Annotated in this window: 51 protein-coding genes and 1 pseudogene (2 of these 52 cut by a window edge); 27 read left to right on the top strand and 25 right to left on the bottom strand. The window is 65.3% G+C overall.

The genetic code is table 11. The features are described 5' to 3' along the window. Window positions 1-379, top strand: partial view of a ribokinase gene (locus tag R3D65_RS06790; protein ID WP_371274462.1) — the end only. It extends 518 nt beyond the left edge of the window; the window shows 379 of its 897 coding nt (coding positions 519-897); its start codon lies beyond the left edge, outside the window; its stop codon occupies window positions 377-379. A gap of 3 nt (window positions 380-382) precedes the next feature. On the opposite strand, the gene R3D65_RS06785 is transcribed toward R3D65_RS06790, so the two are convergent. After that, window positions 383-1324 (bottom strand): nucleoside hydrolase, encoded by a 942-nt coding sequence (locus R3D65_RS06785; RefSeq protein ID WP_371274461.1) that lies wholly within the window; start codon window positions 1322-1324, stop codon window positions 383-385. Between the two features lie 108 nt (window positions 1325-1432). On the opposite strand from R3D65_RS06785, the gene R3D65_RS06780 reads away from it, so the two are divergent. Beyond that, complete coding sequence (locus R3D65_RS06780) at window positions 1433-1858, top strand: Hsp20 family protein (RefSeq protein WP_371274460.1); 426 nt, start codon at window positions 1433-1435, stop codon at window positions 1856-1858. Window positions 1859-1970: 112 nt separating this feature from the next. After that, the gene (locus tag R3D65_RS06775) at window positions 1971-2228 is read left to right on the top strand and encodes a DUF1150 family protein (protein WP_371274459.1); all 258 of its coding nucleotides are present in this window, start codon (window positions 1971-1973) and stop codon (window positions 2226-2228) included. Window positions 2229-2313: 85 nt separating this feature from the next. Here the strand turns inward: R3D65_RS06775 and ptsN are convergent, their stop codons facing one another. The 6 genes from ptsN to lptC all read right to left on the bottom strand — a co-directional run bounded on the left by ptsN (window position 2314) and on the right by lptC (window position 7363). Beyond that, complete coding sequence (gene ptsN / locus R3D65_RS06770) at window positions 2314-2778, bottom strand: PTS IIA-like nitrogen regulatory protein PtsN (RefSeq protein WP_371274458.1); 465 nt, start codon at window positions 2776-2778, stop codon at window positions 2314-2316. 65 nt (window positions 2779-2843) lie between these two features. Continuing rightward, window positions 2844-3425: a ribosome hibernation-promoting factor, HPF/YfiA family gene (gene hpf, locus R3D65_RS06765; protein WP_371274457.1), complete on the bottom strand. Its 582-nt coding sequence runs from the start codon at window positions 3423-3425 to the stop codon at window positions 2844-2846. A 244-nt stretch (window positions 3426-3669) separates the two neighbouring features. Then, window positions 3670-5196 carry an RNA polymerase factor sigma-54 gene (gene rpoN, locus R3D65_RS06760; protein ID WP_371274456.1) on the bottom strand — a complete coding sequence of 509 codons (1527 nt, stop codon included), beginning with the start codon at window positions 5194-5196 and terminating at the stop codon, window positions 3670-3672. A gap of 170 nt (window positions 5197-5366) precedes the next feature. Further along, window positions 5367-6149: an LPS export ABC transporter ATP-binding protein gene (gene lptB / locus R3D65_RS06755; protein WP_371274455.1), complete on the bottom strand. Its 783-nt coding sequence runs from the start codon at window positions 6147-6149 to the stop codon at window positions 5367-5369. 67 nt (window positions 6150-6216) lie between these two features. After that, window positions 6217-6762, bottom strand: a complete 546-nt coding sequence (locus tag R3D65_RS06750) for an LptA/OstA family protein (protein ID WP_371274454.1) — start codon at window positions 6760-6762, stop codon at window positions 6217-6219. Window positions 6763-6766: 4 nt separating this feature from the next. Beyond that, on the bottom strand, window positions 6767-7363 hold the full coding sequence (gene lptC / locus R3D65_RS06745) for an LPS export ABC transporter periplasmic protein LptC (protein WP_371274453.1): 597 nt from the start codon (window positions 7361-7363) through the stop codon (window positions 6767-6769). A gap of 302 nt (window positions 7364-7665) precedes the next feature. Between lptC and sppA the strand changes: the two genes are divergently transcribed. The 11 genes and pseudogenes from sppA (at window position 7666) to R3D65_RS06690 (ending at window position 19290) form a co-directional block, all read left to right on the top strand. Beyond that, window positions 7666-8634 carry a signal peptide peptidase SppA gene (sppA, locus tag R3D65_RS06740; RefSeq protein ID WP_371274452.1) on the top strand — a complete coding sequence of 323 codons (969 nt, stop codon included), beginning with the start codon at window positions 7666-7668 and terminating at the stop codon, window positions 8632-8634. Window positions 8635-8673: 39 nt separating this feature from the next. After that, window positions 8674-8970 (top strand): annotated as a pseudogene (locus R3D65_RS06735) (integration host factor subunit beta); the annotation flags it as partial. Window positions 8971-9030: 60 nt separating this feature from the next. Further along, on the top strand, window positions 9031-9354 hold the full coding sequence (locus R3D65_RS06730; RefSeq protein WP_371274451.1) for a LapA family protein: 324 nt from the start codon (window positions 9031-9033) through the stop codon (window positions 9352-9354). Window positions 9355-9364: 10 nt separating this feature from the next. Beyond that, on the top strand, window positions 9365-10333 hold the full coding sequence (locus tag R3D65_RS06725) for an ornithine cyclodeaminase family protein (RefSeq protein ID WP_371274450.1): 969 nt from the start codon (window positions 9365-9367) through the stop codon (window positions 10331-10333). A gap of 244 nt (window positions 10334-10577) precedes the next feature. After that, window positions 10578-11693 carry an RsmD family RNA methyltransferase gene (locus R3D65_RS06720; protein ID WP_371274449.1) on the top strand — a complete coding sequence of 372 codons (1116 nt, stop codon included), beginning with the start codon at window positions 10578-10580 and terminating at the stop codon, window positions 11691-11693. Next, complete coding sequence (locus tag R3D65_RS06715) at window positions 11690-12541, top strand: TrmH family RNA methyltransferase (RefSeq protein ID WP_371274448.1); 852 nt, start codon at window positions 11690-11692, stop codon at window positions 12539-12541. The genes R3D65_RS06720 and R3D65_RS06715 overlap by 4 nt, the downstream gene beginning before the upstream one ends. Next, complete coding sequence (gene lspA / locus R3D65_RS06710; protein WP_371274447.1) at window positions 12538-13029, top strand: signal peptidase II; 492 nt, start codon at window positions 12538-12540, stop codon at window positions 13027-13029. The genes R3D65_RS06715 and lspA overlap by 4 nt, the downstream gene beginning before the upstream one ends. 56 nt (window positions 13030-13085) lie before the next feature. Beyond that, complete coding sequence (locus tag R3D65_RS06705; RefSeq protein WP_371275001.1) at window positions 13086-14081, top strand: MDR family oxidoreductase; 996 nt, start codon at window positions 13086-13088, stop codon at window positions 14079-14081. 435 nt (window positions 14082-14516) lie between these two features. Then, window positions 14517-15911, top strand: coding sequence for an MATE family efflux transporter (locus R3D65_RS06700; protein WP_371274446.1), 1395 nt, complete (start codon window positions 14517-14519; stop codon window positions 15909-15911). Window positions 15912-16053: 142 nt separating this feature from the next. Continuing rightward, window positions 16054-18291 carry a response regulator gene (locus R3D65_RS06695; protein WP_371274445.1) on the top strand — a complete coding sequence of 746 codons (2238 nt, stop codon included), beginning with the start codon at window positions 16054-16056 and terminating at the stop codon, window positions 18289-18291. A gap of 174 nt (window positions 18292-18465) precedes the next feature. Then, window positions 18466-19290 (top strand): GNAT family N-acetyltransferase, encoded by an 825-nt coding sequence (locus R3D65_RS06690; RefSeq protein ID WP_371274444.1) that lies wholly within the window; start codon window positions 18466-18468, stop codon window positions 19288-19290. Between the two features lie 9 nt (window positions 19291-19299). On the opposite strand, the gene mutS is transcribed toward R3D65_RS06690, so the two are convergent. Continuing rightward, a complete protein-coding gene (mutS, locus tag R3D65_RS06685) occupies window positions 19300-21945 on the bottom strand; it encodes a DNA mismatch repair protein MutS (protein WP_371275000.1) in 2646 nt (881 codons plus the stop codon). A 204-nt stretch (window positions 21946-22149) separates the two neighbouring features. On the opposite strand from mutS, the gene R3D65_RS06680 reads away from it, so the two are divergent. The 6 genes from R3D65_RS06680 (at window position 22150) to R3D65_RS06655 (ending at window position 31412) form a co-directional block, all read left to right on the top strand. Continuing rightward, window positions 22150-24435 (top strand): NADP-dependent malic enzyme, encoded by a 2286-nt coding sequence (locus tag R3D65_RS06680; RefSeq protein WP_371274443.1) that lies wholly within the window; start codon window positions 22150-22152, stop codon window positions 24433-24435. Between the two features lie 51 nt (window positions 24436-24486). Then, on the top strand, window positions 24487-27282 hold the full coding sequence (locus tag R3D65_RS06675) for a [protein-PII] uridylyltransferase (protein ID WP_371274442.1): 2796 nt from the start codon (window positions 24487-24489) through the stop codon (window positions 27280-27282). 31 nt (window positions 27283-27313) lie between these two features. Next, window positions 27314-28897, top strand: a complete 1584-nt coding sequence (murJ, locus tag R3D65_RS06670; RefSeq protein ID WP_371274441.1) for a murein biosynthesis integral membrane protein MurJ — start codon at window positions 27314-27316, stop codon at window positions 28895-28897. Window positions 28898-29055: 158 nt separating this feature from the next. After that, window positions 29056-30123: a tryptophan--tRNA ligase gene (trpS, locus tag R3D65_RS06665; protein WP_371274440.1), complete on the top strand. Its 1068-nt coding sequence runs from the start codon at window positions 29056-29058 to the stop codon at window positions 30121-30123. A gap of 116 nt (window positions 30124-30239) precedes the next feature. Further along, the gene (locus R3D65_RS06660) at window positions 30240-30731 is read left to right on the top strand and encodes a universal stress protein (protein ID WP_371274439.1); all 492 of its coding nucleotides are present in this window, start codon (window positions 30240-30242) and stop codon (window positions 30729-30731) included. 108 nt (window positions 30732-30839) lie between these two features. Further along, entirely contained in the window at window positions 30840-31412 is a 573-nt protein-coding gene (locus R3D65_RS06655) for a NifU family protein (RefSeq protein ID WP_371274438.1), read from the top strand. Window positions 31413-31488: 76 nt separating this feature from the next. On the opposite strand, the gene R3D65_RS06650 is transcribed toward R3D65_RS06655, so the two are convergent. Next, the gene (locus R3D65_RS06650) at window positions 31489-32106 is read right to left on the bottom strand and encodes a L,D-transpeptidase (protein WP_371274437.1); all 618 of its coding nucleotides are present in this window, start codon (window positions 32104-32106) and stop codon (window positions 31489-31491) included. 211 nt (window positions 32107-32317) lie between these two features. Between R3D65_RS06650 and cueR the strand changes: the two genes are divergently transcribed. Beyond that, window positions 32318-32716 (top strand): Cu(I)-responsive transcriptional regulator, encoded by a 399-nt coding sequence (gene cueR / locus R3D65_RS06645; RefSeq protein WP_371274436.1) that lies wholly within the window; start codon window positions 32318-32320, stop codon window positions 32714-32716. Between the two features lie 51 nt (window positions 32717-32767). After that, the gene (locus R3D65_RS06640) at window positions 32768-33268 is read left to right on the top strand and encodes an MmcB family DNA repair protein (protein WP_371274435.1); all 501 of its coding nucleotides are present in this window, start codon (window positions 32768-32770) and stop codon (window positions 33266-33268) included. Between the two features lie 3 nt (window positions 33269-33271). Here the strand turns inward: R3D65_RS06640 and R3D65_RS06635 are convergent, their stop codons facing one another. The 14 genes from R3D65_RS06635 to R3D65_RS06570 all read right to left on the bottom strand — a co-directional run bounded on the left by R3D65_RS06635 (window position 33272) and on the right by R3D65_RS06570 (window position 50288). Next, window positions 33272-33835, bottom strand: coding sequence for an ActR/PrrA/RegA family redox response regulator transcription factor (locus tag R3D65_RS06635; RefSeq protein WP_371274434.1), 564 nt, complete (start codon window positions 33833-33835; stop codon window positions 33272-33274). Window positions 33836-33899: 64 nt separating this feature from the next. Further along, on the bottom strand, window positions 33900-35234 hold the full coding sequence (locus R3D65_RS06630) for an ActS/PrrB/RegB family redox-sensitive histidine kinase (RefSeq protein WP_371274433.1): 1335 nt from the start codon (window positions 35232-35234) through the stop codon (window positions 33900-33902). A gap of 50 nt (window positions 35235-35284) precedes the next feature. Beyond that, on the bottom strand, window positions 35285-37756 hold the full coding sequence (hrpB, locus tag R3D65_RS06625) for an ATP-dependent helicase HrpB (protein ID WP_371274432.1): 2472 nt from the start codon (window positions 37754-37756) through the stop codon (window positions 35285-35287). Further along, window positions 37749-38399: an ATP-binding cassette domain-containing protein gene (locus R3D65_RS06620; protein WP_371274431.1), complete on the bottom strand. Its 651-nt coding sequence runs from the start codon at window positions 38397-38399 to the stop codon at window positions 37749-37751. The genes hrpB and R3D65_RS06620 overlap by 8 nt, the downstream gene beginning before the upstream one ends. Before the next feature lie 16 nt (window positions 38400-38415). Continuing rightward, window positions 38416-40095, bottom strand: coding sequence for an ABC transporter permease (locus R3D65_RS06615; RefSeq protein ID WP_371274430.1), 1680 nt, complete (start codon window positions 40093-40095; stop codon window positions 38416-38418). 34 nt (window positions 40096-40129) lie between these two features. Next, complete coding sequence (locus R3D65_RS06610) at window positions 40130-41305, bottom strand: ABC transporter substrate-binding protein (RefSeq protein ID WP_371274999.1); 1176 nt, start codon at window positions 41303-41305, stop codon at window positions 40130-40132. Between the two features lie 135 nt (window positions 41306-41440). Beyond that, window positions 41441-42388, bottom strand: a complete 948-nt coding sequence (locus tag R3D65_RS06605; RefSeq protein ID WP_371274429.1) for a hypothetical protein — start codon at window positions 42386-42388, stop codon at window positions 41441-41443. Further along, window positions 42385-43128: a TSUP family transporter gene (locus R3D65_RS06600; RefSeq protein ID WP_371274428.1), complete on the bottom strand. Its 744-nt coding sequence runs from the start codon at window positions 43126-43128 to the stop codon at window positions 42385-42387. The genes R3D65_RS06605 and R3D65_RS06600 overlap by 4 nt, the downstream gene beginning before the upstream one ends. 7 nt (window positions 43129-43135) lie before the next feature. Further along, the gene (locus R3D65_RS06595) at window positions 43136-44446 is read right to left on the bottom strand and encodes a TRAP transporter large permease (RefSeq protein WP_371274427.1); all 1311 of its coding nucleotides are present in this window, start codon (window positions 44444-44446) and stop codon (window positions 43136-43138) included. Window positions 44447-44452: 6 nt separating this feature from the next. Further along, entirely contained in the window at window positions 44453-44986 is a 534-nt protein-coding gene (locus tag R3D65_RS06590; protein ID WP_371274426.1) for a TRAP transporter small permease, read from the bottom strand. Window positions 44987-45078: 92 nt separating this feature from the next. Further along, window positions 45079-46053 (bottom strand): TRAP transporter substrate-binding protein, encoded by a 975-nt coding sequence (locus R3D65_RS06585; RefSeq protein WP_371274425.1) that lies wholly within the window; start codon window positions 46051-46053, stop codon window positions 45079-45081. A 61-nt stretch (window positions 46054-46114) separates the two neighbouring features. Then, window positions 46115-47374, bottom strand: coding sequence for an NAD(P)/FAD-dependent oxidoreductase (locus R3D65_RS06580; RefSeq protein WP_371274424.1), 1260 nt, complete (start codon window positions 47372-47374; stop codon window positions 46115-46117). Between the two features lie 77 nt (window positions 47375-47451). Then, the gene (locus R3D65_RS06575) at window positions 47452-48591 is read right to left on the bottom strand and encodes an enolase C-terminal domain-like protein (RefSeq protein WP_371274423.1); all 1140 of its coding nucleotides are present in this window, start codon (window positions 48589-48591) and stop codon (window positions 47452-47454) included. Next, window positions 48591-50288 (bottom strand): thiamine pyrophosphate-binding protein, encoded by a 1698-nt coding sequence (locus R3D65_RS06570; protein ID WP_371274422.1) that lies wholly within the window; start codon window positions 50286-50288, stop codon window positions 48591-48593. The genes R3D65_RS06575 and R3D65_RS06570 overlap by 1 nt, the downstream gene beginning before the upstream one ends. A 109-nt stretch (window positions 50289-50397) precedes the next feature. Between R3D65_RS06570 and R3D65_RS06565 the strand changes: the two genes are divergently transcribed. The 5 genes from R3D65_RS06565 (at window position 50398) to R3D65_RS06545 (ending at window position 56490) form a co-directional block, all read left to right on the top strand. Next, the gene (locus tag R3D65_RS06565) at window positions 50398-51102 is read left to right on the top strand and encodes a GntR family transcriptional regulator (RefSeq protein ID WP_371274421.1); all 705 of its coding nucleotides are present in this window, start codon (window positions 50398-50400) and stop codon (window positions 51100-51102) included. Next, complete coding sequence (locus R3D65_RS06560) at window positions 51099-51836, top strand: aspartate/glutamate racemase family protein (protein ID WP_371274420.1); 738 nt, start codon at window positions 51099-51101, stop codon at window positions 51834-51836. Before R3D65_RS06565 ends, R3D65_RS06560 begins: the two co-directional genes overlap by 4 nt. Window positions 51837-51986: 150 nt before the next feature. Next, window positions 51987-52187 (top strand): DUF2892 domain-containing protein, encoded by a 201-nt coding sequence (locus R3D65_RS06555; RefSeq protein ID WP_371274419.1) that lies wholly within the window; start codon window positions 51987-51989, stop codon window positions 52185-52187. Between the two features lie 38 nt (window positions 52188-52225). Beyond that, window positions 52226-53188, top strand: a complete 963-nt coding sequence (locus R3D65_RS06550) for an efflux RND transporter periplasmic adaptor subunit (protein WP_371274418.1) — start codon at window positions 52226-52228, stop codon at window positions 53186-53188. Then, a complete protein-coding gene (locus R3D65_RS06545) occupies window positions 53185-56490 on the top strand; it encodes an efflux RND transporter permease subunit (RefSeq protein ID WP_371274417.1) in 3306 nt (1101 codons plus the stop codon). Before R3D65_RS06550 ends, R3D65_RS06545 begins: the two co-directional genes overlap by 4 nt. Before the next feature lie 78 nt (window positions 56491-56568). Here the strand turns inward: R3D65_RS06545 and R3D65_RS06540 are convergent, their stop codons facing one another. After that, the gene (locus R3D65_RS06540; RefSeq protein ID WP_371274416.1) at window positions 56569-57621 is read right to left on the bottom strand and encodes a sn-glycerol-3-phosphate import ATP-binding protein UgpC; all 1053 of its coding nucleotides are present in this window, start codon (window positions 57619-57621) and stop codon (window positions 56569-56571) included. A 2-nt stretch (window positions 57622-57623) separates the two neighbouring features. After that, on the bottom strand, window positions 57624-57671 hold the end of the coding sequence (gene ugpE, locus R3D65_RS06535) for a sn-glycerol-3-phosphate ABC transporter permease UgpE (protein ID WP_371274998.1). 789 nt of this gene lie beyond the right edge of the window; 48 of the gene's 837 nt are visible here — the last part of the coding sequence; its start codon lies beyond the right edge, outside the window — the gene reads right to left on this strand; its stop codon occupies window positions 57624-57626.

Here is a 57671-nt window from a genome sequence, read left to right as displayed (position 1 = left end):
CTATGTGATCGCGAACGAGACGGAATTCGACCTCTACGCCAGGGCGCTCGGCCTAGCCGGTCAATCGCGTGAAGCGAAAATGGCGAATTTCGTCCATGTCACCGGACGCACGATCATCGTCACCATGGGCAGCGCCGGTGCGCTGGCCATGACGCCGGAGGGCAGCATCGCCGTTCCCTCGCTTGCCGTCACGCCTGTCGACACGGTGGGTGCGGGCGATACGTTCTGCGGCTATTTCGCGGCTGCTCTCGACCGCGGGCTGATTCTCGAAGACGCATTGCGCCTGGCGGCGGCGGCGGGATCGCTCGCCTGCCTCAAGCCCGGCGCCCAGCCCTCGATTCCGCTGACCGGCGACGTGGAAGCGGCACTGAAGGCGTAAAGCTCAGAGCCGGGCCAGCCGTTCCGTCAGCAATGCGAAAAAGCCGTCGGCATCGATGTCGCGCATCACGTGGGCGTTTTTCGGCCGGTCGGTAACACCCCACCAGTCGACCACAGTGGCGCCCATGGTCAGGTCAGACATGGTCTCCACACTCACGTTGCAATGCCGGCCGGAAAACAGGTCCGGCCGCAGGAGCCATGCGATCACGCAGGGGTCGTGCAGCGGTCCGCCATCGGTGCCGTATTTCGCCTCGTCAAAGCGCTCGAAAAAGTCCAGCAACGCCGCCGTCGCCTCGCCCACCGGGGTGTTCAGAGCGCGAATGGCCTCGACGCGGGCACGTGTCGTCAATGCCTTGTGCGTCACGTCCAGCGGCATCATGACGATGTCGATGCCGGAATGGAACACGACATCGGCGGCGTGGGGATCAACATAGATGTTGAATTCGGCCGAAGGCGTGACATTGCCCTGCTCGAAATAGCCGCCGCCCATCATCACGATCTGCCGGATGCGCGGGGCGATACGCGGCTCGCGGTTGAGCGCCAGCGCCACGTTCGTCAGCGGCCCGAGCGTGCAAAGCGTCACGGTGTCCGGGTCTTCACGCATGACCGTGTCGATGATGAAATCCACCGCATGGCCCGGCTGCAACGCCATTTGCGGATCGGGCAGATCCGGTCCGTCGAGGCCGGTCTTGCCATGCACTTCCTCAGCCGTGACCAGGTGGCGCAGAAGCGGGCGCACGGCGCCCTTGTAGACCTTCGTCTCCGGCTTGCCGGCCAGTTCGCAGATCTTGCGGGCGTTGCGCTCGGTCAGGTGGAGCGGCACGTTGCCGGCCACCGCGCAAATGCCCAGAACCTCCAGTTCGGGGCTGGCCAGCGCCAGAAGGATTGCAACGGCATCATCCTGGCCCGGGTCGGTGTCGATGATGATCTTGCGCGTTTCGGCCACGATTGGTCCCTCTCTTGAATCGGTTCGTTTTCGCGACCATATCAGGTTCACGCGATACGGCGCCAGACGGGCCGGATCGGGAAAGGTCGCTCTCGGAGGACTTGGACAATGACGCGCATGACGCCCTTTTCGAGCCCGCTCATGCTTGGCTTCGACGCGATGGAAAAGACCATCGAACGCATCGCCAAGAATGGAGACGGTTATCCCCCCTACAATATCGAACGCATTCGCAGCGGTGACGAAAAGAGCATAAGACTGCGCATCACCCTGGCCGTGGCGGGTTTCCGCGAAAGCGATCTCGACGTGTCAACCGAGGAAAACCAGCTCATCATCCGCGGCCGCCAGCAGGACGACGAGGACCGCGAATACCTGCATCGCGGGATCGCGGCGCGGCAGTTCCAGCGGGCCTTCATGCTCGCGGACGGAATGCGGGTGCTGGGGGCGGAACTGAAGAACGGCTTGCTCTCCATCGATCTCGACCGTCCGGAACCGGAGCGGCTGGTTCGCAAGATCGACATCGCCATCCGGGAGTGAACGGCTGCCAGCAGGCGGCTTTTCGGAACCAACCGGTTTCACGACTTGTTAACAGCTCTATGAGGGGATTGTCCCGTGGAGGAAATCCCTTCGTGCCGAAGGAGGCTGACCCATGACCGAAGACCATGTCACATCGATCCTGACCGCCAGTGAACTGGCCCATCTGGGCGAGGGCAAGGTCGGCTACGTGCGCAAGATGACAAGCGACGACCTGCTGGCAGCCTATCCGGGTATCGCCGACATTGCGCCCGGTCTCGAAATCTGGACCCTGTTTGCCGCCGACGGCAACCCGATCCTGCTGGCCAGCGCGCGCGAAGCCGCAGTCGCCGGCGCGTGGGAAAACGACCTCCAGGCGGTCAGCATCCACTGAACCGTTCACGGCGCCGGTTTAGCTGAAGAAAAGGGCGGCGAAACCGCCGCCCGGAAGCCGTTCTCACAAACGTATCATGCACACGTCACGCGGCGTTCGATGCAGGCGTACCCGACAGCAGCGCATGGATGGCCTCGACATCCGCCGCGCCCCGGATCTTGGCAACCGTTTCAGGGTCGCGCATCACACGCGCGATGCGTGACAGCGCCTTGAGATGGTCCGCACCGGCGCCTTCGGGCGCCAGAAGAAGGAACACCAGATCCACCGGCTGATCGTCTATCGCCTCGAAATCGACCGGGTTTTCGAGCCGGGCGAAGAGCCCGGTGATCTTGCCGATCGAGCGCAGCTTGCCATGGGGAATGGCAAGCCCGTTTCCCGCCCCCGTGGAGCCAAGCCGCTCGCGCTGGAGGATCGTGTCGAAGATCTCCCGTTCGGGAATCCCCGTCAGTCCCGCCGCCTTTTCGGCCAGCAATTGCAGGAGCTGCTTCTTGGAATTGGCTTTCACCGCCGGAAAAATGGCGTTGATGCTCACGAGATCGCCGAGAGCCATGATCAGCCTTTCTGCCGGTTGACGGCCTGAATTACGTTCAACGCAACCGGTAGCGTGGAGGTTTCCTATTCCGCCGCGGCCGATCCCGCGGAGGGATCGATCCAGCCGATGTTTCCATCGGCACGGCGATAGACGACGTTTACCTGATCATTGCCGGAATTGCGGAACACGAAGACCGGACTGTCCTTCATGTCCAGTTCGAGGACGGCAGAAGCAACCGTCATCTGCCTGAGGGACAGGGTCGATTCCGCAACCACGGTCGGGGCGAAATCCTCCGGCACTTCCTCATCCTCGTCGGCCACCGGCGCCATCACGCGATAGGCGACATCGAGCCCCGGCTCGCTGTCGCGGTGATGATGGCTCTTCAGGCGTCTCTTGTAGCGCCGCAGGCGCTTCTCCAGCTTTTCGGCGGCTTCATCGAAAGCGGCCTGCGGATCCATGGCGCGGCCCGACGATTGGAGCACCAGCCCGGTATCGATATGGAGCGTGCAGTCGGCGTCAAAGCGGGATGCGTTCTTCTCGACCGTCACCTTGCCGGAGAATCCCCCGTCAAAATACTTGTCTACAGCCTCGCCGATGCGATCCTCGATCCGCGTCCTGAACGCGTCGCCGATCTCCATCTGCTTTCCCGAAATGCGCAAACTCATGTGGAAAGTCCTCTCATCCGAAACAGGGCTTCGATTCTACACCGGAGTCGACAACACACAAGGTATTGACAACGATCGCCCAACCGGAATTTGCCGCCTGCCATCTTTCGCGGGACCGCGACGCAAAGGCTGCCGGACCAGCCCCCCGATGGGGCGCGCTCTTAGTGCTGCTTCCATCGCTTGTCAATGAAATTGGAAAAGGACGGGCGCGGCGCCGCGGTGCCGCATGGCGGAGACGGTCCCGTCAGCAGCGCGCCTTTTCCATCGCCCGCTTTTCTCGCCGGCGCTGGACGGAGGAGGGAATATTCATGCCTTCCCGGTACTTGGCGACGGTGCGGCGGGCAACGTCGATGCCGCCGGCACGCAGTTTTTCCACGATCGCGTCGTCCGACAGGACGGAGGATGCCGTTTCCCCCTCGATGAGCTGGCGGATGCGATGGCGCACCGATTCGGCGGAATGGGCATCGCCGCCTTCCGCCGAGGCAATCGCGGCGGTGAAGAAATAGCGCATCTCGATGACGCCGCGCGGCGTCATCATGAACTTGTTGGCGGTCACGCGACTCACTGTCGATTCGTGCATGGCGATGGCATCGGCGATGGTCCTGAGATTGAGCGGGCGCAAATGCGACACGCCGTGAACCAGGAAGGCATCCTGCTGGCGCACGATCTCCGAGGCAACCTTGAGAATTGTGCGCGCCCGCTGGTCCAGGCTGCGGGTCAGCCAGCTTGCGTTCTGCAAGCACTCGGTCAGGAACTCGCGCTCCTCCTTCGTTCGCGCGCCGGCCTGTACCTTGTTGGCGTATGCCTGGTTCATCAGCACGCGCGGCAACGCATCCTGGTTCAGTTCCACCGCCCACGAGCCGTCCGCCGCGCGGGTGACGAAGACATCCGGAATGACCGGATCGGCGACCGCGCCTTCAAAGGCGGTGCCCGGGCGCGGATCCAGGGCGCGGATCTCCGCCAGCATTTCGACGAGGTCCTCCTCGTCGACACCGCACAGCCGTTTCAGGGTCTGGAAGTCGCGGCGCGCCAGCAGTTCCAGGTTCTCCACCATGGCCTGCATGGCCGGATCGAAGCGGTCCAGCGCCTTCAATTGCAATGCGAGGCATTCGGAAAGAGAGCGCGCGAACAGGCCGGGCGGATCGAAGCGCTGGCACTCGCCGAGCACCGCCTCGACCCTGTCGGCGGCGACCCCCAATCGCGCGGCGATATCCTCGATGTCGCCGCCATACCAGCCGCCGGGATCGAGCCCGTCGGCGAGTTCGGCGGCGATCAGGCGGTCTGCCGGGTCGCGAAGGGCAAGCGAGATCTGTTCGCGGACGTGGTCGGCCAGCGTGACCGGCGCCGCCGTCACCTGGTCCAGATCGAACGGCTCCGCGCTGCCGCCGCCCGACGGTGCCGACTTCCAGTTCGTCTCCATTTGCAGGGGAACCGCCTCGCGCGTCCCCGGGTCGTCGGGGAAGACATTCTCAAGCGAGGAATCCAGCTTGCCGGATATGTCGGATGCGTTCCATTCCAGGTCGTCCTGCATCCAGGGGCTTTCATCGCCCTCTGCGGCGCGCGCATCGGCGTCGCCGCTCCGCTCCTCGCCGCCGGAATCGCGATCGGCGCTCTCGTCGCGCTCGATGAGCGGGTTGCGCTCGATCTCCTGCTCGACGAACCGTTCCAGTTCCACGGATGTGTACTGAAGCAGCCGGATCGACTGCATCAGTTGCGGCGTCATGATCAGCGATTGTGTCTGCTTGACCTGAAGTTTGGCAGAAAGCGCCATCGAATTCCCTTGCCCCGGCCGAAGCCCCCATGCGCTCACCACGGCCCCTGCCGCAGCGCACAACAGCCTGTTATAAAACTTGGCCTGAACCTTGCTTGTCAAGCACTACCATTTGGTATCGGAAAACGCGGCACGGGGCACAAGGCCGCAGCCGTTTGGCAGGATGGTTATCAGAGGGTGAAGCTTTCGCCCAGATAAAGCCGGCGGACATCGGGGTTGGCGACGATATCGCCGGGGCGTCCGTGGGTGAGTACCTGGCCGGCGTGGATGATGTAGGCACGGTCGATGAGGCCCAGCGTCTCGCGCACATTGTGGTCGGTGATCAGCACGCCGATACCGCGGGCTGTCAGGTGCCGGACGAGTTGCTGGATATCGGCCACGGCAATCGGATCGACGCCGGCGAAGGGTTCGTCCAGCAGCATGAAATTCGGCCGGCTGGCAAGTGCCCGCGCGATTTCGAGGCGCCGGCGCTCGCCGCCCGAGAGCGCAATGGAGGGCGACTTGCGCAAATGCGCGATGTGAAACTCCTCAAGCAACTGATCGAGCTGCCTGCTGCGTTCCTTGCGGTCCGGCTCGACAACCTCGAGGACGGCGCGAATGTTGTCCTCGACGGACAGGCCGCGAAAGATGGAGGCTTCCTGGGGCAAATAGCCGATACCGAGGCGCGCGCGCCGGTACATGGGCAAATGCGTCACGTCATGCCCATCGATCTCGATGGTGCCCCTGTCGGCGGCCACAAGGCCGGTGACCATGTAGAAACAGGTGGTCTTGCCCGCGCCATTGGGGCCGAGCAGGCCCACGGCCTCGCCGGCACGCACACCAAGCGAGACACCGGCGACAACCTGGCGGCCCTTGTAGCTCTTGGTCAGGCCGCGGGCGATCAGCGTACCCTTGTAGCGCTCGTCCGGCGGTTCGGGAATACGCGCCGCGCCGGCTTCCCGGGAAGCCGCCATGCCTGGTCTCAACCGCTGAATAAGGCTCACGCGCGTTTTCCGTCCTGCCCCGTTTCGACCGTCGCCGTCAGTTGCCGCGGCCGGCCCGGGATTCGCCGGGCGTCAGCAGCATCTTGACGCGCCCGCCCGTGCTGCTGCAGGGCTCCAGTTGCGCCAGCCCGGACCGGGTATTGACCGTCAGCTTGCAGCCGACAATGACATTCGCCCCCTCGGTGAGCACAACCTTGTCGCCGGAGAGCACCAGCATTTCCCTGCCCATGTCGTAGACGCCCTTGTCCGCGGTTACCTCCTGGGTCTCGGAGCGGACATAGACCGTGCCGTCCACCTCAAGACGGTCGATATCGGCTGAACCGGTGGTCGCCGAGCCGCCATCCTTCTTGTAATAGACCCTCATGCGACCGGCCTTGAGCACGGTCTTGTCCTGCTGAACGGCCACATTGCCCGTGAAAATGGCCACGTTCTCAGCCTCTCGGACCTCCAGCTTGTTGCTCTCGATCTGGATCGGCTTGTCGGAGTCCAGTTTCAGGCCGGTGGCCCGGTCCTGGGCTGCCGCCGGTGCCGCGATGAGGACAAGGGCTGCCAGAACCGCAGCCATACCGGGCAGGATTTTCATGCCGTCATTCCTTCCTGGCCGCGTCCGCCGCGCGGCGTTCGCGCAGTTGCGCCGGGTCCAGCGTCATCCGCACATTGCGTTCGAAGACAAGCGCCTTGCCATTCTCCTTCACCTGCAGGGAATCGGCGGTAATGCTCGAGCCGTCAAGCCTTATGTCGACGGGTTCCTGCGTCTCGAGGCTGCCGGTCCCGACATCGATGACGGCATCGGTCAGGGACGCGCGCAGGCCATCGGACGTGACGATGGTGATCGGGCTGTCGATGTTCAGTTGCCGCGTGGTGTTGTCATAGAAGCCGGTCCTGGCGGAAACGTCGGCGAGCTGATCCCGCGTCAATGGCAGGCTGGCGACGATATCCTCCAGTTCGAAACGGTCCATGTTGCCGGGTTCCTGAATGGCGCGGCTGGCCGTCATCGAATAGGGCAGGTTATCCCTGGTATAGCCGTCGAGCTTCGGTGAGGCCATGATCAGCTTGCCGTCCACGAAGCCGCTGGAGGCGACATCGATGGAAACCTTGCCCGGCGTGACGAACCACGACCAGGCGGCGAAGACCAGGGTGATGGAAACGGCGAGCGCGGGCAGGAGCCGCTTGAGAAAACGCACGCGGCGGGTATGGCGCCGGGCCGCCAGGAACGCGGCTTCCGGCGTGCCTCCACGGGCCGGCCCGGCCGGGCCCGTCTGAAGGCCGGGATGCGCGCCCGATGCTGTGACAGCGGCCGTTGACAGCGGTTTTCTCCCTTGACCGGCATGGAGGCCCTTGCAGCCTCCGATTGACCCAATGCCGAACCCATTGCAAGCCATTGTGGTTATTTTTCGGTGAAGGACGGGGGCGCCCGGCGCTATGGTCAAGGGCGGCCAATCGCGCTACCACTGCTGTCTTCTGGCGTTGCGAGGGAGCGGCTACCATGACGCAGGACGCGGACACGATCATTGACAGGCGCAGGCTGAGGCGCAGGGTCACCTTCTGGCGCGCGACCGCATTCATCGTGGCGGCCATCGCCATTCTCGCGGTGGCGGCGGCGGGCATGGGCGGCGGGATAGGCGGCAAGACCCGCGACCATATCGCGCAGATCCGCATCGAGGGCACGATCACCGAGGATGATGAACTGATCGGACGGATCGGGGAAGCGGCGAAATCGGCCCATGTGAAGGGCGTGGTCCTGACCATCGATTCGCCCGGCGGCACCACGGCCGGCGGCGAGGCCATTTTCGAGGCGGTGCGCAAGCTGGCGCAGGAGAAGCCCGTGACGGCGCAGGTCGGCACGCTGGCCGCCTCGGCCGGCTACATGATCGCCAGCGGCGCCGACCACATCGTCGCCCGCCAGTCCTCCATCGTTGGCTCGATCGGCGTCATCGCGCAGATTCCCAACGTGTCGAAGCTGCTCGGCAATATCGGCGTCGACGTGGACACCATCAAGTCGGCGCCCTTGAAGGCAGAGCCCTCCCCCTTCAACGAGACCACCGCCGATGAACGGGCGATGATGGCGGCGATGATCATGGACAGCTATGAATGGTTCATCGGTCTCGTCACCGAGCGGCGGCCCCTTTCGGAGGCGGAGGTACGCCGGCTTGCCGACGGATCGGTCTTCACCGGGCGGCAGGCACTGGAGCGCAAACTGGTGGACGAACTGGGCGGAATGGACGAGGCCAGGGCCTGGCTCCATTCGAAGGGCGTGGACAGCGAACTCAAGGTGATCGAGTGGAAAAAGCCGGCCAATCCCACGCTTGGCGGCGTGCCGCTGGCACTGGCGGCGCATCTTCTCGGCCTGGAGGGGGGCGACCTCGCGGCGCTGCGGTCGCTGGCAGGCGAAGGCCTGTTCCTTGACGGCCTGCTTTCGCTCTGGCAACCTGTTGGCTCAATTCAGGAAAATTGATATTTCCACGGTGCGTGCGCACCACCTGCGGCAGGGGCGCAAGAGGGACACGAAATGATCAAATCCGAACTTGTTCAGATCATCGCCAACCGGAATCCGCATCTGTTCCAGCGCGATGTCGAGAACATTGTCAATGCCATTTTCGACGAGATCACCGAAGCGCTTTCGAAGGGCAATCGCGTCGAACTGCGCGGCTTCGGCGCCTTCTCGGTCAAGAACCGCCCGGCACGCGCGGGGCGCAACCCGCGCACCGGCGACACGGTTCATGTCGAGGAAAAGTGGGTGCCGTTCTTCAAGACCGGCAAGGAGTTGCGCGAGCGCCTGAACTCGGACTAAATGCCCAGGACCGGGCGTCAACGCTGCCGTCCGGGTGAAGATTCAGGAAGCCAGACCGTCATGCTCAATCGCCTTGTCACCGTTCTCGTCCTGGTTCCGATCGCCGTGGCGCTGATCGCGCTGGCGGTCGCCAATCGCGGGGCGGTGCCGTTCACACTCGATCCGTTCAATCCCGGAAATCCGCTGCTGACGGTGCGCTGGCCGCTGTTCGTCTATCTCTTCATCGCACTGGCCGCCGGCATGGTGCTGGGTTCGCTGGCAACGTGGTGGAAGCAGGGGCGCTACCGCAAGCAGGCGCGCCGGCGCGGCCGGGAGGTCAAGGAGTTGCGCGCCGCCGAAACGGGCAGGGCATCCTCCACCGCACTCGCCGCGCCACGTCAGTAGAGGCACCGGCATGAAAGTCATCGGTCCCGAGGCGGTCGATTCCGCACTACCCTATCCGCGCCTCGTCGAGGCCCTGCGCACGGCGTTTCGCGACGGCATGGTGCAGCCGGTGCGTCACCACCACACGATCGAGCGGCCCGACGAGGCCGATTCGGTTTTGCTGCTCATGCCGGCCTGGACAGATTTCAACCGTGCCGGAACCTCGGCCGGCGGCTATATCGGCATCAAGATCGTCACCGTCAGCCCGGAGAACAACAGCCGCAACCTGCCGGCGGTGATGGGCCAATACCTGCTGCTGGACGGCCAGACCGGCGCGCCGCTCGCCATCATCGACGGGCAGCGGCTGACGGCACGGCGCACGGCCGCCGCCTCGGCGCTGGCGGCCTCGTACCTTGCGCGCAAGGATGCAAGCCACCTGCTCATCTGCGGGGCAGGCACGCTGGCCGGTGAACTCGTCGACGCCCATGCCAGCCAGCGGCCCATCCGCCGCGTCACCGTCTGGAACCGGTCCGCCGCCAATGGCGAGGCACTTGCGCAGCGCCTATGCGCGGCCGGCTACGATGCCGGTTTCACCGGCGATCTGGACCGGGCGCAGCAAGACGCCGACATCATCTCCTGCTGCACGCTTTCCACCGTGCCGCTGGTCAAGGGCGCGCTTGTGAAAGAGGGCACGCATGTCGATCTTGTCGGCGCCTTCACGCCGGCCATGCGCGAAAGCGACGATGACCTGATGCGGCGCGGCGCGGTGTTCGTGGATACCCGCGGCGGCGCGCTGAAGGAAGGCGGCGACATCGTGCAGGCCCTGGCGTCGGGTGCGCTCAGCGAGGACCGTGTGGCCGGCGACGTCTTCGACCTGACGCGCGGACAGCATGCCGGGCGGGCGGACGACACGCGCGTAACCGTGTTCAAATCGGTCGGGGCGGCGCTGGAAGATCTGGCCGCCGGCATTGCCGTTTGGGAATCGCTGCCGGCGGAGTGAAGTCCGTCCCGTCTCAGCCGATCACGTAGACGACGATGGCAAGGGCCAGGCAGACCATCAGGCTCCAGAAGGTGACAGCGGCGGCGTTCTCCCGATAGGGCTGCGGCATGGCGGGCGGTCCTTCCTGTCCGTTTGGTCCGTTGCAAGGTGCCGCGCGGCAGGGCCGGGGTCAAGCCGGTGCAATGGACAGGATGGCAGCCCTGTGGCAGAAGCGGCAATACCATCCCAGCGACGAGGCGAGGCGTTGAAAGACAAGGGCAAACCGGCACGCGCCAAAGCGAAACAGGCAAGCCGCCCGAAACGCACCGATGCGGCAGGCAAGGCCGGTCCGGCATCCGGCAAGCCACGCGCGGCGGCGGGCAGGTCCGTTCGCCAGGGCGTCAAAGCGGCGACGGCTGCACCGGAAAAGCACGATACCCGCCAGCCCGCCGCACCTGTCCGCGTGGAGCGGCGCGGCGGCCCGTTGCCGGACCAGCGCCTGCCCTTGATCCTGGAAGTGCCGCCGGGGGTGGATTACGCGCTGATCGACAGCGGCGACGGCCGCAAGCTGGAGCGCTATGGCCCCTACCTGATCGACCGTCCCGAAGGCCAGGCGATCTGGCGGCCTGCCTTGCCGTCCGGCGAATGGAACAAGGCCGATGCCGTGTTCACCGGCGATACCGACGAGGAAGGAATGGGCCGCTGGCGCTTCCCGCGGGCGGCGCTCGGCGAAACCTGGCCGATGAAGCATGACGGGATCGACTATCTCGGGCGTTTCACATCGTTCCGCCATGTCGGCGTCTTTCCCGAACAGGCAACGCATTGGCAACACATGGAAGACCTGATCCGCAAGGCGGGCCGGCCAGTAAAGGTGCTCAACCTGTTCGGCTATACGGGGCTTGCATCGCTGGTGGCCGCGCGCGCGGGCGCCGAGGTGACCCATGTCGACGCCTCCAAAAAGGCCATAGGCTGGGCGCGCGAGAACCAGGAAATGGCACGGCTTGGCGACAGGCCCATTCGCTGGATCTGCGAGGATGCGATGAAATTCGTGGAGCGCGAGGCGCGGCGCGGAAACGGGCATGACATCATCCTGCTCGATCCGCCAGCCTATGGGCGCGGACCCAAGGGCGAGGTCTGGCAATTGTTTGACAACCTGCCTGTCATGGCCGATCTCTGCCGGCAGATCCTGACACCGAAGCCGCTTGCGGTGGTGCTGACCGCCTATTCGATCCGCGCGTCCTTCTTCGCCATCCACGCGCTGATGCGCGATACCTTCGCCGGCATGGGGGGATGTGTCGAATCGGGCGAACTCGTCATCCGCGAAGCCTCGGCCGGGCGGGCGCTCTCGACATCGCTGTTCAGCCGGTGGATCGCGTCATGAGCCGGCAAACGGATGTGGCGGCGCCTGGCCGCGTCAAGGACATCACCAGCGTCTCCAATCCACTCGTCAAGGACATCAAGGCGCTGGCGCTGAAAAAGTACCGGGACCAGACCGGGAGTTTCCTTGCCGAAGGCCAGAAGCTTGTGATCGATGCGCTGGATCTGGGCTGGCGCATCCGCACGCTTGTCTTCTCCAAAGCGGTGAAGGCGCGCGGCGACATACAGGCGCTGGCCGCACGCACCATCGCCGCGGGCGGCGATGTCCTGGAAGTCAGCGACAAGGTGCTGGCGGCCATAAGCCGCAAGGACAATCCGCAGATGGTGGCCGGCGTTTTCGAACAGCATTATGCCCGCCTTGCCGATATCCGTCCCTCGGCCGGGGACGTCTGGATCGCGCTGGACCGTGTCCGCGATCCGGGCAATCTGGGCACCATCCTGCGCACCGCCGATGCGGCTGGCGCCAGGGGTGTGATCCTCGTCGGCGAAACGACCGATCCGTTCTCGCCGGAGACCGTGCGCGCAACGATGGGCTCGATCTTTGCCGTCGCCGTGGTGCGGGCCAGCCGCGAACAGTTCCTGGCGTGGCGGGCGGGCTGGCCGGGCATCGTGGCCGGGACCCATCTGAAGGGTTCCGTCGATTACCGCACGGCCGATTTGCGGGACGGGCCGGTCCTGCTGGTGATGGGCAACGAGAGCCAGGGGCTGCCGGAGGAGATCGCGGAAAGCTGCGACACGCTCTTGCGCATTCCGCAGACGGGCCGCGCCGATTCGCTCAATCTTGCCGTGGCCACGGGCATCATGCTCTATGAAATTCGCCGGGATGCGCTGTCGCTGGAGCCGCGCGCATGAGGCTGTCGCGCACTTTCCTGGTCCATGGCTTGCTGGCGGCAGGCCTGATCGCCCTCGACCAGTGGATCAAGCACATGGTCGAGACCGGCATGGGCTATCACGAACAGATCGACCTGATGCCCTTCTTCGCGCTGTTCCGCACGCATAATACCGGCATCGCCTTTTCCCTGCTGGCCGATTTCGGCCCGGGCGGGCTGATTGCGCTGTCGCTCGTGATCTCGGCCTTCGTGCTCTGGCTTGCCTGGATATCGGGACCGGAGCAGCGGCTGGCGCATCTGGGTTTCACGCTCATCATCGCCGGCGCGGCAGGAAACCTGATCGACCGTGTCCTGCTCGGCTATGTGGTCGACTATTTCCTGTTTCACACGCCGGCATGGTCCTTTGCGGTATTCAACCTGGCCGATGTGTGGATCACGCTGGGCGCCGGGCTGGTTCTCATCGAAGAGGCGCTTTCCTGGCACCGCGCGGGAAAGGCCCGAAACGATTGACGGACGGCCCCGGCCGGGGCCACATGACACTGACTGACAATCCGGGAGACATCATCATGCGTTCGACCTTCAAGGCCATCCTGATCTCGCGCGACGCGGACAAGAAACAGTCCGTGGGCGTGACCGAACTGTCCGAAGACGACCTGATGGAGGGCGATGTCACCGTGGCGGTGGAAGCGACCACGGTGAACTACAAGGACGGTCTGGCGATCACCGGCAAGGCACCTGTCGTTCGCCACTGGCCGATGGTGCCGGGCATCGATTTCGCGGGCACGGTCTCTGCCTCCTCGCATCCCGGCTGGAAGGAAGGCGACAAGGTGGTGCTCAACGGCTGGGGCTCGGGCGAGACCCATTGGGGCGCCTATGCCGGCAAGGCCCGCGTGAAAGGCGACTGGCTGGTACCGCTGCCCGAAGGCATGTCGGCCCTGCAGGCGATGGCCATCGGCACGGCCGGATACACGGCCATGCTCTGCGTCATGGCGCTGGAGCGCTACGGGATCAGGCCCGGTGACGGCCCCGTCGTGGTGACGGGCGCGGCAGGCGGCGTCGGCACGGTGGCCATTTCCGTGCTTTCCAAGCTCGGCCACGAGGTCATCGCCTCGACGGGCCGGCCGGAGGAATCCTCCTTCCTGAAGGATCTGGGCGCATCAGACATCATCGACCGGGCGGAATTTTCCGAGCCCGGACGGCCGCTTGGCAAGGAACGGTTCGCCGCCGGCATCGACGTGGCCGGATCGCACACACTGGCCAATGTGCTGGCGCAGACATGCTATGGCGGCGCGGTGGCGGCCTGCGGCCTGGCGCAAGGAATGGACCTGCCTGCCACGGTGGCCCCTTTCATCCTGCGCGGTGTTGCGCTTCTGGGCGTCGATTCGGTGATGGCGCCGAAGGCACGGCGTCTGGAAGCCTGGCAGCGCCTGGCAAGCGATCTCGACATGAACAAGCTTGAGGCCCTGTCGCAGACCATCGGCTTCGACGGCATCGTCGACACGGCCAGGGCCATCGTGGACGGCAAGGTGCGGGGCCGTGTGGCTGTCGACATGACGGCCTGAAACGGCCCCATGCAGGCCGATTGGATACACGTTCCTGTCATCCACGAGAACGGCGGGAGCGCCCAGCCTGCTTGCCTTCCGACTGCCCTGGCGTCGACGATTCCGGTTCGGAGCCATCAGCCAATCGTCCCGGTTCCCCGCCGTGGTGCTCTTGTCAGTGCGCCGCGACCGTGACTGCCTGACGGCCGATCCGGGTCATGGACCAGCTGCGAGGTCTGCCCTTCGAAGCCAATTGATCAGGCAACCGCTCAATGCGTTGTTGCCTTCGAGGACGCTTCCCCGTATTGGATGGCGCAGGTGCCGGGCACCTGCTGCCTGCGGACGCAAGTCACGGTAAAGCCCGGAACAGATCGACATCTCACCCTCGAAGCATTTCGCAGGTGGGCAATGCAGGCCCCCCTCCCGATTCGAAATGCCTCTCCCGAGGAGTGAGCGATGGCCGTCGGACCCGCGCTGAATGCAATTGAAAACCGATTCCTGACCCAGCCAGTCGGGCGATTGTTCCTGTCAAATGCCCTCCCCATGGCGGTTGTCATGTCGATGGGCGGCCTGCTGAACGTCATCGACGGGATCTTCGTCGGGCGATTCGTTGGCGCGCAGGCCCTGGCCGCGGTCAGCCTGGCCTTTCCGGTCGTCATGCTGCTCGCCGCGCTGACCACCCTGGCGGGCGGCGGCATGTCGGGTCTGCTTGCCCGCCACCTTGGCGCCGGGTCTCGCGCGGCGGCTGGCGCGGTGTTCGCCGGAGCCCACGGGCTGGCTCTCGCCATCTCTGCGGTGCTGATCGCCGTGGCGCTTTCGGCCGGTCCTGCCATCATCTCCACGCTCGCCGCCGGAAACACGGATGTAACGGGGCCGGCGGGGCGCTATCTGCTGATCCTCATACTGGGCGCGCCGGTCCAGTTCGCGCTGGGCCTGCACGCCGATGCCCTGCGCAATGAGGGACGCGCGGGGCATATCGCCATGCTCTCGGTGCTGGTGAACCTGCTGAACATCGGGGCGAACTATATCGCGATCGTAGTCCTTGGACTCGGGGTGACTGGCTCTGCACTCGGCACCGTAGGAGCGCAGAGCCTGGGCCTGACGCTGTTGCTGGTCGCGCGGGCACGCGATCGCGACCTTCTACCCCTTGGCTCGCTCCGGAACGCCAGCTGGCTGGCGGGATGGCCGCAGATTCTCTCGCTCGGCCTTCCGCTTTGCCTGAATTTCATCGGGATGGCTCTGGTGGCGAGCACCGTTCTCCTTGTCATCGGCACCACTGCCGCCGATCATGCCACCTTCATCGCGGCCTACGGTGTGGTGACGCGCGTTCTCGGACTGGCTTTCCTTCCGCAGATGGCGCTCGCGCTGACCACCCAGAGCATTACCGGCAACAATGCCGGCGCGCGCCGCATGGACCGGGCTGGTGCGGCCCTGAAGCTGGCCATGGGAAGCGCGTTCGTCTGGTGTCTTGCCGTGGCGCTGGCAGGAGCGTTCGCGGGCGAACCGCTGGGCGCGCTGTTCTCGAACGACCCGGCGGTCATCGCAGCCGTTGCCACCATCCTGCGACCGATGACCGCTCTCTACGTGATCACCGGGCCAGTGCTCGTCCTGGCCATGCATTTCCAGGCGATGGGCTTTCCACTTCGCACCGCGGCGCTGACCCTGGTCAAGCCCTGGCTGCTGACGCCGGCACTGCTCGTCGTCCTGAATGCGCTGGCGGGGATCGACGGTCTGTGGTTCGCCTTCCCGGTCGCGGATGCCGCTTTGCTTGTCATGACCCTGATCCTGGTCCGCCGGGCCCGCCTGATCGCCCCTGTCTCAGCGACACCGTCTGCCAAGGAGGCCGCATGACAAGGCACGACTATCCGCCACGCCCCGCATGGCTGTCGCACGCAGGTCTGGAGCGTCTCCCGCCTGCTCTGGTGGATGACAGTGTAAAATTTTAGCGATCGGACAAAACCTTCCCTAATCGTGTCCATGGCATGATGGGTTCATGGACACGAGGCGCCAACCCGAAACCGCCGCCATGGAACCGGCCGGACACACCCCGGCCGCGGGCCGGGGTGGGCTGTTGCGTCAGCGCCTGCTGCCGGAGGAAACCGGAGCCGGCAAGCTGGTCACCGGCTGCGGCCTGATGATCCTCATGCTTGCGGGCCTGGCCGGCCTGGGCGGGACGTCCGGACTCGTGACCACGATCCTGGCCGTCTTCGGCATCGCGGGCGCAGCAGCGGGCATCGCGCTCGACCGGCGCGAACGCAAGCAGCTCAACGCCATTGCCAGCACGGCGGAGGCGCAGGACGCCGACTATGAAGCGCTCGCCGACCGCATGTGGGAATTGCAGGAAAGCGAGGAGCGCTTCCTCGGCCTGATCGATGCCCTTGGCGACCTTGTCGTCCATCGCGACAGGAAGGGGCGCATCGTCTATGCCAATGGCGCCTTCGCGCGCCTGCTGGAGCTGGACCCGCGCAACATTCGCGGCCTGACGCTCGCCGACCTCGGCATCACACTGGACATCGCCCCCGACACCGGGCACGGCGAAGGCGATTGCCTGACCTCCAGCGACGTGTCCGTGCAGACCGCCGCCGGCATCCGCTGGTTCTCGTGGACGGAACACTCCATTCGCGACGGCAGGACCGGCACCGTTTCGCACCGGGCCATCGCCCGCGACATCACCGCGCGCAAGAAGGCCGAACACGACCTGATTGAGGCGCGCGAACGGGCCGAGGCGGCAAGCCAGGCGAAGTCGCGCTTTCTCGCCACGGTCAGCCATGAGATCCGCACGCCGATGAACGGCATCGTGGGCATGGCGCGCCTGCTGGCCGATACCGGCCTGACGCCGGAACAGAAGACCTATGTCGATTCCGTTTCGACCTCCGCCGACGCATTGCTGCTGCTGATCGAGGACCTGCTGGATTTCTCCAAGATCGAGGCCGGGCGGATCGAGATCGTGCCGCAGGATGTGCTTGTCCGCGAGATCGTCGACAGCGTGGTCGAACTCCTGGCGTCACGGGCCTATGCCAAGGGCATCGCCATTGCCGCGCATGTCGATCCGCGCGTACCGGAAACGCTTGTGACGGACCCCGGCAAGCTGCGGCAGGTGCTGCTGAACCTGGCCGGCAATGCGGTGAAGTTCACCGAGACCGGGGGCGTGCGCCTTTCCGTCACGATGGCGGCGGGCGCCTGCGGGCCGGCGGTGTCCATCGCGATCGGCGATACGGGGCCGGGCCTGAAACCGGAGGACCGCGAGCGGATCTTCGAGGATTTCGAACAGGCCGACGGGACATCGACACGACGCCATGGCGGGGCCGGGCTTGGACTGGCGATATCGCGGCGGCTGATCAACGCCATGGGTGGTGCAATCGGCGTGGAGAGCGAACCGGGCAAGGGGTCGGTCTTCACCGTGTCGCTGCCCTGCGCGGCATCGCCCGCCTTGCCCGCACGTCATCTGGCCGGCCGCCGCTATCTGCTGCTGCTATCCAGCCGCCTGGAAGCCGAAGTGCTGGCTGCGACCCTGTCGGCCGAAGGCGCCAAAGCCATCATCCACGATGGTGTCGAGGCGGCCATGGAAACGGGTCCCGATCACTTCGATGCGATGCTGATCGACGCTGAACTGGAGCAGGGCGATGCGCTTGAAAGGCTGCGCGCGGCGGGCATTTCCGCGTCAAATCCGGTCATCCTGATCGCGCCGGGCGACCGTGGCCGGCTGGCCGGCTTGCGCTCGTCGGGCTATCTCAACTTCCTTGCACGGCCCGTTCGCGGCACCACTCTGCTGCGGATTCTGGTTTCTGATACCCATGCGGCAAGGCCTGCCCTGCCGGCCCGCGATGCCCCGTCGCGGGCCAAGGGACCGGGCCTCTCGATCCTGCTGGCCGAAGACAACCCGATCAACGCCATGCTGGCGCGCGCCGCGCTGGAACGGGCAGGACACAATGTGACCTTGGCCGAGGATGGCGGGCAGGCAGTGGACCTGTTCGCCCGGCAGGCCGGCACCGGTTACGACGTCATTCTCATGGACCTGCACATGCCTGTCCTCGACGGCCTCGACGCCATCGACCGGATCCGCGCGATGGAAGAGGAACACGGCTGGCACGCAACGCCCGTTCTCGTGCTCACCGCCGACGGGCAGGAAGAAACGCGCGCCCGCGCGCTCGCCCACGGCGCCAACGGTTTCCTGACAAAGCCGCTCGATCCCGACCGGCTTTCCTCGGCGGTGCTCGACGCCGCGGCATGAGCGGTTTTGCTAGCCGACAAATGACCCGCCGGCAGCCGCCTTGCGGTCATCGGCCTGTCACCGGCCTGTTGCAATCGATCTGTATCTGGACGCGCGACGACACCGCAACGGAGATTCGCCGTCATGCATGGCCGCTTGATTGCCCGCGAGATTCAGCCTAACGCATCCTTTGTGATGGAACATGCCCAGGCAATCAGTGCGCTGGCGGAGCCGAAGGGCGTCCTCGGCCGTATCGGCACGATGGAGGTGCGCCTGGCGCGCAACAGCGCCGAAATCGCGGCCGCCCAGGCTGTGCGTTTCCGCGTCTTCTACGAGGAGCTGGGCGCCAAGCGGGCACAAGTCCACGATCTGGAACAGCGCGACGCCGACCGCTTCGACATGATCTGCGACCACCTGCTGGTCATCGACACGTCGATTGCGGGGCCGGAGAATCAGCAGATCGTCGGCACCTACCGGCTGCTGCGCCAGGAACGCGCATTGGCCGGTGGCGGCTTCTACACCAGCGGCGAATTCAACCTGGACAGCCTGATCCGCCGGCATCCCACCCGCAACTTCCTGGAGCTCGGCCGCTCCTGTGTCCTGCCGGCCTACCGGCACAAACGCACGGTGGAATTGCTGTGGCAGGGCATCTGGACCTATTGCAACCATCACAAGATCGACGTGATGACCGGCTGCGCCTCGCTTCCGGGCGTCGTGCCGGCGGCTCATGCCGAATCGCTGACCTTCCTGGCACACAACTTCACCGCCACGGGCGCATGGCGGGCTTCCGCCCTGCCGGCCCACTATCACGCGATGGACCTGATGCCCGCCGAAGCGGTGAACCCGAAGGCAGCGCTTGCTGCGCTGCCGCCGCTGGTGAAGGGGTATCTGCGCCTCGGCGCGATGATCGGCGACGGCTGCGTCATCGATCCGGATTTCCGCACGGTTGACGTGCTTGTCATCCTGCCGGTCGAGCGCATCGGCGAGCGCTATCTCCAGCATTACGCGCCCAAGCAGTAAGCCGGCGGTTCAGCGGCTCTTCGGCAGGAGCGCCTTCAGCCGGTAGAGCGCGTCGAGCGCCTCGCGCGGGCTCATCTCGTCGGGCAAGAGGTCGGCGACGGCCCTTTCCAGCGCATCGTCCCTTTTGAGCGCCGGCTTTTCGGCACGCATGGCAACGCTGAAAAGCGGCAGGTCGTCGGCCAGCCGGGCGGCGGGAGAGGCCGTTTCGCCGGCTTCCAGCTTCTGCAACACTTCACGGGCACGCTCGACAACCGGCTCCGGCAGGCCGGCAAGGCGGGCCACCTGCACGCCATAGGACCGGTCGGCGGCGCCGCGCGCCACTTCATGCAGGAAGATCACCTCGCCATTCCACTCACGCACCTTGACCGTCACCGAATGGAGGCGCGAAAGCCGCGCCGTGAGGGCGTTCATCTCGTGGAAATGGGTTGCGAAAATGGCACGGCAGCGGTTGTGGTCGTGCAGGAACTCCATGGCCGCCCAGGCGATGGACAGGCCGTCGAAGGTTGCCGTGCCACGGCCGATCTCATCAAGGATCACCAGCGCGCGGGGACCGGCCTGATTGAGGATCGCCGCCGTCTCGACCATTTCCACCATGAAGGTGGAGCGGCCGCGGGCAAGGTCGTCGGACGCGCCAACGCGGCTGAACAGGCGGTCCACGACGCCAATATGGGCCGCGGCCGCCGGCACCCAGGCGCCCATCTGCGCCAGGATGGCGATCAGCGCATTCTGGCGCAGGAACGTCGACTTGCCGCCCATGTTGGGGCCGGTCAGGAGCCAGATCACGCCGTCGCCGCCAGCGGTTTCAGGCGACAGGTCGCAATCATTGGCGACGAAGGGGTCTGCGGCCTGACGGCGCAGCGCCTGCTCCACGACCGCGTGGCGCCCGGCCGCGATGCTGAAGGCGAGGCTGGCGTCGACCTTCGGCCGCGTCCAGTTCTCCGCCTCGGCCAGCACTGCCAGCGCGGCCGACACATCGAGTACGGCCAACGCTTCGGCGCCCGCGCGAATGGCGGCGGCAGCGGCGACGGTTTCCTCCACCAGCGCGGCGAAGACGGCAAGCTCGATCTCCAGCGCGCGGCCGGCGGCGTTTGCGATCCGGCTTTCCAGTTCCGCGAGTTCGGTGGTGGTGAAACGCATGGCATTGGCCATGGTCTGGCGGTGGATGAAGCGCGCCTTTGCTTCCGGTGTGCCGGTCAGGACGTCCTGATGGTTGGCCGTCACCTCGATGTAATAACCCAGCACGTTGTTGTGCCGGATCTTCAGTGACCGGATACCGGTTTCCTCGATCAGATCAGCCTGCATGGCGGCAATGACCCGGCGCGACCGGTCGCGCAGCGCGCGCATCTCGTCCAGTTCGCCATGATAACCCTCGGCCACGAAGCCGCCGTCGCGCCGCAGAAGCGGAAGGTCGTCGCCAAGCGCCCTTGCCAGATGATCGCCCAGGGCCTGCGGCAGCGCGGCCAATGCGGCGCAGGCCGCCTGCAATTCAGGCGGCAGCATGGCGCCTTCGAGCATCCGGGCGGTCTCGCTGGCGGCCGCCAGTCCGGCGCAGATGGCGCCAAGATCGCGCGGACCTCCGCGGTCCAGCGCCAGGCGGGTCAGCGCGCGCGGCATGTCCGGCGCAGCCTTGAGCAGGGCGCGCAAGCGGGCGCACAGGTCGGGATCGTCAAGGAAGAAGGCCACCGAATCCTGCCGCGCGGCAATGGCGCCGGGGTCCGTCAGCGGCGCGGTCAGCCGGTCGGCCAGCAGGCGCGCGCCGCCGCCGGTCACCGTTCTGTCGATGGCTTTCAGCAGGGCGCCGTCGCGGCTGCCCGACAGGGTGCGCAGCAGTTCAAGATTGGCCCGTGTCGCGGCGTCGATATACATCGACGTGCCGTCTTCCTCGCGGCGCGGCCGCTCCAGCGGCGGGCGGCCCTCGATCTGGGTCTTCTCGACATAGGCGATGACGCCGGCGATTGCCGACAGTTCGGCGCGGGAAAACTGGCCAAAACCGTCCAGCGCGCCGACGCCAAAGAAACGGGCGATGCGATCCGGCGCGGCCACGGAATCGAACAGGCTGGCCGGTTGCGGATTGGCGGTGCGGCCGAGCATGTCGACCAGCGGACGGAGCGCGGGATCGTGAAACAGCGGTTCGGCCAGCACCAGTTCGCGCGGATCGACCCGGGCGATGCCGGCGGCAAGCGCGCCTTCATCAAGTGCAGCAACGCGGAAATCGCCGGTGGACATGTCGGCCCAGGCCAGCGCGTATCCCTCGCCCCTCACGCGGCCCAGCGCTGCCAGGTGATTGGGCGCGGACGGGTCGAGCAGCTTTTCCTCCGTCAACGTACCCGGCGTGACAAGGCGGATGACATCGCGGCGGACAACGGCCTTGGAGCCGCGCTTCTTCGCTTCCGCCGGGTCTTCCACCTGCTCGCAAACGGCCACGCGATGGCCGGCGGCGATGAGCTTCTGCAGATAGTCGTCGGCGGCATGAACAGGCACGCCGCACATGGGAATGTCCTCGCCCATATGCTTGCCGCGCTTCGTCAGTGTAATCCCGAGCGTGCGCGCCGCGATCTCGGCATCGGCAAAGAAGAGTTCGTAGAAATCGCCCATCCGGTAGAACAGCAGCGAGTCCGGATTGGCCATCTTGATCTCGATATATTGCTCCATCATCGGCGTTGCCGAAGTCAGACTTTCGGGCGAGCCCAGCGATCGAAGGCCGTGGGGATGGCTGTCTGTGCTGTCTTTGTCCGGCTGCAAGGCGGAAACTTCCCCTGTTGCGACCCGGAAGGGTCCAAATTTCCCGTTTGGCGATTTACACGCCCGATGTGTAGCCTTATCGAAACTGCTCCACAGCAAAAACTTCCGGGAACGTTCATGCCATCGTCGAGAAAACCACGCCAGGCCGGCACAACCGTCACGCCGCAGGAGGCGCTTGAATTCCATGCCCGGGGGCGTCCCGGCAAGCTGGAGATCACGCCGACCAAGCCGATGGCGACGCAGCGCGACCTGAGCCTGGCCTATTCGCCCGGCGTGGCCGTGCCGGTGAAGGCGATCGCGGAAAATCCCAGCCGGGCCTTCGACTACACCACGCGCGGCAACATGGTAGCGGTCATTTCCAATGGTACGGCCATTCTCGGCCTCGGCAACCTGGGCGCGCTTGCCTCCAAGCCGGTCATGGAAGGCAAGGCGGTGCTGTTCAAGCGTTTCGCGGACGTCGATTCCATCGACCTGGAGGTGGATACGCAGGACGTGGACGAATTCGTCAACTGCGTGCGCTTTCTCGGGCCTTCCTTCGGCGGCATCAACCTGGAAGACATCAAGGCGCCGGACTGCTTCATCATCGAGCAGCGGCTGCGCGAGATCATGGACATTCCCGTCTTCCATGACGACCAGCACGGCACGGCGATCATCGCGGCCGCGGGCCTGGTCAACGCGCTGCATCTGACAGGGCGCGACCTGAAAACGGCAAAACTGGTCTGCAATGGCGCCGGCGCGGCGGCCATCGCCTGCATCGAGCTGATCAAGGCGATGGGCATGCCGGGCGAGAACATCATCCTGTGCGACACCAAGGGCGTCATCCACAAGGGCCGCACCGACGGCATGAACCAGTGGAAATCGGCCCATGCGGTGGAAACCGATGCCCGCACGCTGGCCGATGCCATGGTGGGCGCGGACGTGTTCTTCGGCCTGTCGGCCAAGGGCGCGCTGACCACGGACATGGTGACGTCCATGGCCGCCAACCCGGTCATTTTCGCCATGGCCAATCCGGATCCGGAAATCACGCCGGAGGAAGTGGCGGAAATGCGCGACGACGCGATCATGGCGACCGGCCGGTCGGATTATCCCAACCAGGTCAACAACGTGCTCGGCTTCCCCTATATCTTCCGCGGCGCGCTGGACGTGCGGGCGACCACCATCAACGAGGAAATGAAGATCGCCGCCGTGCATGCGCTTGCCGAACTGGCGCGCGAGGACGTGCCCGACGACGTGGCCGCCGCCTATGGCGGCACGCGGCCGCAATTCGGCCCGCAATACATCATCCCAGTGCCCTTCGATCCCCGCCTGATCTCGGCGGTGCCGGTGGCGGTGGCCAAGGCCGCGATGGATACGGGCGTTGCGCGGGCGCCGATCCTGGACCTGGAAGCCTATGCACAGCAGCTTTCGGCGCGGCGCGACCCGATCGCCTCCACCCTGCAGCGGATATACGAGCGGGTGCGCCGCCAGCCCAAGCGCGTGGTTTTCGCCGAAGGCGAAGAGGAACAGGTGATGCGCGCGGCCGTCGCCTATGTGAACCAGCGCCTCGGCACCGCGATCCTGCTGGGGCGCGAGGAACAGATGCGCGAAACGGCCAGGGCTGCCGGTGTCGATCTCGACCGGCCCGGCATCGAACTGGTCAATGCGCGGCTTTCGAAACGCAATGCCGCCTATGCGGAATTCCTCTATCAGCGGCTGCAGCGCAAGGGCTACCTGTTCCGCGACTGCCAGCGCATGATCAACAACGACCGCAACCATTTCGGGGCCTCGATGGTGGCGCTGGGCGACGCGGACGCCATGGTGTCCGGGGTGACGCGCAACTATTCCACCGTTCTGGAGGACGTGTGCCGCGTGATCGACGCGCGGGCCGGACACCGCATGATCGGCATTTCGCTGGCGCTTTGCCGCGGGCGCACGGTGCTCGTCGCCGATACCGCTGTGCATGACATGCCGACGTCCGAGCAGCTTGCCGACATTGCCGAAGAGGCAGCAGAAACGGCGCGGCGCATGGGCTACGAGCCGCGGGTGGCCATGCTTGCCTATTCCACCTTCGGGCATCCGCGCGGTGAACGCTCCGACCGGGTTCGCGAGGCCGTTCAGATCCTGGACAAGCGGCGCGTCGATTTCGAATATGACGGCGAAATGGCTGCCGATGTGGCGCTGAACGAGGCGCTGATGGAGCAATATCCCTTCATCCGGCTTTCGGGCCCGGCCAACGTGCTGGTCATGCCGGCCTTCCACTCGGCGTCCATCGCCACCAAGATGCTGCAGGAACTGGGCGGCTCCACGGTGATCGGCCCGCTGCTTGTGGGCCTTGAGAAGTCCGTGCAGATCGTGCCCATGAACGCCAAGGATTCCGACATCGTGAACATGGCGGTCATCGCCGCCTACAATGCCGGTTCCTGAGGCCGCAGGAACCGGACGACGACACAGCCCCTTCCCGACAAGGACCCGCCCATGGCCCGCGTGCCGCTGAAGCTCAACGAGATGATCGACGCCGATGCGCTCAGGCAGGATCTGACGGCCCTGACCGGTCCCGAGGGCGACGGCTCGGACTTCGCCATTCGGGCGAAGGTGCTGGAGAAGCTGAAGCAGACCATGGCGGAGGGACGAAGCAGGGCGGAAACCATGCTTCTGGCCGACGGCGGCGGCACGGCCTGCGCGGTGCGGCTGTCGCATGTCATGGACGAGGTCATCCGCGTCCTCTACGATTTCGCCGTCACGCATGTCTACCGGTCGAAGAATCCCAGCCAGGCGGAACGGATGTCGGTCGTTGCCGTGGGCGGATACGGACGCGGCACGCTGGCGCCGGGTTCCGACATCGACCTGCTGTTCCTGCTGCCCTACAAGCAGACGCCCTGGGGCGAGCAGGTGGTGGAATACATGCTCTACATGCTGTGGGACATGGGCCTCAAGGTTGGCCACGCCACGCGCAATGTGGAGGAATGCATCCGCCTTTCGCGCGGCGACATCACCATCCGCACGGCCGTGCTGGAAGCCCGCTACCTGTGGGGCGACGAGGCGCTGTTCGACGAGTTGCTGGCCCGTTTCGACGAGGAGGTGGTCAAGGGAACAGGTCCTGAATACGTGCAGGCCAAACTGGCCGAGCGCGACGAGCGCCACGCCAAGCAGGGCGAAAGCCGCTACAAGGTCGAACCCAACATCAAGGAGGGCAAGGGCGGCCTGCGCGACCTGCACACGCTGTTCTGGATCGGCAAGTATTTCTACCGCGTGCGCACGGCCGAGGAACTGATTGAAAAAGGCGTCTTCACCCGCAAGGAATACAACATGTTCCGCCGCGCCGAGGATTTTCTCTGGGCGGTGCGCTGCCATATGCACTTCGTCACCGGCAAACCGGAAGAGCGGCTGCATTTCGAATTGCAGCGCGATGTGGCCGAACGGCTGACCTACCAGTCGAAGCCGGGCCTTTCGGCCGTCGAGCGCTTCATGAAGCACTATTTCCTCGTGGCCAAGGATGTGGGCGACCTGACCCGCATCTTCTGCGCGGAACTGGAAGAGGAGCAGGCGAAGAAGGCGCCGGGTTTCAACCGGTTCCTGTCGGGCTTCTCGCGACGCAAGCGCAAGATCCCCGGCACGCAGGATTTCATCATCGACAATGACCGGATCAATATCGCCAACGAGCAGGTGTTCGAGACGGATCCGGTCAATCTGGTGCGCCTGTTCTGGTTCGCCGACAAGCACGGGCTGGAATACCATCCCGACGCCATGCAGCTCGTCACGCGCTCGCTGAAGCTGGTCAATCGCGACCTGCGCCGGGACGCGGAAGGAAACCGGCTGTTCATGGACGTGCTGACCTCGGACCGCGCCCCTGAGATGACGCTGCGGCGCATGAACGAGGCCGGATTGCTGGGCCGGCTGATCCCCGATTTCCGCAAGATCGTGGCGATGATGCAGTTCAACATGTACCACCACTACACGGTGGACGAGCATCTGCTGCGTTGCATCGGCGTTCTCTCGTCCATCGAGAAAGGCAACGAGGCCGACACGCACCCGCTCACGCACCGCCTGATTCCCGAGATCAAGGCCAATCGCCGCATTCTCTACACCGCCCTGCTGCTGCACGACATCGCCAAGGGGCGGCCGGAAGACCATTCCGTGGCAGGCGCGCGGATCGCAAGACGGCTCTGCCCGCATATGGGGCTCGATCCCGCCGAAACGGAAACCGTTGCCTGGCTGGTGCAGGAACACCTGACCATGTCGATGGTGGCGCAATCGCGTGATCTCAACGACCGCAAGACAATCGAGGATTTCGCCGATATCGTGCAATCGGTGGAACGGCTGAAGCTGCTTCTCATCCTCACGGTCTGCGACATTCGCGGCGTGGGGCCGGGCGTGTGGAACGGCTGGAAGGGCCAGCTCCTGCGCACGCTGTTCTACGAGACACAGATCCTGCTGACGGGCGGCTTCTCCGAAGGGTCCCGCAAGGAACGCGCAGCCCATGCCCGCGAACGGCTGGCGGAAGCGCTGAAGGACTGGCCGGCGGAGGAGATCGCCACCTATGCCGACCTTCATTATTCGGCTTACTACCTCGTCACGGACCTGGACGACCAGGTGCGCCATGCCCGTTTCATCCGCAGGACCGAGAAAGCGGGCAAGCCGCTGGCGACCGAAGTGCGCACGCTCGCCTTCGAGGGCGTGACGGAAATCACCGTGTTCACGCCCGACCATCCGCGCCTGCTTTCCGTCATCGCCGGCGCCTGCGCGGCAGCGGGCGCCAATATCGTGGACGCGCAGATCTTCACCACGTCGGACGGGCGGGCGCTGGACACGATTCTGGTCAATCGCGAATTCGACCAGGACGAGGACGAGTTGCGCCGGGCCGCACGCATCGGCAGGCTGATCGAGGAGGCGCTTGCCGGCAAGACCCGGCTGCCCGAGATGATCGAGAAGAAGGCGAAACCACGGCGCAAGTCGAAGGCGTTCCAGATCGCGCCCGCCGCCGAAATCCGCAACACGCTGTCGCACAAGTTCTCGGTGATCGAGGTGGAGGGTCTCGACCGCCCCGGCCTGCTGTCGGAACTGACCGGCGCCATTGCGGATCTGTCGCTCGACATTGCCTCGGCCCATATCACCACGTTCGGCGAAAAGGTCATTGACACATTCTATGTCACCGACCTCGTCGGTCACAAGATCGAGAATCCGACCCGGCAGGCGCGCATCAAGGCGGCGCTGACCGGTGTTCTGGCCGACGAAAGCCCGGCCGGAAAGACGCGTCCGGCGGTCCAGTCATGAACCGGCCGGCCGTGCGGGGAAAACAATCACGATGAGCCTGATCGGAAAATTCGCCAGCGTGGGCGGCGCGACCATGGCCAGCCGCGTGCTCGGCTTCGTTCGCGAGGCGCTGATCGGCGCTGCGCTGGGCGCCGGGCCGGTGGCCGATGCCTTCTATGCCGCGTTCGGATTTCCGAACCTGTTCCGCCGCCTGTTCGCGGAGGGCGCGTTCAACTCGGCCTTCGTGCCGCTGTTCGCCAAGGAAGTGGAGAAGGGTGGCCTCGATGGCGCGCGCGCCTTCGCCGAGCAGGTGCTGGCGGTGCTGTCGGCGGTGCTGCTGCTTTTCTCCGGCCTTGCCATCCTGTTCATGGACGGCCTCGTGGCAACGGTTGTCGCGCCGCTTTTCGCCGACACGCCCGACAAGTTCGCGATGACGGTGGACATGACGCGGATCATGTTTCCCTACCTGTTCTGCATGTCGCTGGTGGCGATGTTCTCGGGCATCCTGAATTCGTTGCGCCGCTATTTCCTTGCCGCGATCGTGCCGGTGCTGCTCAATGTCATCCTGGTGTCCATCGTTGCCGTAGCCCTGTGGCTGGGTGCGGACCCTGCCCGGACCGGTTACTGGATGGCGTGGGGCGCGTTCGCCTCCGGTTTCGCGCAGCTTGCCCTGCTGGCCATGGGCGTGGCCCGCGAGGGCCTGCGCCTCGGCATTGTCCGCCCTGCCCTGACACCGCAGGTCAGGCGGCTGCTGGTGCTGATGGGGCCGGCGATCCTGACCGGCGGCGTGGTGCAGATCAACATCATGGTCGGGCGCATCATTGCCTCGGCGCAGGACGGCGCCATCGCGCTGCTCAACTATGCCGACCGGATCAACCAGCTGCCGCTCGGCGTCATCGGCATCGCCATCGGCGTGGTGCTGCTGCCGGAACTGGCCAGGGCACTGGCCGCCGGTGACGACCGCGACGCCCAGCACCTGCAGAACCGCAGCCTCGAATTTGCCCTCGGGCTGACATTGCCGGCCGCCGTCGGCTTCATGGTCATGCCGGAGCCGCTGGTCAACCTGCTCTACGAACGCGGTGCATTTACCGCGGAGACGACGCGCCTGACGGCGCAGGCGCTGGCCGCCTTCGCCGCCGGGCTGCCTGCCTACGTTCTCATCAAGGTCTTCCAGCCGGCCTATTTCGCGCGCGAGGACATGAAGACGCCGCTCTGGTTCTCCGTGGTCGCGGTGGCCGTCAACATTGCCTTCTCGCTGGCCTTCTTCGCCGCGCTCGGGCATGTGGCGATCGCGCTGGCGACGGCGATTTCCGCATGGGTGAATTTCGTCCTGCTGGCCTTCACTCTCTGGCGGCGGAACGATTTCCGGCCCTCGCCCGTCACGCTCAGGCGCGTTGCCATGATCGTGCTTTCGGCTGCCGCCATGGGCGCGGTGGTGGCCGCCATGCAATGGGCCTTGCCGCAGTGGTTCGCCAGCCCGGCGCTGGCCGCGCGACTGGCAGCCACGGCCGGCACGGTGTTGATGGCCATGATCGTCTATTTCGGGCTGGTCATCCTGACAGGAGGGCTGGACCGGCAGGACCTGATGCGCGCGGTGCGGCGCCGGCGCAAGCCGCCGGCGAAACCGCAGGCCTGACGCAATCGGGCAACAGGCTGCCCGTGTTCGCAAAACGTGCCGCCGGGGATCTTGATCCCGCGCACCGGCAGGGCCATAAGCCGTGCCGACCACCTGCGGGGCGCGCGTGCGCTGTCTCCGCCGGAGCCCTCCACCAGCTTCACAGGAGATTTTCACCGATGAGCAGCTTCAAACCCCTCGTCTTTTCAGGCGTCCAGCCGACCGGCAACCTGACGCTGGGCAATTATCTCGGCGCAATCCGCAAGTTCGTGGCGCTGCAGGACAGCCACGACTGCATCTATTGCGTCGTCGACATGCACGCCATCACGGTATGGCAGGAACCGGCCGAACTGATGGCAGCCACGCGTTCGGTGGCGGCCGCCTATCTGGCTGCCGGCATCGACCCTTCGAAACACATCGTCTTCAACCAGTCGCGCGTGGTGCAGCATGCCGAACTGGCCTGGGTGTTCAATTGCGTGGCGCGCATGGGCTGGCTCAGCCGCATGACCCAGTTCAAGGAAAAGGCCGGAAAGGACCGCGAAAACGCTTCCGTCGGCCTGTTCGCCTATCCCAACCTGATGGCGGCCGACATCCTCGTCTACCGCGCGACCCATGTGCCTGTGGGCGACGACCAGAAGCAGCATCTGGAACTGACCCGCGACATCGCCCAGAAATTCAACAACGATTATTCCGGCCGGATCGCGGACCTGAAGCTCGGCGTCGAAATGCAGGTGGGCGAGGAGACGGTCAATGGCTATTTCCCGGTGACCGAACCGCTGATCGAGGGGCCCGCGACGCGGGTGATGAGCCTGCGCGACGGCACCAAGAAGATGTCGAAATCCGACCCGTCCGACCTGTCGCGAATCAATCTGACGGACGAGGCGGAAGCGATCGCGCGCAAGATCCGCAAGGCCAAGACCGATCCGGACGCCCTGCCCTCCGAGGTGGCGGGCCTTGAAGGACGGCCGGAAGCCGCCAATCTCGTGGGCATATACGCGGCGCTCAACGACATGAGCCGCGAAGACGTGCTGCGCGAATTCGGTGGCCGGCAGTTCTCGGATTTCAAGCCGGCGCTGGCGGACCTGGCTGTCGCCAAGCTGGACCCGATCGCCGGCGAAATGCGTCGCCTCATGGCCGATCGCGGCCATATCGACCAGGTGCTGCGCGATGGCGGCGAACGCGCAGCTGTCCTCGCCGAAGCGACGATGAAGGATGTCCGCAAGATCGTCGGCCTGCTGACAGGCTGATCGCGCATTGCTGGCATGAAGCCAGTTCGGACAACCCGCCGCAGGCCGGTGGCTTGCCGACCGGCCTCCCCGGTGGCAATGTGCCGGTCGCACGAGGCAACCAGGGAAAGTGATGCATGGTCTCCAGACGGCTGAGCCAGGAAGCGGGACACCGCCGGAAGTTCCTTGCGGTGATCGACGGAACACCGGAATGCGAACGCGCCGTTGCCTATGCGGCGCGCCGGGCGCACAACACCAATGGCGCCCTCGTTCTCGTCTTCGTCATGGAACCGGGTGATTTCCAGCATTGGCTCGGGGTTGAACAGATCATGCGCGAGGAAAGCGAGGCGGCCGCCAATGAAGCGCTCAATTCCCATGCCGAGCGCATTCGCGGCACGCTCGGGATCGAGCCGGAACTGGTGGTGCGCGAAGGCAAGAAAACGGACGAGATTCATGCCCTGATCGAGGAAGACCAGGACATCGCCATCCTGGTGCTGGCTGCCGGCTCCTCTTCGGAAGGTCCGGGGCCGCTGGTTGCCTCCGTGGCCGGAAAGGGGGCGCCCTTTCCCATTCCCGTCACCGTGGTGCCGGCCAGCCTGACCGACGAGGACATCGAAAGCCTAGCCTGATGCAGGCTTGCCGCCGGTCACGCGACGCCTTATATTTAGAACGGTTCTAAACGAACCCGATGACACGGTCTGCGGACCTTGACCCGCAGGACGCATGGAGGTTTTGACATGTTCATCCAGACAGAAGCGACGCCGAACCCGGCGACGCTGAAATTCCTGCCGGGCCAGGTGGTGCTGCCGGAAGGAACCGCTGATTTCCGCGATGGCGAGGAGGCCGGGCTCCGCTCGCCCCTGGCTGCGCGCCTTTTTGGCGTGCCGGGCGTAACCGGGGTTTTCTTCGGCTATGATTTCGTGACCGTGACCAAGGACGAGACACCCGACTGGCAGCACATCAAGCCGGCCATTCTGGGTGCGATCATGGAGCATTTCATGACCGGCGCGCCGGTCATGGCCGAGGATTCGGCAAGTGCCGACCTGTCCTCCGGCGAGGAATTCTATGACAAGGCCGACGAGGATCTTGTGGTGACGATCAAGGAACTGCTCGATACCCGCGTTCGGCCGGCCGTTGCCCAGGACGGCGGCGACATCACCTTCCGCGGCTTCGAAAACGGCACGGTCTACCTTCACATGAAGGGCGCCTGCGCCGGCTGCCCGTCATCGACGGCCACGCTCAAGCATGGCATCCAGAACCTGCTGCGCCATTTCGTTCCCGAAGTGGAGCAGGTCGAGCAGATCGCCTGATTGGGCGGCCCGTCCGGCAAGCCATGAAAAAAGCCGGGTCGATGCCCGGCTTTTTTCGTTCAGCCTTGCGGCTGGATCACTTGACGATGACCTTGGCGCCGATGCTCACCCGGTCGTAAAGGTCGATGATGTCCTGGTTCATCAGGCGGATGCAGCCTGATGAGACATTGCCGCCGATGGAATTCCATTCCGGCGAACCATGCAGACGATAGCCGGTGTCGCCATTCTTGTTGAACAGATAGAGTGCGCGCGCGCCCAGCGGGTTGTCGAGGCCCGGCCGCATGCCGCCGCGGTATTTCGCCAGCTTCGGCTCACGCTTGATCATCTCCGACGGCGGCGTCCAGGTCGGCCATTCGCGCTTCATCGCCACGCGCGCGGTGCCGGACCATTCGAAGCCCTCGCGGCCGACGCCGATGCCATAGCGCATGGCCCGTCCGTCCTCCATCACCAGATAGAGGAACTTGGCGCCGGTATCGACAATGACGGTGCCCGGCTTTTCATCGGTCTCGTAGCGAATGAGCTGGCGATGAAACTTGCCCGGAACCCTGGAAATCGGGATCCGCGGCAACTGATAGCCGGCGTCCTTCACGGAGCCATAGGACATGGAATAGGTGCGAATCGCCGTCCCGGAACAGCCCGCAAGGACAGCGGACAGCATCACGGCCATGGCAATGGCGAAAGGCTTGAACGTCATTTGAACCGATCCCTCAGATTCCGCAGGGGCCCCGAATCGGGCCACATTTTCAACACATGAATTAATATGCAAAATTTATGGTTGCCAAGCGGTTAACGCTGCAGCGGGTCAGCCAAATGCTCCGGCGGCCGGAATCCATGGTTTTTCCGCCACAGATTCGTGACTTTTTGCTAATGCAACCTCCCGTCCTGATCAAGAAAAAGGCAAACGGATGAATATCGGTGCAGCTTCAAGGCAGTCCGGCCTGCCGGCCAAGACAATCCGCTATTACGAGGAGATCGGCCTGATCGCGCCAACCCGGTCGGCCAACGGCTACAGGGATTATTCCCTAGAGGATGTTCACTTCCTGAATTTCGTGCGCGCAGCCCGCGAATTGGGCTTTTCCATCGATGAATGCCGCCAGTTGATGGAACTCTATGCCAACAAGAGCCGGGCCAGCCAGGATGTCCGCCAGATCGCCGTCAACCACGTCCACGCGATCGAGGACAAGATCGCGGCCCTGGAAGCGATGAAAGCCACGCTGAACCGGCTGATCCATGCCTGCCACGGGGATGAGCGGCCGGATTGCCCGATCCTGGAAGGCCTTGCGGGTGCGGAACACCGGGACTGACGTGGCCCCGGCGGGCTTTTCAAGCCGGTCTGTTCATGGCATGTTCCGGTGATGGCCTTGCTTGCAACCCCTGTTTCCAATCCGCTTGCCGATGGCCGGCAATCGGCGCGCGCGATGATGGTGCGGCGCGGCGTGCAGCGGCTCTTGCACGAGATGCAGGCGGTGATGCTGCCCGAGGTCACGCTGGCGACGGGCAGGCGCGCCGACCTGCTTGTCATGACGCCCAAGGGCGATTTCTGGATCGTGGAAATCAAGTCTTCGGTGGACGACTTCAGGACCGACCGCAAGTGGCCCGGCTATCGCGACTGGTGCGACCGCTTCTTTTTCGCGACCCATCCCGACGTGCCGGCCGACATCTTTCCGGGCGATGCCGGCTTCATCCTCTCCGACGGTTATGGCGCGGAGATGATGCGCGATGCGCCGGAACACCGCCTGGCGCCTGCCCGGCGAAAGGCCCTGACAGCGCGTTTCGCGCGGATTGGGGCGCAGCGCCTGCTTGCTGCCGAATGGGCCGGCGTGGCCATCGACACGGGCAGCGACGAGACGGCATAGGAATCAGCGCGGTGCACGCTTGGCCAGAATGCGCTGCAGGGTGCGGCGGTGCATGTTGAGCCGCCGCGCGGTTTCCGAAACATTGCGGTCGCAAGCCTCGTAAACGCGCTGGATATGTTCCCAGCGCACGCGGTCAGCCGACATCGGGTTTTCGGGCACTTCGGCCTTGCCTTCAGGATCACGAACAAGGGCGGCGAATATCTCGTCGGCATCGGCGGGCTTGGCCAGGTAATCGATGGCGCCAAGCTTGACGGCGGTGACGGCGGTGGCGATGTTGCCATAGCCCGTGAGAACGATGACACGCGATTCCGGCTGGACCTTGCGGATGGCCTCCACCACGTCGAGGCCGTTGCCGTCGCCCAGGCGCATGTCGACAACAGCATAGTCCGGCGCGCCGGATTCGACGTGGGCAAGGGCCTCGGCCACCGAATCGGCGGCCTGAACCTCGAAGCCCCGGCTTTCCATGGCGCGCACCATGCGCGTCTGGAACGGCTTGTCGTCCTCCACGATCAGAAGTTTCGCCCCGTTCACCGACACCGGATCCCCCAGGTCTTCCTGATCATTCATGCCGGACCCCCTTTGCGTTTCTGTGTCGCGCGCCAAACTGCCGCGGCTTCTTAAGATGCAAGTCTTATGCAGGATTTAGCAAGTCCTGCCCTTGCGCCAGATCAATCGGCGCCTCCACCGATTCGCGGCGCCATTCGGCCCGGACACGCGCGCCCAGGCGGTCCTGATAGGCGTTGCTGAAGCTTATCGCCGCGCCGGAGCGCTCCAGCAGGGTCTTGGCGATGAAAAGCCCGAGGCCAAGTCCGCCTCCGGAGGATTGTTCGCTGCCGGCGCGGGACGTGGTGTAGGGCTCGCCGATGCGCGCCAGGATTTCAGGCGAATAGCCGCGGCCGTCATCGGTGATCGCTATCCAGAGCCGCTCGGCGGTCCAGCCCCATTCCACAACGACGGCGGAGGATGCGAAATCAACAGCGTTTTCGAGAAGGTTGCCGAGACCGTACATCATGCCCGGATTACGCTTGAGAACCGGCTCCGGACCATCGCCGGGCTGCGGTTGCAAGCAGATTTCGATATCGAAGGCGCGATGCGGGGCCGCCACTTCGTCAACCAGGGAGGACAAGGGCAGACGCCCGATATGCATCTCGCCTTCGCTGGACAGGGTTGTCAGGCGGCGCAGGATATCGCGGCAACGCTGCGATTGCGAACGCAACAGGCTGACATCCTCGCGCAGCGGCGAATCCTCCGGCAGGTCGCGCTCCATTTCGCGCGAGACAAGCGCGATCGTCGCCAGCGGCGTACCCAGTTCATGGGCAGCGGCTGCGGCCAGACCATCCAGCGCCGAAAGATGCTGCTCACGCTGCAGCACGAGTTCCGCCGAGGCCAGCGCCGTGGCCAGCGTTCGCGCCTCGTCGGCGACACGAAATGCGTAGATTCCCGTGAAGGCAAGGCTGGAGACCAGCGCCATCCACATGCCCGCGACATAGAGGAAGGGCAACGGCAGATCGCGGCCACCGGACCATGGCAGAGGCAGGTGCAGGAAAACGAGCAGGCTGGCCGAAACGAGAACCAGAAGGCCAAGGATGAGCGTGTGACGGACGGGCAGCGAGGCGGCCGAGATGATGACCGGCACCATGAGCAGCATGGAGAAGGGATTGGTCATGCCGCCGGTCATGTAGAGGAGGCCGGCCAGTTGCAGGGCATCGAAGGCAAGAACACCCAGCGACGCCGCCTCCGAGAGGCGGTAGGTAGGCGGAAAGCGGATCGCCAGAAAGATGTTCAGCCAGGCCGAACAGGCAATCAGCGCGAAACAGAGCAGGATGGGAAAGGGGAAGCCCAGCCAGAAATGGACAACCATGACGGCAACGGTCTGGCCCGCAACGGCAAGCCAGCGCAGCCGGATCAGCGTGTTCAGCCGCAGGCGGCGGGCGGTAACTGGATCGTGGGCGGTGACATCTTCCATTTTTCCTATATGCCCCGGACCGCCTCGCCCGCCAAGCCCGTCAACGGTTGTCAGGTCCCCCGCGGCTTGGCCCTGCTGGTGGCCTGCGCATTGGCGGGATCTTCCGGCCAGAGGTGCTTGGGATAGCGGCCGCGCATCTGCGCGCGCACATCCTTCCACGATCCGGCCCAGAAGCCGGGCAGGTCCTGGGTCGTCTGGATCGGGCGGTGGGCCGGCGATAGCAATTCAAGCCGCAGCGGCACTGTGCCGCCCGCCATGGCGGGATGGGCCTTCAGCCCGTAGAGTTCCTGCACACGGATGGACAGGACCGGGCCTTCCGCCTCGTAACGGACAGGGACGCGGTTTCCGGAGGGTGCATCGAAATGGGTCGGCGCCATCCGGTCGAGCTGACGCTGAAGGTCATGGGGGATCCGGGCCAGAAGCGCGGCGTGCAGATGCGGCTTCAGCGCCGCCAGCGAGGCCGTGTTCTGGATGAAGGGTGCGAGCCACTCCTCCAGGGTGTCACGAAGGGTATCGTCATCCACCGCCGGCCATGGGTCGCCCAGCCCGCGATGCAGCCAGTCCAGGCGGGCGCGCAAGGCAAGCGCCTCCTTCGGCCATGGCAGGATACCGGGCCCGTTGTCGCGGATCGCGGCGAGCAGGGCTTGCGCGGCTTCCTCGCCGGTGGGCGCGGCCAGCGGCTTTTGCGACAGGGTGATGGCGCCCAGCGCCTCGACGGCGCGGGCGCGCACGGTCCCGGTCGCCGGATCGAAGGCGGCGCCGGTTTGTCGCGTGATCCTGTGACCCAGCACGGATCGGATCGCGGCTTCGGAGACGGTGGCGGCGGCCAGGATGCGGGCATTCTGCGCGGTTCCCGTCATGTCCGCGACGACAAGAAACGGCTCTCCGGCCAGTGGATCGGTTTCCTCCAGACGGCCGCCCCGTCCATTGGCCAGGAGGAAATGGCCGCGCGCACCGCGCGTCCTGGCCACCCGGTCCGGCCAGGCTTGGAGCAGAAGCTCGCCCGCGCCCGGGCGGCCTGTCTGCTTCACACCGGAACCTGCGGCACCTGCCGCCGCCTGGCGCGCGATGGACGAAGCCAGTTTCGCCGCCGCACCGGCACGCGCGGACCGGTCGCGGCCAAACACTTCCAGCCGCCTGTCCAGATCGGCCGTGGTACCGCCAAGGCCGCGCTCGGTCAAAAGCACCGCAAGCCGGGCGGCCTGTTCGCCCGCGCCTGCGGCGGCAGCCCTGGCCACCATATGCGCAAGCCGCACAGGCAGGGCGAGCATGCGCATGGCCTTTCCGGTTTCAGTCAATCGACCGGCGGAATCGAGCGCGTCGAGTTCGACCAGCAGCCGCCTTGCCTCGGCAAGCGCGGCGGCCGGAGGCGCGTCGAGAAATGCAAGGCTTGCGGGATCGGTCACGCCGAAGGCGGCGCAATCGAGCATCAGGCCGGTCAGGTCTGCGGCAAGGATTTCCGGCGGGTCGAAGGCGGCCAGCGCGCCCGTCTGGCCCTCGTGCCAGAGGCGGATCGCGATGCCCGGCTCCGTCCTCCCGGCACGGCCGGCACGCTGATCCGCGGCGGCGCGCGAGACCTTGACCGTTTCCAGCCGGGTGATGCCCGTGGCCGGTTCGAAGACCGGTTGCCGCGACAGGCCGGAGTCGATGACGATGCGCACACCGTCAATGGTGATCGATGTCTCGGCGATGGACGTGGCGAGCACGATCTTGCGGCGGCCCTGCGGCGCGGGGCGGATCGCCATGTCCTGCGCCTTGCCATCCATGGCGCCGAAAAGCGGCACGATATCGGTATTGGCGGGAACCGCGCCCTCGAGCCGTTCGGCCGTGCGCATGATTTCACGCTGACCGGGCAGGAAGGCGAGCACACTGCCTGTTTCGCTGCCTGCCGCGCGACGGATCGCACCTGCCATGGCATCTTCGACCGGCTGGCCGGTTTCGCGCGGCTGATGGCGGATTTCGACAGGAAAGGCGCGCCCACGGCTTTCGATCACCGGCGCACCCTCCAGAAGCGCGGCGACACGCGCGCCGTCCAGTGTGGCCGACATGACGACCAGGCGCAGGTCATCGCGCAGGCCGGCGGCAATATCGAGCGCCAGCGCCAGGCCGAAATCACCATCCAGCGAGCGCTCGTGGAATTCGTCGAACAGCACGGCTGCTATGCCCGTCAGTTCCGGGTCGTCCAGCGCCATGCGGGCAAAGACGCCCTCGGTGACAACGAGGATGCGCGTGCGATCCGACTGGCGGCTGTCCATGCGCATGGCATAGCCCACTGTCCCGCCCACCTCCTCCCCCAGAAGCGCGGCCATGCGGCGGGCGGCGGCGCGGGCAGCAAGCCGACGCGGTTCCAGAAGCACGAGGCGGCCCCGCCTTGCCCAATCGGCCCCGAGCAGGTGCAGCGGCACAAGCGTGGTCTTGCCCGCACCGGGGGGTGCGACCAGCACGCAACTTCGGCCATCATCGAGGGCCCGGTCAAGCGCCGGCAGCACCTCACATACGGGAAGCGTGGGCAGGTCAGCCATCGGCGCCCACCTTAACGACCACGCCGCCCGCCGCTTCGGCATCGGCGGCATCGTGGGTGACAAGGACGACAGGCAGGCCCGAGGCCCGTGCGGTGGAAAAGACGAGTTCGCGCATCTGGCCGCGCAAATCCGCATCGAGCTTGGAAAAGGGCTCGTCCAGCAGCAGCATGCGCGGCGCGGACAGCAGCACGCGGGCCAGCGCGACACGCGCCTTCTGCCCGCCCGACAGCGTATCCGGATGGCGATTGCCAAACCCTTCCAGGCCGGTTTGCGCAAGGGCCGCCTCGGCCTGCCTGCGGCGCGCGGCACGTCCGCAGACGGATTCGGGAATGGCAAACAGCAGGTTCTGCGCCACGCTCATGTGCGGGAAAAGCAGCGGGTCCTGGAACAGGATCCCGGCATGGCGCTCTTCCGGCGGCAAGGCCGTGATGTCCACATCTGCCGACAGGACACGTCCTGACGCATCGAAAACGGGATCGAGAAAGCCCGAAACATAGGCCAGCAGCGTCGACTTGCCCGAGCCCGACGGCCCCATGACGGTAAGCACGCCGCCCGGTTCAACGCGCGCGGAAACGGCCAGCAGCGGCTTGCCGGCCAGCGATATGCGCACATTGTCCAGTGTCAGCGGTCGGGCGGTTTCCATTGCTGTTCCTGCGGCGTCAGGCTTTGCGCCTGCGCCATAGCAGCGCGGGAACGAGGCTGGCAATGGCGAAGCCCGCGGCCGGCAGCATCATCTGCAGGAAAGCGTAGACCCCGATGACGCGGCGGTTTCCGCCCGATGCGAGGGCCACGGCTTCCGTCGTGACCGTCGTCAGGCGGCCGGCGCCGATCAGCAGGGTGGGCAGGTACTGCCCCACCGACGCGGCAAAGCCGACGGCAGCAGCGGCGAGGACGGCACGCGCCATCATCGGCATGCGCACCCGCCAGAAGCTCTTCATGCGCGAGGCGCCAAGGCCCGCGGCGACCGCTTCATAGCGCCGGTCGAAGGCCCGCCAGGGGTCCGACAGCGACAGGAATACGTAGGGCATGACAAAGACCAGATGGGCAAGCACCAGCGCGGGCAGGGAGGGGTCGGCTTGCACGCCGATCAGCAGCATTTGCAGGCCGAACAGGAAAGCGGCCTGCGGCACGATGAGCGGCAGGTAGACAAGCCAGAGAAGGCGGCCCGGCGGCGCGCGCAACTCGTCCTCCCGGCGCAGGCAGAGAATGGCCAGAACCGTGGAAATCGCGGTGGCGAGCAGGCCGGTGACAAGCGTGGTCCAGAGCGGGTCATCGAGGCGGGGCAGTGCGCGCTCCCAGCTCCTGAGCGAAAAGCTGCGCGGCAGGGCGTCGGGAAACTGCCACAGGCCGGCGACAGACCAGATTGCCAGAAGCAGGAGGCCGAGGAAGACCGCGGCGGCGGACAGGCCTGGAAGGACCACGGAGGCCATGCGCAGGCCCCGGTCGTGCGTATAGCGGCCGCCGCCATCGCGCAGGAAGACCAGCAGCGCATGGGCCAGCCGTTCAAACCCCAGCCAGAGAAGGCAGGCGAAGGCCGTCAGCCCCAATTGAAGAAGCGCGCCGGCAGAGGCGAAAAAGCGCATCGACAGGTCCGGATCGTTCATCCAGCCGACAAGGCGCACGGCCAGCGGTGCCGGTGTCACGGGACCGAGGATCACGGCGACATCCACGACGGATGTGGAGAAGGCCAGAACGGCCAGAACGGCGAGACGAATCTGGCGATAGACCAGCGGCCAGACGAGAAAGAAGAAGCCGGCCATGCGCCCGTGGCCGAGAGACGCGGCGAGGCGCCGCGTTTCGGCAAGCCGCACCTGTGTCAGCGCCGCCAGCGATACCAGGAGAAGAAAGGGCATTTCCTTGACAACTAGGCCAGTAATCATGGTCAGGCCCATCGGATCATGCACGATCAGGGCATCGGGCGGCGCGGTCCAGCCCGTCATTTCCGGCGAGACGAGGCGGACAAGCCAGCCCGACGGCGCGACGAGAAAGGCCAGTCCGAAAGCTGCGGCGGCATGGGGCACAGACAGCAAGGGCGACAGCAGGTGCTGCACACGGGCAAAGAACGGACTGCCTGCATGGGCCGCCATGAACAGAACGATGCCGACCAGTGACAGGGCTGTCGCGGCAAGGCCTGCAAACAGGCTGACGAGACAGGAATGCAGCAAGCCGGGCTGGTCCAGCAGGTCACGAAAGGGTGCCAGCGTCACATGATTGCCGCCCAATGCGGGCAGCCAGCCAAAGGCGGGAAAAAGCGTTCCGGCGAGCCCCGCAAAGACCGGACCCGCCAGAAGACCGATGGCAAGCGGCGGACCGAACCGGGCGAAGCTCAGGCGGCGCACGGGTGCCCACCCCTGCCCGGGCCGGCCATTGCGTTCAATTGGCGACGCCGTAGCGGCGCGTCCACTCTTCCTCAAGGCGGGTCATCCAGCTTGCATGCGGCTCGGCGATCGCCGGGCCGAGCCTTTCGGGCGGCAGGGTCGCGACGCCCAGATCCAGCGCCTCGAAACGGGCCCGGTCCGCATCATCGAGCTTGGCCATGGCCAACACGGTCGGGTCGCCCCAGACGTCCGGATTCTGCTTGCGTGCCTGGGCCTCGGGCGACAGCAGGAAATTTGCCGTGACCAGCGCTCCGGCCTTTGCCCTGGCATTGAAGGGAATGGCGACGAAGTGGGTATTGGAGAGCGTGCCTTGCGAAAAGACGAAGGAACGAACCGTGTCCGGCAATTCGCCGGCGGCGACAGCGGCCGAGGCTTCCGCCGGATTGAAGGCAAAAATGATCTCCGCCTCGCCATCGGCCAGCATCTGCTTCATGGCCGGGTAGTTCTTCGGAAATGCCCGCGCCTGGCGCCACATCAGCGGATGGAGTTCATCCAGATAGTCGAAAAGCGGGCGGGCGACGGTGTCGAAATCCGCTTCCACGACCGGCTTCTGCAAAAGGGCCGGATCGGCCACCAGTTCGCTCAACACCTGCTTGAGGAAGCTCGAGCCGATGAAATCCGGCGGCTGGGGATAGGAAAAACGGCCCGGATTGGCCCTGGCCCATTCCAGCAATTCACGCGCATTGTCCGGCATCGTCTCGGGCGCGGTGCGTGCGCTGTCGTGAAAGAAAACAAGCTTTGCCATGCCCCAGGGGCTTTCCAGCCCGTCGGTCGGGATGGTGAAATCAACGGTGATGGTCGGTTTGGTCTCATGGTCGACAAAGCGCCAGTTCGGCAGGCTCTGCGCCCAACCCGGCGCAAAAAGAAGGTCCTGCTTCTTCATGGAAGCGAAATTCTCGCCGTTGATCCAGATGAGATCCACCGTGCCGCCTTCGGTCTTGCCGGCGGCCTTTTCGGCAAGCACCGTGGCGACCGCGGTGGCTGTATCCTCCAGCTTGACGTGGACGAGGTCGACACCAAAGCGGCTTTCCAGTTCATCACCGGCCCATTCGATATAGGCATTGATGTTTTCGGAACCGCCCCACGCATTCCAGTAGACGGTCTGGCCGCGCGCCGCATCCAATACGCTCTCCCAATTCTTCGGATCGGGGTCGGCGGCCAGCGCCGGCATGGAGGCAAGGATCGAGGCGAGGAACGGGGCTGCAAGACGTATCAAGGGACGACTCCGATCCGGCTTGGCCGGTGCATGGATTGCAATTGCCGGCTGTTTTCGCGCCGTCTTGCGCCAAGGTCAATCACGACCGGGTCACTTGCGCGTGACGGTGCCTGCGTAGAACCGGCCCAGCAGAAGCGGCGTCAGGTACATCGGGATCTGGTAGCAGCCGATGAAAAGCAGCAGCGGATCGGTGACCGCCGGCGGCAGGGCCACCAGGAAAAGCGCAATGTTGCGGTTTCCGGCGATAATGGCCAGCGGCACGCGCTCGGGCGCAAGGCCGGTGCGGCCAAGCAGACCATGGGCAATGACCTGGGCGCCCAGATTGGCGGCGCAGGCCACGGCCAGCCAGAGCGCGAAACCCGCCGGGTCGGTGCGCAGGGCCGGACCGACCGCCGACATCAGGCCGACAACGACAATGGCCATGGCAATGGCAGACAGGCCGTCGATCGCGGCAATCGTGCCAGGTGCAGGATCGCGGATGATCCAGGCGCGGATGCCGAAGGCGATGGCCGAGGCCGCGGCAATGACCGCGAGCAGGCGTGCCGAGGCGGCGGACACTTCCGCAGCGCCACCCAGTTCCGGCAGCAGGGCGAAGACCGGAATTGCGGTCAGTGGCAAAATGGCGGTTCCCAGAACCAGAAGGCGCAGCGCGGGGGCGGGATCATGGCCCGTCAGGACGGCGAGGTTCGGACTGCCGGAAATGGACGAGGCCGACAGCATAAGCATGAGCGACATGGCCAGCGCGGACGCCTGCATGCCCAAAGCGGCAAACAGCGCGAAGGCGGCCAGCGGCAGGACGAGCTGGTATGCCAGGGCCAGCGCCAGCGTGCGCGGAAAGGCGGAAAGCGTGCCAAAGGCCTGGCGCGGGCCGATGCGCAGGGCGGCGAAGAAAAGCAGGCCGGCCACCATTTCCTGGAGCCATGGGCGCATGGCCAGGGCGAGGTCCGGCAGTGCGATGCCGGCGGCCAGGCCGGCCACGAGGATGATACGGCCATGGCGCGCCGCCAGGCCGAGCAGGGCAAGCAGGCTCACCTTCACGAAAGCCCCCGGATGACGAGGATGACGGCGGCGATACCGGCGACGGCCAGCAAGGCGGGACGGTAGCGCTTGTCGAAACGGCCGGCCAGCAGCCGGGCGACCAGCCAGCCGGCAAGCATGCCCGGCACCATGATGAGCGCCAGCGCCAGATCACGCAAACCCGCCCAGCCGGACAGGTGCAATCCGGCGAGCGAGAGCAGGCAGCCGATGGCGAAGAAGGCGGCCAGCGTGGGCCGGGCCTGCGCGGCCGGCCTGTCCTGGTAGACGATGGCCAGCGGTGGCGCGCCAACCGATGTGATCGTGCCCATGAGGCCGGAAACCGCCGCCATGGACAGCAGGCTGGCCCGGCCGAAGCGCAACCGCCAGCCGGCTATCGAGAGCACGACCGCCAGACCCACCATCAGGCCGAAGACCAGCGAAAAGACCTTGCGGTCGGAAATCCAGACGAGGACCGCCGTGGCCACGGCAACGCCGGCAAGACGCCCCAGGGCGGCTGTCCAGACCTCGGACCAGACGACCGCGTGGCGTTCGTCAAAGGCGGTCCAGGCCGAGGCGGCAAAACCCAGATAGAGGGTCGAGACAGGCACGAGTTCCGGATCGATCAGCGCCAGCAGGGGCGCGGCGGTGAGGCCGAAACCCATGCCAAGGCCGAATTGCACGACGGCGGCCACCATGGCGATGAGAACGACCGCCGCGGCGACCCAGGGCGCCGCCGCGACATGGGCAAAGGCATCCTGCATGCGCGCCTCAGGCCGGGCGCTGGCGGATGTTGTCCGGCAGCCAGGTGGCCAGTTCCGGGAAGGCAATGAGGACGAAGACCATCACCACCATGATGAGGAACATGGGCAATGCGGCACGGGCGATGAAATTCATCTCGTGATGGGTCATGCCCTGCAGGACGAAAAGGTTGAAGCCGATGGGCGGCGTGATCTGGGCCATTTCCACCACGACCACGATGAAGATGCCGAACCAGATGAAGTCGATGCCGGCCTGGCGGATCATCGGTTCCACCACCGCCATGGTCAGCACGACGGAGGAGATTCCGTCGAGAAAGCAGCCGAGGATGATGTAGAAGACCAGCAGCGCCATCAGCAGTTCGAAACGGCTCAGTTCCAGCGAGGCGATGAAATCGGCCAGGCCGCGCGGCAGGCCGGTGAAGCCCATGGACAGCGACAGGAAGGCTGCCCCTGCCAGGATGAGCGCGATCATGGCGGATGTGCGCACCGCGCCCATCAGGCTTTCGGCAAAGGTGGACAGGGAAAGCGAGCCCTGGGTGGCGGCAAGCACGAGCGCGCCGATGACGCCGAAGGCAGCGGCCTCCGTGGCCGTGGCATAGCCCAGATACATCGAGCCGATGACGACGAGGATGAGGCTGATGACGGGCAAAAGGAAACGCGAATTGCGCACCTTCTGGCCGAAAGTCATCCGCTGTTCCGGGTCCGGCGCGAAGTCTTTCGACACACGCGACATGATGGCGACATAAGCCATGAACATGGCGGCCAGGACGAGGCCGGGAACGACACCGGCCATGAAGAGCTTGGTGATCGATTCGTTGATCGTGACACCGTAGACGATGAGGGTGAGCGAGGGCGGAATCATCAGGCCCAGCGTGGCCGCACCGGCCAGGGTGCCGATGATCATGCGTTCGGGATAGTTGCGCTTGCGCAGTTCGGGGATCGACATCTTGCCGACCGTGGTCAGCGTGGCGGCCGAGGAGCCGGATACGGCGGCAAACACGGTACAGCCGACGATGTTGGTATGGACGAGACCGCCGGGCAGCGGCGCCATCCAGGGCGACAGGCCACGGAACATGTCTTCGGAGAGACGCGTGCGATAGAGGATCTCACCCATCCAGATGAAGAGCGGCAGGGCCGTCAGCGTCCACGAGGACGAGGCGGTCCAGATCGTCGTGATCATGGCATCGCCGGCCGGGCGGCTGGTGAAAAGCTCCATGCCGACATAGGCAACGCCGAGCAGCGACAGGCCGACCCAGACACCTGAACCGAGCAGCAGGAAGAGAACGAAAAGGAAGATTGCGATGGGAGCGAGCTGTTCCATGATGCGTCACTCCGCATGGCTCTGGCTGACGGCATCGGTGGTGATGCCATGCGCGCCGGTGAAGACAAGGCGGACCAGATGGTCCCAGAAGGCGATGGCGAGCAACACCGTTCCCGCCACCATGGAAATCTGCGGGATCCAGACCGGCGTGGCATCGAGGCCCTGGCTGATGTCGTTCAGCTTCCAGGACCACCAGGCACCGCGCACGGCATACCAGGCGAAATAGGTGGATGCCGCCGTGCCGATGGCGAAACACCACAGTTCGCCCCAGAACCGCTTTTCGCCAAGGGCATGAAGAAACAGCGAAACGCGGATATGGGCTCCATGATTCAGCGCATAGGCGAAGGCGAAGAAAGAGGCCCCCGCCATGCAATAGCCGGCATAGTCGGTCGCGCCGGGAAAGACGTGGCCGGTCCAGCGCGCCAGCATCTGCGCCACGATCAGCGCGAGAATGGCCACGGTGAAGAAGGCGGCGATGATACCCCCGGCCAGGTAAAGGGCATCGAGAATGCGGCGAAGCGCGCGGCCTGCGGCGAGCATGGCTGTCCCCCCTTGCGCAGTCGGCTTGTCTGGAGCGTGAAGCGGCGAAAGAGAAGGGCCGGCGAACTGCCCGCCGCCGGCCCGTCAACGGCTTACTGGTTCTTGTAAGCCTCGACGATGGCCTTGCCGTCGTCGCCGGCCTTGTCCAGCCATTCCTGCGTCATCGTCTCGCCGACGGCCTTCAGGCCGTTCATCAGCTCGTCGCTGGCGCGCTCGACGGTCATGCCGTTTTCCTTCAGGCCGTTGAGCGTGAACTGGGTGTAGTCCTTCGAGCGGGCAAGACCCTGTTCTGCGGCCTTGGCGGCGCAATCGTTCATGGCCGTCTTGGTGGCATCGTCGAGGCCATTCCAGGCGTCCATGTTGACGAACACGGCGTTGCGCGGCAGCCAGGCGTCAACCTCGTAGAAGTTGGAAAGCTGTTCCCACACCTTGCGGTCATAGCCGGTTGCGCCGGACGAGATGAAGCTCTCGGCAACGCCGGTGGCCAGCGCCTGGCTCAGTTCCGCCGCCTCGACCTGCACCGGCAGCATGCCGGTCAGTTCCGCCATGCGGGCCGTCGCGGTGGAGTAGGAGCGGAACTTGACGCCCTTGAGGTCGTCCACGCTGCTGATCGGCTTGTTGATGTAGAGCCCCTGGGGCGGCCACGGCACCGAATAGAGATAGTGCAGGTTGTCGCCGGCCAGGACCTTGCTCACATAGGGTTCGGCGATCGACCACAGCTTTTCGTGCTGGTCGAAGGAGGAGACGAGGAAGGGAATGGAATCCACCTCGTAGAGCGGGTTCTCATTGCCATGGGCCGAAAGCAGGCGCTCGCCGATATTGGCCTGGCCGGTCTGCACGGCGCGCTTGATCTCGTTGCCCTTGAACAACGAGCCGGAGGGGTGGGTGACGATCTCCAGGTCGCCGCCCGTGGCTTCCGTCACGCATTTGGCGAATTCGGCGCCGACCTCGGAGTGGAAATTGGTGGCCGCATAGGCCATCGGCATGTCCCACTTCTCGGCCTGGGCCGCGGTTGCGGCCACCGTGGTCATGGCCGTGGCGGCCAGCAGTCTTGCAAGTGTCTTCATGTCAGTCTCCCATTTCGGTTGGTGTTGATCGTTTCTTGTTCTTGTTGTCTGCGTGGAGCGCCTATTCAAACCGCGATGGCGAATAGGGCGCAAGATCCATGTTGGGTGTTCTGCCTGCCACAAGCTGCGCCAGCACCCGCCCGGTCTTCGGCCCGCCGGTCAGGCCGACATGGTCATGCCCGAAACCAAGGAATGCGCCGGGCACCCCGGGCACCTCGCCGATGACAGGGATGGAATCGGCGATCGCCGGGCGATGGCCCATCCATTCGCGCGTCTCCTTCCATTCGAGGCCCGGAATGGCGGCGCGCACATTGGCCTCCAGCAGCCGGAATGGCGCGCGCGAGGCGGGCGCTTCCAGTCCGCCGAACTCGACGATGCCGGCCAGGCGCAACCGGCCTTCCATGGGCGTGACGACAAACTTGCCCGAGGCCACGGCAACCGGAGAGCGCGGCGTGATGTTCGGCTCCCACAATTCCAGATGATAGCCGCGCTCGGTCTCGATGGGCACCCTGACACCCAGTCTGGCGGCCAGCGGGCCGGACCAGACGCCGGTCGCGACGACGGCGGCATCGCACTCTATCGTTTCACCCCCGGCGCGGACGCCTGTCACCCGGCCGTTTTCCCGCACGATGTCCGTCACATCGGCCTTGAGCACGCGCGCGCCCTGGCGTTCGGCATGGGCGGCGAGATCCTTCACATATTGCCCGGGATCGCGGATAACGCCATGGTCCTTCAGCCGCACCGCGCAATCGAGGGCGGGTCCATAGGCGGAATCGTAGTCCGTAAAGTCCCTGCCTTCAAGAACGTCCCAGGTGAAGCCGTGCTCCTTCCGGATCGACCAGCCGAACGCATCGCTCTCGAAATGGGCGCGATCGTTGTAGAGGAAAAGATAGTCGGACGGCCGGATCCATTTTTCCGCCCCGGTTCCGGTAGCCAGCGCCTGGTGATCGGCGAGGCTGTCGCCAATGATCGGAAAGAGCGCAGCGGCACGCCGCTTCACGGCATCGGCATTGGCATGGCCGAGATAGCGGATGAGCCAGGGCAAAAGCTTCGGCAGGTAGCCCCACTTCAGGAACAGCGGCTGGCGCGGGTCGAACAGCATGCGCGGCGCCTTGCCGATGAGCCCCGGGACGGTGACCGGGACGACGGAGCAGGAGGCCAGCACGCCGCCATTGCCGAAGCTGGTTCCCTCGCCCGGTCCGGCGCGGTCGATCAGGATGACGTCATGGCCGTCACGTTGCAGCCATATCGCCGTCGAGACACCGACAATGCCGGCGCCGATCACCGCAACGGTCCTGCCTTTCCGCTCGCTGGCATCCATTCCTGTTCCGTCCCCTTCCCCGGCTCCTGCGGTTTCCTGAGCATGATCGTGACACACGTCAAGAATTTGTCAATAAATTATCGATGTTCTGATGCGGCCATGCTGTAGTGCCGGACTTTCGCCATGTCCGGCCCGATGCCCAGTCCCGGCCCCGGCGGCAGCATGACATGGCCGCCGCTGACGGGGAACGGTGTCTCGAGCAGATCCCCTGCCAAGAAATACCGCGCCTGGTAAAACTCGCAGCCCAGCGTGATTTCGGGCGTGGCGGCAATCATGTGTGCCCCGGCCAGATGCGCAAGCCCGGTCTCGAACATGTCGCCTCCATAGGCTGAAAGGCCGGCCTCAGCCGCCATGCGCGCCACGGCTTGCGCCCGCTTCAGACCGCCTGTCTTCATGATCTTGACCGAGACACCGTCGCAAATCCCCTCCCGGGCGGCGCGCTCCATGTCCTCGGGGCCGAACACGCTTTCGTCGGCCAGCAGCGGCACATCCAGCTTCATGCGCAAATCAGCCATGGTCGCCCAATCGCCGGCGGCGACCGGCTGTTCTATGAAATCGGGCATGAAACCGGCGATCTCGGGCACCTGTTCGAGAGCCGCCTGACGGGAAAGACCCTGATTGTAATCGATGCGGACTTGCATGGCGGGATGATGCTCGCGAATCCATTCCAGCCGCATCAGGTCGAAGGCATGGCCGGCAAAGCCGGTCTTCAGCTTGACGATGCCCACCGCATCCGCCGCCAACCGCTCCAGCAGCGCCTTGTCGGCTTCGAAATCGGGGTTTGCGATGGAGCAGGAGAGCGGGATCGGCGCCGGATCATCGCCACCGCCAAGCATGGCGCAGACGCGGCGGCCGGTGAGCCTCCCGGCCAGATCGTGCAAGGCGGAATCCAGCGCCGCCTTGGCCTCGGTGCAGTGGACCACGGCGCGGCTGGCATCGGTGAGAATGGCCGCCATGTCCGCCACCGGCCGGCCGATGACATGTGGGCGCATGTAACGGTCCAGCGCGGCGAAACTGGCTTCCGGCGAGCCGGTGAAGACCACCCAGGGCGCGGCCTCGCCGAAACCTTCGGTGCCGTCTTCGGCCGTCAGGCGCAGGATGATGACCTCGACCTTGCCCGCGATCGCACCGATACCGTGGTCGCGCCGCCCGGTGACCGGCAAGGCACAATGCCAGACGTCGAAGCCGGTGACCGGCTGAGCGAGACCACCCGACATCAGGCCACCCATTCGGAGACGGGGGCAGCGGCATCCTGCAACGGCTGGGCGATGACATCGACCAGGGTCGGGCCGTCATGGGCAAGTGCCTGCCGCAGGACGCCTTCCAGTTCGTCCGGGTCTTCGACCCGCCATGCCTTCACGCCGAAGGCGGCGGCGACGGCGGCATGATCGGTGCGGGAGAAATCGACATTGTGATAGCGCCCGCCAAAGCCGGATTTCTGGCCGGCCTTGATCCAGCCGAAGACGGAATTGGAGAAGACGATGGAGGTGATCGGCATGTTGTAGCGGCAGATCGTCTCGAACTCGCCGCAGCAGAAGCCGAAGGAGCCGTCGCCCATGACCGCAACGGTCTTGGCGGATGGGCGGCCGACATGAGCGCCCATGGCAGCGGCGAGCGCGTAACCCAGCGCGCCATGGGCACGGTTGGTGATGAAGTGGCGGCCGGCCTTCGGCCAGCGGTAATGCGCGGAAAAATAGGGACAGGGCGTGCCGGGGTCGGCGACGATGGTGGCGTCGTCATCGAGCAGATGTTGCAGCGTGGCGACGACCCGTTCGGGACGGATGGGCCTCTCGCCGCTTTGCGCCAGCGGCCGGAAATCAGAGAGCTTGGCCTGCCATGCGGCAGCGGCGCGCGCCGCGCCGCCCTGCCCGTTGCGATTCTCCCTTGCCTCGACGGCTTTCACCAGGGCTTCCAGCGCCAGGCGTGCATCGGCGGCAATCGCCACATCCGGCTTGTAGTTGGCGCCGATGACCTCGGGATCGCTGTCGATGTGGACGATGGCGACGCCCGGTCGCGGCGAGCGCCAGCGCTCCGTCGTCACCGAACCGGCCCGGCAACCGATGAAAAGCACGAGATCGGCCTCGTCGATCACGGCACGGGTGGCCGGAACGCCGCCATTGGACCCCACGACACCCAGCGCATGGCTGTGCGTCTCGGCGATGATGCCCTGGCCGGAGACAGACGTGGCGACCGGGAGATCGAGCAGCCGCGCCAACTTTTCCACGGCCTCGAACGCGCCGGCGATGACCGGCCCGCCGCCGCAAATGACGACTGCCCTGCGGGCGGCGCAAAGCCGGTCAGCGGCCTCTTCGACGGCACCTGCCTCGGGTGCCGCCGGCAGGGCGGGGAAGCGCTGATGGCCGGGATCGACCCAGATTTCAGCCGGATCGACCGCGCCCTTCTGCGTATCGAAGGGCAGTGCGAGATGGGCCGCGCCCGGGCGACCGGTGGTCATGGCGCGGAAGGCGGCGCGCATCATGGATGGCAAGCGCGCGGCATCGTCGAGCGAGGCGTTCCACTTGGTCAGCGGGCGAAACAGCGCCACCTGGTCCAGTTCGGTCAGGGGATAGCGCCCGCGCGAAGCGGTGGAAACATCCGTGGTGATGGCAAGCACCGGCACGGAACTCTCGTTGGCTTCCACGAGGCCGGGCAGGATATAGGTCGCGCCGCCGCCGGACGGGCCTTCACAGACGCCGGGCCTGCCGGTCACGCGGGCATAGCCGTCGGCCATGTAGGCGGCATGGCGTTCGTCACGGGTCAGGATATGGATCATGCCATGATCGAGCGTGGCCATGGCATCATAGAAGGGCAGCGAGGTGTCTCCGCACAGGCCGAAGACATGACGCACGCCGTGGACCTGCAGCATCCGCACCGTGGCCTCTGCGCCCGTCATCTGGTTCGACCCGTAATCCACTGCCGCTCTCTCCGTGGTTGCCTGCGCACAATCCTGTATACAGTTCTGTATCTTGCGAAGTGCCGCCGGCTGTGTCAAGAAGCCGGAACGCGTGGAGGGCAGGCGCAGCATGAGCGAAGGCCGGGTCGAGGCGCTCTACAGGCGGCTCAAGGAAATGGCGGTCAATTTCGGCATCCGCCCGGGCGAGCGGATCAACGAGGTCCAGCTTGCCCGCGACCTCGACGCCAGCCGCACACCGCTGCGCGAGGCGCTGAACCGGCTGGTCGCCGAGCAACTCATCGATTTCCAGCCCGGCAAGGGCTTCTTCTGCCGCGAACTCGATCCGCAACGCATCTTCGAGCTCTACGAAATACGCGAAGTGCTGGAGGCGGCTGCCGTTCGCCTCGCCTGCCAGCGGGCCGGCGACAGCGACATCGCGGCATTGCGGGACGCACTCTATGCCCATGGTCTCGACTATGCCGGCAAGACCATCGGGGCGGTGGTGGAGCATGACGAGGCCTTTCACATCGGCATCGCACGCATGACCGGAAACGGCGAAATCGTGCGCCAGCTCGCTTCGGTCAACGAGCGCATCCGCTTCATCCGCTGGATCGACATGCGGCTGAGGGTGCAGCATACCAAGGGCGAACACCGCCAGATCATGCAAGCCCTGGAGCGTCGCGACGCCGATGCGGCCGAGGCGCTGATGCGCCAGCATATCGTCAAGCGCATGGACCAGATCGTGGTGGCGGTGAGGGAAGGCTACTCAAGCATCTATGTCAGCGGGCCGGAGGAAATCTTCGCGCATCGCGTCGTATCGGAGGAAGAGACATGACCCGGGTGACCGGCGGCAAGGCCATCTATGGCGCATCGGTGGGCATTCTCATGCTCGACGCGCGTTTTCCCCGCATTCCCGGCGACATGGGCAATGCACGCACCTGGCCCTTCCCCGTGCATTACAGGATCGTGCGCGACGCCACGCCGGATCTCGTGGTGCGGCGCGGCGCGACGGGCATGCTGGATGCCTTCGTCCGGGCGGCGCGCGACCTCGTCGCCGACGGCGCCGACGGCATCACCACCAATTGCGGCTTTCTCTCGCTTTTCCAGGATGAACTGGCAGAGGCGACCGGCGTTGCGGTGGCAACCTCCTCGCTGATGCAGGTGGAGATGGTCAACCGCCTGCTGCCGGCAGGAAAGCGCGCCGGCATTCTGACCATTTCGGCATCGACACTGACACCACTGCATCTGGAAAAGGCGCGCGTGCCCGAAGGTACGCCCATCGGCACCACGGAAGGCGGACGCGAGTTCACCCGCGCCATTCTTGACAATGCGCTTACCCTCGACGTGGATGCCGCGCGCGCCGACAATGTGGCGGCCGCACGGGCGCTTGCTGAGGCCCATGGCGACCTTGGCGCCATCGTTCTGGAATGCACCAACATGGTGCCTTACGCGCCCGACATTCGCGCCGCGACCGGCCTGCCGGTGTTTTCCATCTACAATCTGGTCTCGTGGTTCCAGGCGGGGCTGACGCCCGCACGGTTTCCCGCCCCGCCAGACGGACCAGCCTGACCGGGTTACCGGGACTGACCGGCGCGGCCTTGAGGCAGATCATGGTCACCGCTCGCGGAATCTTCCAGATAGCCGAATGATGCATTGCAATGTGTCTTTTGTCTCTATATATGAACATGTGTAGATATTAAAGACACAGGAGAAGTCCCCATGTCCCTCGACCGTTCCGTCCTCGCCTTTGCCGGCTTCATGGTGCTGCTGTCCGTCGTGCTGACGGTCTATGTCTCGCCGCTCTTCATCTGGTTCACCGTCTTCATCGGCGTGAACATGCTGCAATCGGCCTTTACCGGCTTCTGCCCCGCGGCCATGATCTTCAAGAAGCTCGGCGTCAAGCCGGGTACCGCCTTCTGAGCAAGGCCATCGCGACCCGAATTACAAGGAGCGAAACCATGCGCGCATTCCTGCTCATTGCCGGGCTGCTGACCTCGACCGCGGCCGTGGCAGCCGAATACAAGGCCGAACCCGTCCCGGTTCCCGAATGGAAAGCCGTCTATGGCAGGGTGGAAGCAAGGGACACCGTCCCGGCGCGTGCGCGCATTGGCGGCGTGGTCGTCGACCTCCTCGTCACCGAGGGTGACGAGGTCACGGCCGGCCAGACCATCGCGACCGTGCGCGACGACAAGCTGGATTTCCAGATCGCCGCGCAGGACGCCCGGCTCAGGGCGCTCGCCTCGCAACTCGATACCGCCGAGTCCGAACTGAAACGCGCACAGACGCTGGTCGAACGGGGCGTCATGACGCGCCAGCGGCTGGACCAGCTTCAGACGGCGGCCGATGTCGCGCGCAACGAGATCGCCGCCACGCAGGCCCAGCGCCAGGTCCTGGAACAGCAGGGCGCGGAAGGCGACGTTCTGGCGCCGGCCGATGGCCGGGTGCTCACCGTCCCGGTGACCAAGGGCGCGGTCATCATGCCGGGCGAGCCGGTGGCCACCATTGGCGGCGGCGGCTTCTTCCTTCGTCTCGCCATTCCCGAACGCCACGCCCGCTCACTGGCCGCCGGCGCGCAAATCCAGATCGCCGCCGGAGGCCAGGAAACGGTGGGCAAGCTCGCCAAGGTCTATCCGCAGATCGAGAACGGCCGCGTCATTGCCGACGTGGAGGTGGACCAGCTTCCCACCGCCTTTGTCGATGCGCGTATTCTCGTCCAGGTGCCGGTGGGTACGCGGCAGGCATTGCTGGTCCCAGCCGCCGCGCTGACCATCCGGTCGGGGCTGGAGTTCCTTCCGGTCAGGCAGAACGGCGAAACGGTGGAGCGCACCGTCGTGACCGGCGAGACCGTCATGCATGACGGCGCGCGGCATGTCGAAATCCTGACCGGCCTGGAAGCCGGCGACACGGTGATCGTGCCATGAGCCACAACAAGACCCCGCTGGGAATCGCAGGCGGGCTGACGAAAGCCTTCATCGTCTCGCCCCTGACGCCGCTTTTCCTGATTGCCGCCTTCGCTTTCGGCCTGATCGCGCTCATCACCCTGCCGCGCGAGGAGGAGCCGCAGATCTCGGTGCCCATGGTCGATATCATGGTCCCGGCGCACGGGCTGAAGGCGCCCGATGCGGTCAAGCTCATTTCGGAACCGCTGGAGACCATCGTCAAGGGCATTGACGGGGTCGAGCATGTCTATTCGCAGACGGCGGACGACCGGGTCATGGTCACCGCGCGCTTTCTGACCGGCACATCTTCCGACACGGCCATCCTGCGCGTGCATGACAAGGTGAAGGCCAATGCCGACCGCATTCCCGTCGGCATTCCGGAACCCATGATCGTCGGGCGCGGCATCGACGATGTCGCCATCGTGTCGCTGACGCTGTCGCCGAAGCCGGAAGCGGCCGGGCGCATCACCGCCAACGACCTGACGCGCGTGGCGCGCGAACTGCGCACGGAACTGGCCAAGATCCAGGATGTGGGCCTGACCTATCTCGTGGGCGAGACCGGCGAGATGATCCGCATTGCCCCCGATCCCAAGCGGCTGGCGCTCTATGGCGTCACGCTGCAGCAGCTTGCCGGCAAGGTCCAGGGCGCCAATACCTCCTTCCCCATCGGCAATGTGCGCGATGCAGGCGAGCAGATCACGGTCATCGCCGGCGAGACACTCAATTCCCCTGCCGAAATCGGCAATCTCCTGCTGACGACGCGCGACGACCGGCCGGTCTATGTGCGCGATGTGGCCGATGTTTCCTTCGCGACCGACACGGCCGACCTGATGGTCTCCACCGTGTTGAAGGGCGAAGACGGAATTACGCGCGTCCCCTCGGTGACGCTGGCCATCGCCAAGCGCGCCGGCTCCAACGCGGTGACCGTGGCGCACCAGATCCTGCACAAGGTGGGGACCCTGGAAGGCACGCTCATTCCCCACGGCATGACGGTGGAGGTGACCCGCGATTATGGCGAGACGGCCAATGAAAAGGCCAACGAGCTGCTTTACCACCTCGGTCTCGCCACCGTTTCCATCATCCTGCTCGTATGGCTGGCGATCGGCCGGCGCGAGGCCATGGTGGTGGCCATCGTCATTCCGGTGACGATCCTGCTGACGCTGTTCGCCTCACGTCTGATGGGCTACACGCTGAACCGCGTCTCGCTCTTCGCGCTGATCTTCTCCATCGGCATCCTGGTCGACGACGCCATTGTCGTCATCGAGAACATCGCACGCCACTGGGGCATGAAGGACGGGCGCGACCGCAGGCAGGCGGCCATCGAGGCCGTCGCCGAAGTCGGCAATCCGACGATCATCGCGACGCTGACGGTCGTTGCCGCGCTGCTGCCGATGCTGTTCGTCTCCGGCATGATGGGCCCTTACATGTCACCCATCCCGGCCAATGCCTCGGCGGCAATGATCTTTTCGTTCTTCGTCGCCGTGATGGTCACGCCCTGGCTGATGCTGAAATTTGCCGGCAAGGCGCCGGTGCATGGCCATGGCGACGGCCACCATGCCCATGGCGGCGTGCTGGGCGCCATGTATACCGCGGTCGCAAAACCGATCCTCTGGAGCAAGGCGACAAGCTGGCTGTTCCTGCTCATCGTCGGCATTCTCACCATCGGGTCGCTGGCGCTGTTCTATACAAAGGATGTGACGGTCAAGCTGCTGCCCTTCGACAACAAGTCGGAACTTTCCGTGGTCATCGACCTGCCGGAAGGCTCGTCTGTCGAGAAGACCGACGCGGTGGCGCAGGCGGTCGCGCGCAGCGTGCTCGAACTGGAAGAGGTGAAATCCGTCCAGACCCATGCCGGCACGGCCTCGCCGTTCAACTTCAACGGTCTGGTGCGCCACTACTACCTGCGCGCCGAGCCGCAAATGGGTGACGTCGCGATCAATCTCAAGAACAAGGAGGAGCGCACGCGCTCCAGCCACGAGATCGCGCTCGACATCCGCGCACGCATCGCGGCCATTCCCGTGCCGGACGGTTCCAGCCTGAAAGTGGTGGAACCCCCGCCCGGACCGCCCGTGATGGCCACGCTGCTGGCCGAAATCTACGGCCCCGACGCCGAGACGCGCCGCGCCGTGGCGGCGAAGGTGGAGGCGGCGTTCAAGTCCGTGCCCTATGTCGTGGACGTGGACAATTCCTATGGCCAGCAGGCCCGGCGGATGCGCACGACCATTTCCACCGATGACCTCGATTTCTTCAAGGTCCAGGAAAACGACGTGCTGCAGACGCTTGCCATTCTCAATTCGGGCACGACGGTGGGCTATTCCCACAAGGGCGAGGGCCGGCACCCCGTGCCGATCCGCGTGGAGCGGCCGAAGGGCAAACGGGTGGTGGACGAAAGCTTCCTCACCACGCCGATCCCGGCCAATGTGCTGCCGGGCGCGCGCGGTGTCGTGGAACTGGGCGACGTCATCCAGATCGAAGAGGAAAAGGCATCCTATCCGATCTTCCGCCACAATGGCCGCTTTGCGGAAATGGTGACGGCGGAACTGGCCGGCGATTTCGAGGCCCCTCTCTACGGCATGCTTGCCGTGCAGGAAGCCATCGACGCGCAGGACTGGACCGGACTCGACAAACCCGTCATCTCGCTGCATGGCCAGCCGGAGGACGAGACGAAGCCGGTGCTGCTGTGGGATGGCGAGTGGGAAGTCACCTGGGTGACCTTCCGCGACATGGGCGCGGCCTTCATGGTCGCCCTGCTCGCAATCTACATCCTGGTGGTCGGACAGTTCGGCTCCTTCAAGGTGCCGCTGGTCATCCTGACCCCGATCCCGCTGACCTTCATCGGCATCCTGGGCGGCCACTGGCTGTTCGGTGCCCCGTTCTCGGCGACGTCCATGATCGGCTTCATCGCGCTGGCCGGCATCATCGTGCGGAACTCGATCCTGCTGGTCGACTTCATCCGCCATGCACCGCGCGACGTTCCGGTTTCCGGCGAGGAGCATGTTGCCGAAACCGAAATGGCCATCGTCGTCGCCGACGAGGAAGAAGCGGAGGTGGCGCCGGGGACGCCGATGCGCAGGCGCGAACTGACCGAGATCCTGATCGAGGCCGGGGCGATCCGCTTCAAGCCGATCCTGCTGACCGCGCTGGCGGCGATGATCGGCGCGGCTGTGATCCTGACGGACCCGATCTTCCAGGGCCTGGCGATCTCGCTGCTGTTCGGCCTGGCCTCGTCGACGCTGCTGACCGTCCTGGTCATCCCGGCCATCTACCGGGTGCTGCGCACCTGACGCCAGGACTCTTGTGACCATGTGAAAGCCGCGGCCTGCAAAGACAGGCCGCGGCTTTCCCGTTTCCAAGGGCGTGATTCAGCCGATGCGCAAACCGGTGCTGCTGTCGAAGAGATGAATGGCGCCGGGATCGACCGACAGGCGCAGGAGGGTACCCGCGCGCATGTGATGCACGCCGGGCAGGCTTGCGGTGAAATCGTCTTCCGTTCCGTTCAGCCGGCCATGCAGCAGCGTCGTTGCGCCAAGCGGTTCGGCTATGTCCACCGTCATTTCCAGCGGGCCGGAATCATCGGCGTGGAGGTCCTCGGGGCGGATCCCGACCGATGCGGCGCCCTCATGGTCCGAGTTGCAGGCAATCTCCGCGCCGCCGGGCATGATCGCCCTGCCCTGGCTGACCCTTCCGGCCACGACGTTCATGGCCGGACTGCCGATGAACTGGGCAGCAAACAGACTGGCGGGCCGTTCATAGACTTCAAGCGGTGTGCCGATCTGTTCGGCGCGGCCGTCATTCATCACGATCATGCGGTCGGCCATGGTCATGGCCTCCACCTGGTCGTGGGTGACATAAAGGGAGGTAACGCCGAGCTTGGCCTGCAATTGCCGGATTTCCAGGCGCATCTGCACACGCAGCTTGGCATCCAGATTCGACAGCGGCTCGTCGAACAGGAAGACGGAGGGTTCACGCACGATGGCCCGGCCCATGGCGACACGCTGGCGCTGACCGCCGGAAAGCTGCTTCGGCTTGCGGTCCAGATAGGGTTCGAGTTGCAGAAGCCTGGCCGCTTCAGTCACCTTGCGCTCGATTTCCGGCTTGGCCATGCCCGCGATCCTGAGGCTGTAGGCCATGTTCTGGCGCACCGACATATGCGGATAGAGTGCGTAGTTCTGAAACACCATGGCGATGTCGCGGTCCATGGGCTCCCTTTCGTTGACTCGTTCGCCATCGATCTCGACAACGCCCTCGGTCACGGTTTCCAGGCCGGCCACCATGCGCAGCAGCGTGGACTTGCCGCAGCCCGAAGGACCGACGATGACGATGAACTCGCCGTCCTCGATGTCCGTGCTCACACCGTGGATGACCTCGGTCTGGCCAAACCGCTTCTTCACATTTTTCAGGCTGACGGTTGCCATCGTCACTTCTCGCTTTCGACAAGGCCGCGGATGAACAGTTTCTGCATCGA

The organism is Zhengella sp. (genome assembly GCF_041397485.1).
In the GTDB taxonomy this organism is placed as follows: Bacteria; Pseudomonadota; Alphaproteobacteria; order Rhizobiales; family Rhizobiaceae; genus Zhengella.
This window is presented reverse-complemented; position numbering and strand designations above follow the sequence as displayed.

Bases quoted from the DNA above. Each gene is read 5' to 3' on its own strand.
- R3D65_RS06780 (WP_371274460.1), top strand. From the start codon at position 1,433: ATGACGCGCATGACGCCCTTTTCGAGCCCGCTCATGCTTGGCTTCGAC.
- R3D65_RS06775 (WP_371274459.1), top strand. From the start codon at position 1,971: ATGACCGAAGACCATGTCACATCGATCCTGACCGCCAGTGAACTGGCC.
- ptsN (WP_371274458.1), bottom strand. From the start codon at position 2,778: ATGGCTCTCGGCGATCTCGTGAGCATCAACGCCATTTTTCCGGCGGTG.
- hpf (WP_371274457.1), bottom strand. From the start codon at position 3,425: ATGAGTTTGCGCATTTCGGGAAAGCAGATGGAGATCGGCGACGCGTTC.
- rpoN (WP_371274456.1), bottom strand. From the start codon at position 5,196: ATGGCGCTTTCTGCCAAACTTCAGGTCAAGCAGACACAATCGCTGATC.
- lptB (WP_371274455.1), bottom strand. From the start codon at position 6,149: ATGGCGGCTTCCCGGGAAGCCGGCGCGGCGCGTATTCCCGAACCGCCG.
- R3D65_RS06750 (WP_371274454.1), bottom strand. From the start codon at position 6,762: ATGAAAATCCTGCCCGGTATGGCTGCGGTTCTGGCAGCCCTTGTCCTC.
- sppA (WP_371274452.1), top strand. From the start codon at position 7,666: ATGACGCAGGACGCGGACACGATCATTGACAGGCGCAGGCTGAGGCGC.
- R3D65_RS06730 (WP_371274451.1), top strand. From the start codon at position 9,031: ATGCTCAATCGCCTTGTCACCGTTCTCGTCCTGGTTCCGATCGCCGTG.
- R3D65_RS06725 (WP_371274450.1), top strand. From the start codon at position 9,365: ATGAAAGTCATCGGTCCCGAGGCGGTCGATTCCGCACTACCCTATCCG.
- R3D65_RS06715 (WP_371274448.1), top strand. From the start codon at position 11,690: ATGAGCCGGCAAACGGATGTGGCGGCGCCTGGCCGCGTCAAGGACATC.
- lspA (WP_371274447.1), top strand. From the start codon at position 12,538: ATGAGGCTGTCGCGCACTTTCCTGGTCCATGGCTTGCTGGCGGCAGGC.
- R3D65_RS06705 (WP_371275001.1), top strand. From the start codon at position 13,086: ATGCGTTCGACCTTCAAGGCCATCCTGATCTCGCGCGACGCGGACAAG.
- R3D65_RS06700 (WP_371274446.1), top strand. From the start codon at position 14,517: ATGGCCGTCGGACCCGCGCTGAATGCAATTGAAAACCGATTCCTGACC.
- R3D65_RS06695 (WP_371274445.1), top strand. From the start codon at position 16,054: ATGGACACGAGGCGCCAACCCGAAACCGCCGCCATGGAACCGGCCGGA.
- R3D65_RS06690 (WP_371274444.1), top strand. From the start codon at position 18,466: ATGGAACATGCCCAGGCAATCAGTGCGCTGGCGGAGCCGAAGGGCGTC.
- mutS (WP_371275000.1), bottom strand. From the start codon at position 21,945: ATGATGGAGCAATATATCGAGATCAAGATGGCCAATCCGGACTCGCTG.
- R3D65_RS06680 (WP_371274443.1), top strand. From the start codon at position 22,150: ATGCCATCGTCGAGAAAACCACGCCAGGCCGGCACAACCGTCACGCCG.
- R3D65_RS06675 (WP_371274442.1), top strand. From the start codon at position 24,487: ATGGCCCGCGTGCCGCTGAAGCTCAACGAGATGATCGACGCCGATGCG.
- murJ (WP_371274441.1), top strand. From the start codon at position 27,314: ATGAGCCTGATCGGAAAATTCGCCAGCGTGGGCGGCGCGACCATGGCC.
- trpS (WP_371274440.1), top strand. From the start codon at position 29,056: ATGAGCAGCTTCAAACCCCTCGTCTTTTCAGGCGTCCAGCCGACCGGC.
- R3D65_RS06660 (WP_371274439.1), top strand. From the start codon at position 30,240: ATGGTCTCCAGACGGCTGAGCCAGGAAGCGGGACACCGCCGGAAGTTC.
- R3D65_RS06655 (WP_371274438.1), top strand. From the start codon at position 30,840: ATGTTCATCCAGACAGAAGCGACGCCGAACCCGGCGACGCTGAAATTC.
- R3D65_RS06650 (WP_371274437.1), bottom strand. From the start codon at position 32,106: ATGACGTTCAAGCCTTTCGCCATTGCCATGGCCGTGATGCTGTCCGCT.
- cueR (WP_371274436.1), top strand. From the start codon at position 32,318: ATGAATATCGGTGCAGCTTCAAGGCAGTCCGGCCTGCCGGCCAAGACA.
- R3D65_RS06640 (WP_371274435.1), top strand. From the start codon at position 32,768: ATGGCCTTGCTTGCAACCCCTGTTTCCAATCCGCTTGCCGATGGCCGG.
- R3D65_RS06635 (WP_371274434.1), bottom strand. From the start codon at position 33,835: ATGAATGATCAGGAAGACCTGGGGGATCCGGTGTCGGTGAACGGGGCG.
- R3D65_RS06630 (WP_371274433.1), bottom strand. From the start codon at position 35,234: ATGGAAGATGTCACCGCCCACGATCCAGTTACCGCCCGCCGCCTGCGG.
- hrpB (WP_371274432.1), bottom strand. From the start codon at position 37,756: ATGGCTGACCTGCCCACGCTTCCCGTATGTGAGGTGCTGCCGGCGCTT.
- R3D65_RS06620 (WP_371274431.1), bottom strand. From the start codon at position 38,399: ATGGAAACCGCCCGACCGCTGACACTGGACAATGTGCGCATATCGCTG.
- R3D65_RS06610 (WP_371274999.1), bottom strand. From the start codon at position 41,305: ATGCCGGCGCTGGCCGCCGACCCCGATCCGAAGAATTGGGAGAGCGTA.
- R3D65_RS06600 (WP_371274428.1), bottom strand. From the start codon at position 43,128: ATGCAGGATGCCTTTGCCCATGTCGCGGCGGCGCCCTGGGTCGCCGCG.
- R3D65_RS06595 (WP_371274427.1), bottom strand. From the start codon at position 44,446: ATGGAACAGCTCGCTCCCATCGCAATCTTCCTTTTCGTTCTCTTCCTG.
- R3D65_RS06590 (WP_371274426.1), bottom strand. From the start codon at position 44,986: ATGCTCGCCGCAGGCCGCGCGCTTCGCCGCATTCTCGATGCCCTTTAC.
- R3D65_RS06585 (WP_371274425.1), bottom strand. From the start codon at position 46,053: ATGAAGACACTTGCAAGACTGCTGGCCGCCACGGCCATGACCACGGTG.
- R3D65_RS06580 (WP_371274424.1), bottom strand. From the start codon at position 47,374: ATGGATGCCAGCGAGCGGAAAGGCAGGACCGTTGCGGTGATCGGCGCC.
- R3D65_RS06575 (WP_371274423.1), bottom strand. From the start codon at position 48,591: ATGTCGGGTGGTCTCGCTCAGCCGGTCACCGGCTTCGACGTCTGGCAT.
- R3D65_RS06565 (WP_371274421.1), top strand. From the start codon at position 50,398: ATGAGCGAAGGCCGGGTCGAGGCGCTCTACAGGCGGCTCAAGGAAATG.
- R3D65_RS06560 (WP_371274420.1), top strand. From the start codon at position 51,099: ATGACCCGGGTGACCGGCGGCAAGGCCATCTATGGCGCATCGGTGGGC.
- R3D65_RS06555 (WP_371274419.1), top strand. From the start codon at position 51,987: ATGTCCCTCGACCGTTCCGTCCTCGCCTTTGCCGGCTTCATGGTGCTG.
- R3D65_RS06550 (WP_371274418.1), top strand. From the start codon at position 52,226: ATGCGCGCATTCCTGCTCATTGCCGGGCTGCTGACCTCGACCGCGGCC.
- R3D65_RS06545 (WP_371274417.1), top strand. From the start codon at position 53,185: ATGAGCCACAACAAGACCCCGCTGGGAATCGCAGGCGGGCTGACGAAA.
- R3D65_RS06540 (WP_371274416.1), bottom strand. From the start codon at position 57,621: ATGGCAACCGTCAGCCTGAAAAATGTGAAGAAGCGGTTTGGCCAGACC.